The organism is Sphingomonas sp. BRN-1R (assembly GCF_057748035.1).
In genome coordinates this window covers 4,227,696-4,285,366 of the sequence record NZ_CM173236.1, presented here as the reverse complement: position 1 = coordinate 4,285,366, position 57,671 = coordinate 4,227,696, and the positions used below count along the sequence as shown (strand labels likewise).

The following is a 57,671-nucleotide window of genomic DNA, read 5'->3' as shown; positions in this document are numbered from 1 at the left end:
CTGGTCGCCACCTCCAGCCTCGATCTCGGCGTCGACTGGGGTGATGTCGATTGCGTGATCCAGATGGGCGCGCCCAAGGGATCGTCGCGGCTGTTGCAACGCATCGGCCGCTCCAACCACCGGCTCGACGAATCGTCGGAGGCGCTGATCGTGCCGGGCAACCGTTTCGAATATCTCGAAGGCCGTGCCGCGCTCGATGCGGTCGAGGCGGGCGAGCTCGACCCCGATATCTTTCGACCCGGCGCGCTCGACGTGCTCGCCCAACACGCCATGGCCTGCGCGTGCGCGGCACCGTTCGCGGAAAGCACGATGCTCGACGAATTGCGCTCGGCACTGCCCTATTCGGCGCTCACCGATGAGACGTTCGCGCAGGTGCTCGGCTTCATTCGAGACGGCGGCTATGCGCTGAAGGCTTACGACAAGTTCAAGCGGCTGACGCAGGGGCCGGACGGGCTGTGGCGGGTGAGCCATCCGCAGTTCGTGACCCAGCACCGCCTCAACGCGGGCATTATCGTCGAGGCAACGATGCTGACGGTGCGGTTCAAGAACGGGCGCAGCCTCGGCAAGGTCGAGGAGGGGTTCGCCGCCACGCTGTCGCCCGGCGACACCTTCTTCTTCGCCGGGCTCAGCCTCGAGGTGATCGGCGCCAGCACCGAGGATCTGCTGGTGCGCGCCACCGCACGGCCGGCGCGCATCCCGACCTACGGCGGCGCGCGCATGCCGATCTCGACCAACCTCGCCGACCGGGTACGCGGCTTCCTCGCCGAGCCCGCTGCCTGGGCGCGCTTCCCCGACGATGTGCGCGAATGGCTGGAGGTGCAGGAGAAGCGCTCGGTACTGCCGCGACCGGGGCAGTTGCTGGTCGAGACGTTCCCGCGCGAGAATCGCCATTACATGGTCGCCTACAGCTTCGAGGGGTGGAACGCGCACCAGTCGCTCGGCATGCTCATCACCCGGCGCATGGAGACTTTGGGGCTGAAGCCGCTGGGCTTCGTCGCCAGCGACTATGCGATCGCGTGCCATGCGCTCGAACCGATCATCGATCCGCGTGCGCTGTTTTCGGCCGATATCCTCGAAGACGAGTTCGTCGAATGGGTCGAGGGCTCGTCGCTGCTCAAGCGTGCGTTCCGCGAGGTGGCGGTGATCGGCGGGCTGGTCGAGCGGCAGCACCCCGGCAAGCGCAAGACCGGCAAGCAGGTGACGTTCTCGACAGATCTGATCTACGACGTGCTGCGCAAGTACGAGCCCGGCCACCTGCTGCTGCGCGCCGCATGGGACGATGCACGCGCGCGGATGACCGACGTGGGGCGGCTCGGCGCTTTGCTCGACCGTGCGGCGGCGACGATGCTGCATGTCGACCTGCCGCGCGTTTCGCCGCTGGCGGTGCCGGTGCTGACCTTGATCGGGCGCGAGCGTGTCTCGCAAAGCGGCGCGGACGATGCGCTGCTGATCGAGGCTGAGGCGCTGGCGGGCGAGGCGATGCGGCTCGACTGACGCGCGGACGGATGTGGGTAAGCGTGCTGCTTGCCGAAGGACCGGAACGGGCGCATCATCGCGCGCATGAACCCGGCCCTGCTCTGTGCCGCTTCGCTTCTCGCGCTCTCCGCCCAGACCGCCGCGCCGCCCCCGACTGAGCCGCCCGAGCCCGCGCCCGACAGCATCGCGATCGGCATCGACGCGAACCGGATGACGGTGCCGGTCGAGATCGCCGAGGCCGGGCCGTTCCCTTTCGTGATCGACACCGGCGCGGAACGCACCGTCATCTCGCGCGAACTCGCCGCCACGCTCGGTCTCGCCGCCGGGCCGAGCGTGCGCGTGACGGCGATGGCGAACGTCGCGGAGGTGGCGACGGTGGTGATCCCGCGCCTGCGTGTCGGCGCGGGCGGGAGGCTGAGCGGCAGCCGGATCGAGGCGCCGGCGTTCGCGGGCGTCAACCTCGGCGCGGCGGGGATGCTCGGCATCGACACGTTGCAGGGGCATAAGGTGACGATCGACTTCGACCGACGCGCGATGGGGGTGGTTCCTTCCGTCAAACACCGCCGCGAACCGCCCGCCGAGCCGGGCGAGGTGATCGTGCGCGCGCGCGATATGTTCGGGCAGCTCGTCGTGACCGATGCGTATATCGGCACGCGGCGCGTGCGCGTGGTGATCGACACCGGATCGGACGTGACGATGGGCAATCCCGCGCTTCGCCAAGTGCTTTCGCGGCGCAAGCTCGGTTTCGAACAGATCGCGTTGCGCGCGGTGACGGGGGTGTGGCTCAACGCCGATTATACGCGGATCGGCGCGGTGCGGATCGGCAGCACCACGATCGACAATCTGCCGGTCGCCTTCGCCGATGCGCCGCCGTTCGCGCGCTTCGGGCTCGCCGACAAGCCTGCGCTGATGCTCGGCATGGACGCGCTGCGGCTGTTCCGCCGCGTGACGATCGACTTTCCCAATCGCGAGCTGCGCCTGCTGCTGCCGCGCGATGTGCGCGTGGTCCCGGCGGTGGCACTGGGGCGGGCGTAATCGCCCTCCACACCGTTCGGTACTTAGATGCTCTTGCTGATCCCGAAGAAGAAGCCGCGCCGCTGGCCGTACTGCGGCGCGCCGACGCCGACGCCGGATCCGTCGCGGATCTCGTACACATGGTCGAACAGGTTGAACATGTCGGCGCGCACCTCCACGCCGGGGCCGGTGAACTTGTGGCTCGCGCTGATGTTGAACACCGCATAGCCGGGCAGCTTGCCGCCGTTGGGCACATCGCCGTCGCGGCGCAGGCCCGAACCGTAGATCATGCTCGCCGCCAGCTTGCTGTCGTGCAGGACGCCGCGATCGAACCGGTAGGATGCGCCGGCCGACCCGGTCCAGGTCTGGTCGTGGTCGAGGTAGATATACTGGCGTGAAATCGTCGCGAGGTCGGCGGGGTCGAAGTTGAACTGGCCCGAGCTGATGTCGGTGCCCTTGGCCTTGGCGTGGGCGATGTTGCCGTACACCAGCCAGCCGTGGTGCGTGTAGCTGACGTTGCCCTCGATCCCGTCGATCCGCCCGCGCCGGTAGTTGAACGGCGTCAGGATGATCGGCGCGCCGAACTGCCCCTCGTCGAGCAGGTTGCGCGAGCGGCGGTGATAGCCGTCGAGCCCGATCGTGAACGGCCCGACCTTCTGTTCGGCGCCGATGTCGAAATAATCCTGTCGCTCGGCGAACGGCACGTCGCCCTGCGTGCCCGGCGCCTGTGCGCTGGTGCCGACGAACTTGGCGATGGTCGTGGTGGCGACGTTGGCGAACGGTGCGGGCGAGAAATAGCGCGCATAGCCGCCGTGGATCGTGAACCCGCCCGGCGGCGACCATACCGCGTTGACGCGCGGGCTGAACTGCTGCTCGCTGCGGTAGCCGTCGTAATGGTCGAAGCGGCCGCCGAAGTTGATCGTGATGTGCTGGATCGGCTGCCATTCGTCCTGGAGATAGACGCTGTAGGTCATCTCGGTCGCCGAGCCGTTGTCGATCACCGAGATCGGCTGGCCGGTCTGCGCGCCGTCGCCGTCGACCGGGAACACCTGCGTGGTGGTGCGGCTGGTGCCGTGGTCGCGCGTGACGACGAAGCCGCCGCGCAGCGTGTGCGCGCCGTTCACGCGGTACACGCCCTCAAGCTGGACGCCGGTGGTGAAGTCCTGCTTCTTCGCCGCCTGGGCGATGCCGTTGAACAGCAATTCCCCGAGCACGTCCGGCGTATATTGCAGCGACGAATAGCGCGCGAACAGCGAGCCTTGCAGCGTCACCGGCCCGGCATCATGGAGCAGGCTGAGGATGCCGAACGCGGTCTTCTCGTGCTGGCGCTCGTCGAGATTGTCGCTGAGGAAATCGGTGACGCCACCCACAGAATAGCCGGCATCGGGATGCAGCCCGCGCGGATTGGGAATCTCGAAACGCTGATCCGAATAGCCGCCGATCAGCGAGACGCGGTTGCCGTCGTCGATCGTGTAATCGAGATAGACGAAGCCCTGATACTGGTTGGTGGTGTCGTGCAAGGCATCGGTGCTGCCATCGACCGATTCGATGCCGAGGTCGTTGTGGCGATAGCTGCCGGTGACGAAGTAATTGGTGCTGCCGGTCTTGCCGCCATATTCGATGCTCGGCTCGATCGTGCCGCGACTGCCGCCGTACAGCGACACCTCGCCGCCATTCTCGAACCCGCTCTTGGTGGTGATGTCGATGATGCCGGCGGTGCGCAGGCCATATTGCGCGGGCAAAGCGCCCGTGCGCAGATCGAAACGATCGACGAGGCGCGGGGAGAGCGTCTGGCCGAACACGGCGATGCCTTCGGGCAGGATCGTGCCGTTGATGCGATATTGCAGATTGGCGTGATCGTCGCGGACGTGGAGCTGGCCCGCGCCGTCCTGCGACACGCCGGGAAGCTGGAGCAGGATCTGGTTGAGCTGCTGGTTGTCGCCGCCGGGCAGCGCCTGGATCGTCGCGTTCGAGATCGAATAGGTCGTCGCGCCAAGACTCGGCTGGATCGAGGCGCGCGCCGCGTCGAGCCGGCCGGTGACGACGATATCTTTCGGCGTCGTCGCGGCGGGAGCCGCTGGTTGCTGGTCGGCGGGTGCGTCCTCGGCAAAGGCGGGGGCGGCAAGCAGCGCGGCACCGCACAGCAGCAGGGTACGAAGGGGCATGTGCAGGGAGGCTCCGGCTGACGCTATACGATACGATGTAAAGTCACAGACTCGCCAAGCCTCCCGGGCACGACATCCGTGTCCTTACGCCGATGCCGGTTCGTTCCTTGCGGAATGCTGAACCGGCGGGCGGGGTCGGTGGTGGGCTCGCCGGGATTCGAACCCGGGACCTACAGATTAAAAGTCCGTTGCTCTACCGACTGAGCTACGAGCCCGACCGAAGGACGCCCGTTAGGGGCGGTTCGCGCCCCGGTCAACCGCGCGTGCCAGCGCGGCGAGCTGGCGGACGCTACGCCCGCTGTGCGGATCGCGCCAGTCGGGGGCGATACGGAGCAGCGGATCGAGCACGAAGCGGCGGTTCCGAAAGGCAGCGTGGGGGATGACGAGGTGGCGCTCGCGCCAGCGCCCGCCGCTCCACAGGATGATGTCGAGATCGATCACCCGCGCGCCCCAGCGCTGCCCGCGCCGTCGCCCGAACGCGCGCTCGATCCGCTTCAGTGCGGCGAGCAGCGCGGGCGGATCGAGATCGCTCTCCAGCACCGCCGCGCTGTTGGCGAAGCGCCGCGACGACGGCCCGAGCGGCGCGGTGGCGATGATCGGCGCGACCGCACGCACCCGGCCAAGCGTGGCGAGCGCCGCGGCGGCCGCGCGCACCTCCGCGTCCGGCGACCCGTGGCGACCGCGGCGATTCGAGCCCAAGGCGATGGCGTAGCTTGTCGGCATGGCGCCACCCGCCTACGCGAGCGCGATGCTCACCCCAAGCCCCGTCCCCGCCGCTTCGCCCCCGATCGCCGCGCTGCCCGAAACCGAACCGCCGCACGATTGCCCGCTGTGCCCGCGCCTCGTGGTGGTACGCGAGGCATTACGCGCCGAATATCCCGGCTGGTGGAACGCGCCGGTGCCCGCCTTCGGCGATGCGGCGGCGTGGCTCGGCATCATCGGCCTCGCGCCCGGCAAGCACGGCGCGAATCGCACCGGGCGGCCGTTCACCGGCGATTATGCGGGCGACCTGCTGTTCGCGACGCTCACCAAGTTCGGCTTCGCCACCGGCACCTTCGAGGGCAAGCCCGACGATTCGCTGCGGCTCGACGGCGCGATCATCCTCAACGCGGTCAAATGCCTGCCGCCCGACAACAAGCCTACCCCCGAGGAGATCCGCACCTGCCGCACTTTCCTCGACCGACAGGTCGCGGCGCTGCCCAACGCGCGCGTGTTCGTCGCACTCGGGCAGATCGCGCATCAGTCGGCGGTGAAGATGCTCGGCGGGCGGCTGCCCAAGGCGCGATTCGCCCATGGCGCGGAGCACCGCATGCCCGACGGGCGCATCCTGATCGATAGCTATCATTGCTCGCGCTACAACCAGAATACCGGCGTGCTGACGGCGGAGATGTTCGAGGCGGTGTTCGCGCGGGCGGTGGCGCTTCAGGGCGCGAGCTGACCCACGAACGCGGGGGAGAGCACCCTGCTCGATCCCCCGCGCTATCGTATCGCCGATGCCGGTCTTTCCGGCGGCAGCCCTCCCAGGTCGTTCTTATGATTTGAGCGGCGTTACGACGTAGAAACGCGTAGCCGAACGCCGCGCAAAAAAAAAGGCCGGTACGAGACCGGCCGTGAAAGTTTTAGGAGAGGATGCCTGAAAGGCACACTCTTTGTGCATCGCAGCACGTTTGCTCGCAAGTGCAAAAAATGCATCCATACTTGCGCAATCGGAATTAAGCCGGATCAGATGTCCTGCACCAGCCGCCCGTACAGTTCTGGCCGGCGATCGCGGAAGAAGCCGAACGCGGCGCGGTGGCGCTTCACGCGGTCGAGGTCGAGCGTCGCGGTCAGCACGCCGGTCTCGCCCGCGCCGAACTCGGCGAGCATGTCGCCGCGCTCGTCGCAGATGAAGCTGTGCCCGTAAAAGGTCTGGCCGTGCTCGCTGCCGATCCGGTTGGAGGCCACCACCGGCACCACGTTCGAGACGGCATGGCCGACCATCGCGCGCCGCCACAGCCGCGAGGTATCGAGATCGGCGTCATGCGGCTCGCTGCCGATCGCAGTCGGGTAGAACAGCACTTCCGCGCCCATCAGCATCATCGCGCGCGCCGTTTCGGGATACCATTGGTCCCAGCATACGCCGACGCCGAGCGTCGCTTCAGGGCCGGGCCACACTTTGAAGCCGGTGTTGCCGGGGCGGAAGTAGAACTTCTCCTCATAGCCGGGGCCGTCGGGAATGTGGCTCTTGCGATAGACGCCCATCACCTTGCCATCGGGGCCGATCATCGCGAGCGAATTGTAATGGTGCGGGCCGTCCGCCTCGAAAAAGCTGGTCGGGATATAGACGTTCAGCTCGGCGGCGAGCTTCTGCATCGCCAGCACCGATTTGTGCTCGGCGGTCGGCCTAGCGGTGGCGAAAAGTCCCTCGTCCTCGACCCGGCAGAAATACTCGCCCTCGAACAGTTCGGGCGGCAGGATCACTTGCGCACCCTTGCCCGCCGCCTCGCGGACGAGTTCGGAGACGTGTGCGATATTGCTGTCGATATCGGCGGTGAAGGCGAGTTGCAGCGCGGCGACGGTGATTTCGGTCATGGCGGTCCCTTAGCGACGTCGCGGCGGATTCGCATCCCCTCGCGGCAGGCGGTGCGGAGATGGTAACGCCGGCCAGCCCTGAAAAGGTGGCAAGCGCAGCGTCAGAACTGGTGGCCGGTGCGGTCGCGCTTGGTGGCGAGATAGCGTTCGTTATGTGCGTTCGCCGGCAGGATGTGCGGCACGCGCTCGGCGACGGTGATCCCGGCGGCTTCGAGCTGTGCGACCTTTTCGGGATTGTTGGTGAGCAGCCGCACCCGATCCTGCCCCAGCAGGCTGAGCATCCGCGCCGCCACCGCGAAATTCCGCGAATCGACCGCGAAGCCGAGCCGGGTGTTGGCGTCGACCGTGTCGAACCCCTGATCCTGAAGCGCATAAGCGCGCAGTTTGTTGATGAGGCCGATGCCGCGCCCCTCCTGCCGCAGATACAGCAGGATGCCCCAGCCGCTCGCCTGGATCGCGGCGATCGCCGCATCGAGTTGCGGCCCGCAATCGCATTTGAGGCTGCCGAGCACGTCACCGGTCAGGCATTCGCTGTGCAGGCGTACCAGCGGCGGGGTGCCGTCGGGCGTGCCGATCACCAGCGCGACGTGCTCGCTAGGCATCTCGGGAGTGCGGAACGCATAGATTTCAGCCTGTTCGGCGCCCGCGACCGGCAGCCGCGCATGGGTGGCGACGGTGAGGCGCGCGGCGTCCTCATGCGCGGCGATGTCGGCGGGGGTGATCGTCAGCGCGGCCGAGCCGTCCGCCAGAGCGAAGAACGCCGGCAGCACCCCGCCGATGCGCGCGAGTGTGAGCGCTGCGCTCGCCGCCTCGCCTTGCGCGAGCGGGATCGCGCGGAACGGCCCCATCAGCGGGTTTTGCAGATCATATTGCGGATCCGCGAGCGCGGTCGCGACCGCGAAATCGAGCCACGGCGCACGCTCGACCAGCACCGGCGCGTCGGGCGCGGCAGCCTCACGCTGGTTGGCGAGCTTCAGCGTGGCGGCGCGCCCGGCGCTGAGCAGCACCGGCGCGTCTCCACCGGGATCGAACGCCGCGAGCCGGGCGGGATCGGCAGTCTCGATCGGCAGCAGCGCGAGCACGCCGTCGCCCCCGCGGATCGCGATCGGCCAGCCGCGCCGCAGCGCGTCGATCGCCATCGCGGTCGCCTGTGGATCACTCATGCGGCGAACTCGGTCATGATCGGCACATGATCGGAGGGTTTGAGCCAGCTCCGACAATCCTCGAACACGGTATGCGACACCGCCTTCGCAGCAACGTCGGCGGTCGCCCACATATGATCGAGCCGACGCCCGCGATCGTTGACGGTGAAATCGGGCGAGCGATAGCTCCACCAGGTATGCAGCCGCGCCGGCGCAGGGTGGAAATGCCGCCCGAGATCGACCCACGAGTTCGACGCCTTGAGCCGGTCGAGCGCGTCGACCTCTACGGGCGTGTGGCTGACCGTGTTCAGCAATTGTTTGTGCCCCCACACATCCGACGGCAGCGGCGCGATGTTGAAATCGCCGACCAGCAAAGTCGGCGCGGTGAGGCTCCGCGACCACGCCGTCATCCGTTCGACGAAATCGAGCTTCTGGCCGAACTTGGCGTTCACCTCGCGATCGGGCACGTCGCCGCCCGCCGGCACATAGACGTTCTCGATCCGCATGCCGTTCTCCAGCCGCACGCCGATGTGCCGCGCCTCGCGATTGGCCTGCCAGTCGAGCCGGTCGTCCTCGACCAGCGGCACGCGGCTGATGATCGCGACGCCGTGGTGCATGCGCTGGCCGTGGAGCATGATGTGCCTGTAGCCGAGCGCCTTGAACGGGGCGGCCGGGAAGTCGCCGTCGATCACCTTGGTTTCCTGAAGGCACAGCACGTCGGGTGCGGCTTCGCGAAGGAAGCGTTCGACGATCTCGATGCGGAACCGCACCGAGTTGATATTCCACGAGACGATCTTCAGCGTGTTTGCGGCGGGGGAAGTCATTGCCGGCATGTAGCTATCGGCGCAGCGCTGCGCCAGCACGGACGCGCACACGAAAAGGCCCTCGCTCCGGGGGCATGGAGCGAGGGCCGACCGGCGTTCGTCACGCAGGCGGGGAGCGGAGCCTCAAGCAACAGGGGGAAATCTCAAGGTCTCCGCAACCGCAAAGCCCGTTTAGGCTCGCGAACCTGTCGCCACTATGAACGGATCTGAACAAAACGCGTGACATCGCGGTTATTGTGTTTCCGTGAGGAAACATACCGGTTCACGATCTCATCCCTTGGGCGATTTCGACCGCGGATCGACCCAGCGGAACATCCCATCACTGACCGATGTGTTGAAGCGCTGGTTCGACAGCCGGATGGTGGTGCGGTTGGCCTGCGAATCGAGTGCGACCCAACCCTCCAGCCGCAGCCCTGCCGGCGCGGCGGCATCGCGCGCGAAGACCATGTTGATTCGCCCGAACTCGGGATGCCTGGAATCGCTGGCATCGATCGAGACGATGCGTGGATCGGCGGTTTCGACGACGTGCGCGACCCCGGCGATGTCCTTGTCGGGATTGAGCAGCACGCCAAGCGGCGTGGACCCGATCGGCCAGCGCTGCACCTGCCGAACCGAATAATCGATGAAGGTCAGCGCCTTGCCATCGCCGACGATCAGGATCGGCACGCCCTTCTCATACTGGAAGCGGATCTTGCCGGGCTTCTTGAGCGTCAGCGTGCCCGTCACCACCTTGCCACCGCGGTCGGTCTGGGTGAAGTCGGCGGTCATCGTCTGAACGCTGCGTAAGTGCTGCTGGACGAGCGCGAGGTCGCCGCTGACGGGGGCGGCAGCAACGAGGGCGGGCGCGGCGAGCAGCGCCCAGACCGGCGATCGGATCATGCAAGAACTCCTGAAATCTTCGCGGCCACGCCTAAGTGGCGCGGTTTGAACCCGCACTGAACGCGGCCGCTCCGGATGTGTTCAGACCGGATGGCCCTCGCGGTCGCGCAGCACCTCGCGGCGGCCGACATGATCGGGGCGGCCGACGATGCCGTCCTTCTCCATCCGCTCGATCAGCCGCGCGGCCGAATTGTAGCCGATGCGCAACTGGCGCTGAAGCCACGAGGTCGACGCCTTCTGGCTTTCGCACACGAGCTGGATCGCGCTGCGATACTGCTGGTCCTCGGCCGAGTCTTCGCCGGCCGGCGCGCCGTCCATCGCGAAGCTCTCCTCGGGCTCCTCGGTGACGGAGGAGATGTAGTCGGGCCGACCCTGCGAGCGCCAGTGATCGGCGACCGCATGCACCTCGTCGTCCGACACGAACGGGCCGTGGACGCGCACGATGCCCTTGCCGCCGGGCATGTAGAGCATGTCGCCCTTGCCGAGCAGTTGCTCCGCGCCCTGTTCGCCGAGGATGGTGCGCGAATCGATCTTGGATGTGACGTGGAAGCTGATGCGGGTAGGCAAGTTCGCCTTGATGACGCCGGTGATGACGTCGACCGAGGGGCGCTGCGTCGCCATGATGAGGTGGATGCCCGCCGCGCGCGCCTTCTGCGCGAGCCGCTGGATGAGGAATTCGACCTCCTTGCCAGCGGTCATCATCAGATCGGCCAACTCGTCGACGATCACGACGATCTGCGGCAGGATCTGATAGTCGAGCGTCTCCTCCTCATAGGTCGGCGCGCCGGTGTCGGGATCGTAGCCGGTCTGCACCTTGCGCCCGAGCGGCTGGCCCTTGGCCTTGGCGGCACGCACCTTGTCGTTGAAGCTGGCGAGGGAGCGGACGCCGACCGACGACATCTGCCGGTAGCGATCCTCCATCTGCTCGACCGCCCATTTCAGCGCGCGCACCGCCTTGGCGGGATCGGTCACGACAGGGGAGAGCAGGTGGGGGATATCGTCGTACATGCTCAGTTCGAGCATCTTCGGATCGATCATGATCATGCGGCACTGGTCCGGCCGCAACCGGTACAGCAGCGACAGGATCATGCTGTTCAAGCCCACCGACTTGCCCGAGCCGGTCGTACCCGCGACGAGCAGATGCGGCATCGGTGCCAGATTGGCGATCACCGCATCGCCGGCGATGTTTTTGCCGAGCACAAGCGGCAGCCCGCCCGGCTCATCCTCGATCGCGTCGATCAGTTCGCGCAAGCCCACCATCTCGCGGCGCGCATTGGGCAGCTCGATACCGATCACGGTGCGCCCCGGGATGGTCGCGACGCGCGCGGAAATCGCCGACATGTTGCGCGCGATATCGTCGGCAAGCTGGATGACGCGGTTAGCCTTGATGCCGGGCGCGGGCTCCAGCTCGTACATCGTCACGACCGGGCCGGGCCGCACGTTGACGATCGATCCCTTCACATGGAAGTCGTCGAGCACCGATTCGAGCAGCCGGGCATTGCGCTCGAGCGCCGCCTTGTCGATCGGCCCCCCGACGGAAGCGGGCGCAGGCTTGAGCAGCTCGATCGAGGGAAGCTGCGAGCTGTCGCCGAGGTCGAACGAGGTCTGCTGCGCCTTGGGGCGGGGTGCCGCCACCGCCGCCATCGTCCGGTCGCTGATGACCGGCGCGGGCCGCTCGTCGGGCGTGGCGAGCGCGCGCGGCACGGTGATGCGCGGTGCGTCGGACTTGCGGCGCACGTCCTCGACTAGTTCTACGTCATCATCCTCGTCGTCGCGCGCACGCTCGCGTTCGAGCGCGGAGCGTTCGCGTAAATCGGCGAGCGCCTTCAAGGGCCGCTTGATCGTCGCGCCGTCCAGCCCGACGACGAAGCTCGATGCCCAGCAGGCGAGGCCGGCCAGCCCGATCACCGCGCCGAGCCCGCGCGCGGTCCACAGCATCGCCTGCTGATCGGGGATGAAGCCCAACGCGAAGCGGATCAGATCGGCGAGCGTAAGCCCGGCGAGCCCGCCCCAGCCGGCGGGCAGCCACAGCACCGCCGTCGCCGAGATCAGCGCCAGCGTCGTGGCCATCAGGATCACGCCGCCGGTGGCGAGCAGCAGCATCAGCCGCCAGCGCCCGACCGGCACATCGCGCCATAGCCTGAGCGCGATCAGCACCATCACCGGCATCATCAGCACGACGATCGGCCCGAACAGGAACAGCGTGATGTCGGCAGCCCATGCGCCCGCCGGCCCGAGCCAGTTGCGCGCCGGCCCGGCCGAGGCGGTGTTGAACGACGGATCGCCCGAATGGTAGCTCGCCAGCGCCACGACGAAAGCGATCAGCCCGAGCACGATCGCCATCGCAGCCATCACGCGGCTGCTGCGCATCGCACCGGCCTTCACCGTTTCACGCCATAGCGGCGGCTGCACGCGGCTCGCCATGATAAGTTCCCTGAATGTGCGCTGTTGGTTCCATCATCGCGCTTGGGGGGCCTGGCGTCAAGATTGGCACACTCCGCCATAGTCGCTACATGCAGCGCCATGAACCAAGCAGACGTCATCATCCTGGGCGGCGGCCTGGTCGGCAGCGCGCTGGCCGTCGCGCTGTCGGCGCATGGTCTCGGCGCGATCGTGATCGATATCGCCGACCCGGAGGTGATCCTCGCCGCCGGCTTCGACGGTCGCGCATCGGCGATTGCGAGCGCGCCGTACCGGATGCTCGGCGCGATCGGCGTGGTCGATCGGCTGGCGGGGGTGGGCTGCCCGATCGAGGGCATCCGCGTCAGCGACGGGCTCGATCCCGGCAAGCTCGACTTCGCACCCGAGGCGGGTGAGGGCGCGCTCGGCACGATGTTCGAGAACCGGCTGCTGCGCCGTGCCTTGTTCGAGGCGGCGCAGGCCGCGCCCGGCGTCGAGGTGCGGATGAAGACGCGCGCGGTCGCGATCGATCGGGGTGCGCACGGCGTTACCGTCACGCTCGATTCGGGCGACGTGATTCGCGGCGAGCTGCTGATCGCCGCCGAGGGTCGCAACTCGCCGACGCGCGAGGCGGCGGGGCTCAAGGTCGCGCGCTGGCAGTACGACCACAGCGCGATCGTCACCTCGCTGCACCACGAACATCCCCACGAAAACATCGCGTTCGAGATCTTCTACCCGCAGGGGCCGTTCGCGATCCTGCCGCTCAACGACGATACCGAGGGCCACCGCTCGGCGATCGTCTGGTCGGTCAAGCGGCACGAGGCGCCGGGCATGGTCAAGCTGTCCGAACGCGGCTTCCTCGCCGAATGCGAGAAGAAAATGGGCGGCTTCCTTGGGCGCTTGGGTCCGCTCGGCGGGCGGTGGAGCTATCCGCTCGGCTTCCACCATGCCGCGACGATCACCTCGAAACGGCTCGCGCTGGTGGGGGATGCGGCGCATGGCATCCATCCGATCGCGGGGCAGGGCGTCAACGTCGGCTTCCGCGACGTGGCGACTTTGGTCGAGGTGCTGGTCGAGGGCAAGCGCACCGGGCTTGACCTCGGCGATCCGCAACTGCTCGCGCGCTACGAGCGGTGGCGCAGCCTCGACACGTTCATGGTCGCCGCCGCCACCGATGGGCTGACCCGGCTGTTCGGCATTCCGGGCCGGACCGCCAATGCGGCGCGCCGCTTCGGCCTGTCGGCGGTCGACCGGCTGCCCCCGCTCAAGAACCGCTTCATGGCCGAAGCGCGCGGCGAGAGCGGCGATGTGCCCAAGCTGTTGCAGGGCCTGACGGTTTAGCCAACCTTCCGTTCGTGCTGAGCCAAGTCGAAGCACGTGCGCAGAGGGCAGACGCCGCCGTTTCGGGCACGTCCTTCGACTTCGCTCAGGACGAACGGAGCGTTCTAACTCGACAGCGCCCCCTTCGCCGCGAACAGATCGGCGAGGTCGCCCGCGGGACTTGCGGTCGGGATCGCCGCCATCGCTTTGGCAATCGCGTCGGGCGTCAGCTTGCCGACCGGCTGAGTCAGCAGGTCGAACGCCGCCTGCGCGGGCGTGCCCCGGAAGCCGGCCGCATAGCCCGCACGCAGCTTGGCCAGCTCCGGCTCGCGCCCGAGCATCCCCAGCGCGACCGCGCGGCGCAGCACCAGCGCCTGATCGACCGGCGCGAGCGTACCGTGCGGCGTGCGCGACGGTGCGGCGGCGAGCGTCGTCCAGTCGCGGCTCTGCCACGCCACTTCGGACTTGATCCCATCTGACCCCGGCACGGTTTCGAGCACCGCCAGCGCCTGATCGGCATGCCCGAGCTGGAACAGCGCCACCGCCTCGACCCGCTGGCGGGCATGCAGCATGTCATCAGGATAGGGCGGGGCGGCGGTGTCGCGCAGCGCCTTCAGCGCGCGATCGGGCTTGCCGGCGAGGATGTAGAGGCTGGCGACGCGTACCGAGAGCGGACCCTTTTCAATGTCCTGCGCGCGCGCGGTCATCTGATAGGCGAGCAGATCGCCCGCCCGTTCGAACAGCCCTGCCGCCTGCAAGCGCCCGGCAAGCTGGTTGAGCATGGCATCGCCCGCAGCGCCGCCGGGGGCGAGATCGCGGTAATCCCAGAACAGCCCGGCGGCATCGCCGGTCGACAGCTTGCTCTCCGGCGCGATCGCCGCGCCGAGCGCCGCCTGCAACTGCGTCAGCATCGGCCCGGCATCCTTGCCGATCGCGAAATAGCGGATCAGCGGCGCGCCGCTCGACAATTGTCCGCGCAGATCGTTCGACGCGCCCGCCAGTTTGTAGCCGACGCGCAAAGCCCGCTCCTCGATATCGCCGCCGCGCCATTCGAAGCGGATTTGATCGACCTGCTTGGCCATCGCGGGCGAGGTCTGGCGGTGGGCGACCGCAGCCTCGATCCCGCTCAGCTTCGCGTCGATGCGCTGTTCGAACGTGCCGGCCGCCTGCACGCGGTCGAGCCGCAGCCGCCCGGCCTGCGCATCGCCGTTTGCATACAGCGCCTTGCCGCGCAGCAGGTTGGCGGCGACGTCGCCATCGCCGAGCATGCCGAGCCAGTGCAGCGCGCGCTGCGGCTGGTTCTGGTCGACCGCTGCGGACGCGACCGCGAGCACGAACGGCCGCCGCGCGCCGCCCTGGCGTGCCTGCATCGCCGGCAGCGCACAGCCGACTTGGGCGAGCGCGCCGTCGCCCATGCCGCTCTGCGCGCTCAGCAGTCGCAGCCGCCACGCGCACGCTTCCGGATTGTCGGCGAGCATCGGCGCGTTGAGCGCGGCGAGCCCCTCGACCGGGCGGTCGAGCAGGGTCAGCGCCGCGCCGCGCGCGAGCAGGAAGGCGGGCACCAGCGCGAGATCGGGATCGTCCTGCTGCATCAGGTCGAGCACGCCCATCGCCTCGGCGCCGTGCGCGCGGCCGAGGAAGCTGCGCGCCATGTCCCAGCGCGCCGCCTGCCGCCCGGCGCGGCCGCCGCGCACAAGTTCGCTGCGCAGCTTGCCGCCGTCGATCACTTGCCAGCCACCCGGCCCGCTCGGCACGGCCATATTGGCGAGCGTCGCGGCGAAGCCGGGCAGCCGCCCGACCGGCACCGTCGCCGCAAGCGCGCTCGCGCTGCCGAGCAGCAGCATGGCGATCGGCCAGACGCGCCTCATGGCAACAACCCCAGCGAGGGCGCGAGGAAAACGATGCCGCCGCCGCCCACGCCTGCGAAGACGAGGAACATCAGCAGCGCGATCAGGCCGATGCCGGCTTTCTTCGCAGGCGCTGGCGCATCGCCCGCCGCGGCGGGGCTTGGCGCGGTGGCGCTCGCCTCGTCGGCGGTCGCGCCGGGCACGCTCGCTGGATCGGCGCCGCGGCGCTCCTGCACCGCGCCGACATGGCGTACCTTGCCCGGTTTCTGGTCACGGCTCATCGAACGACATCCTGTATTTCTTGCTATTATAGGAGGGTGACGGCGCGGGCGGTGGTCCGCGATGCGCCGAATGGAGTGTCCACCTTTGCGTATCCTGCCCGTTGCCCTTGCCGCCGCCGTGGCGCTGCTGCCGCAAGGCGTCGCTGCGTCAGGCGGAGAGAAGGCGGGCGCGAACACGCAGAACCTGGTGCCGATGGAGAGCATCACCGTGCCGATCGTCGATGCCGATCGCATTTCGGGCAAGCTGCGCTTCAAGCTGGTGTTGCAGGCGAAGGATGCGGCAGGCGCGGCGCGGCTCACCGAGCAGGCGCCGCAACTTCGCGCAGTGGCGACGAGTGCCGGCAACGAGTTTTCCCGCCTCTACGCCTCACCGGCGGAGGCGGTCGACGCGCGCCAGCTTGCGCATGATCTCACCGTCGCGCTCCATGGTGCCGAGCCGGCGGTCGCGCGCGCGCTGGTGGTGGAGATCTACGCGGGGAGTTGAAGATTCCCGGCACTCGCCAGCAAAACCCTTCGTGCCAAGTAGCGATCGAGTAGGGCCGCAGGTCCGTATCGAGGGCATATCGAGGTACTGGGTGCGCGGGCCTGTGCTCTGATATGGCCCACGGGCCACCCGGCAGCTACGCAGCACACAGGGATATAAACCGTTCGTCCCGAGCGAAGTCGAGGGACAAGCCCGGTGCGCAGGTGCCTCGACTTCGCTCGGCACGAACGGAAAGGGGTGTTTAGAGGGTCGCCCACTCCGCGACGACGTCGGCATCTGTCTCACCTGCCGCCCGCACCTTCTCCACCGCCGCGCGCGCCGGGTCGAGTCGCGCCAGCGCCCACACCGCCGCACCCCGCACCACCGGCGACGCATCGGCGAGCCGTCGTGCGACCGGCTCGACCAGAGCCGCCGCGCCGCTGTTGCCTGCCGCGATCAGGCAGTTGCGCATCATCCGGTCGCGCCCGATCCGCTTGATCGGCGAGCCCGCGAACACCGTGCGGAAATCCGCATCCTCCAGCGCGAGCAGATCGGCGAGCGCGGGCGCGACCATCTCCGCGCGCGGCAGGAAGGCGCGGTTTGCCGCCGCGCTTGCCGCGAATTTGTTCCACGGGCACACCGCCAGACAATCGTCGCAGCCATAGATGCGGTTGCCGATGCCGGCGCGGAACTCCACCGGGATCGGCCCGGCATGTTCGATCGTCAGATATGAGATGCAGCGCCGCGCATCGAGCCGGTAGGGTGTGGGAAAGGCATCGGTCGGGCAGGCGCGCTGGCAGGCGTCGCACGACCCGCAGCGATCCCCGCCGGGCGCATCGGGCACGAGATCGAGCGTGGTGTAGATCGCGCCGAGGAACAGCCAGCTCCCGCCGTCGCGGCTAACGATGTTGGTGTGCTTGCCCTGCCAGCCGATCCCGGCGGCCTCGGCGAGCGGCTTCTCCATCACCGGCGCGGTATCGACGAACACCTTGACGTCCGCGCCCGGCGCCTCCGCCACCAGCCAGCGCGCCAGTGCCTTGAGCGCGCGCTTGACGACATCGTGATAATCGCCGCCCTGCGCATAGACCGAGATGCGCCCGATCTCGCCTTCGTCCGCCAGCGCGAGCGGATCGGCGGCGGGAGCGTAGCTCATGCCGAGCGCGATCACGCTGCGCACCGCCGGCCACAGTGCGGCGGGGCTTTCGCGCTGCCCGGCACGCTCTGCCATCCACAGCATGTCGCCGTGCATCCCCTCCGCCAGCCACTGGTGCAGCCGCGCGCCCGCCTGCGGCGTCGCATCGGCGCTGGCCACCCCGCAGGCCGCGAAGCCAAGCGCCGTCGCCTGCGCTTTCAGCCGGGCCACCAGCGGCTGGACCTCTAGCGGGTTGTGTTCGTTCATGCTTGCCCGCTACCACGGCGCGGCCGCCTCCTGAAAGCGGGCACCAACGGAAGGGTTCGAGTGGCAGGCGATCTGGCGATCAGCGCGAGTGGGCTGGTGAAGACGTTCGGCGGCAAGCGCGTGGTCGACGGCGTCGATGTGGCGGTGCCGCGCGGCGCAATCTATGGCGTGCTTGGTCCCAACGGCGCGGGCAAGACCACCACCTTGCGTATGCTGCTCGGCATCATCGAGCCCGATGGCGGCCACCGCACCCTGCTCGGCGAGAGCCACCCGCGCGACGCGAGTGACCGCGTCGGCTATCTGCCCGAGGAGCGCGGCCTGTATCCGGCGATGCGCGCCAAGGATGCGATCGCCTTCATGGGGGCTTTGCGTGGGCTCGACCTCAGGACCGGGCGCAAACGCGCGGTCGGCTTGCTCGAGACCGCCGGGCTCGGCCATGCCGCCGATACCAAGATCCGCAAGCTTTCGAAGGGCATGGCGCAGCTCGTCCAGTTGCTCGGCTCGGTGGTGCACCAGCCCGAACTGCTGGTGCTCGACGAGCCGTTCTCGGGGCTCGACCCGGTCAATCAGGAGCGGCTCGAGGCGCTGATCCTCGCCGAGCGTGACCGGGGCGCGACGATCGTCATGTCCACCCACGTCATGGCGCATGCCGAGCGGCTGTGCGACCGGCTGACCATCATCGCCGGCGGCAGGCATCGGTTCGAGGGCACCGTTGCGGAGGCGCGCGGGCTGCTGCCGATGCGCGCGCACTACGTGCCCGACCGCGACGACGCCGGCGTCGCCGCCTTCCTCCCCGACGGCGCGGAGCATCGCCCCGACGGCTGGCGTTTCCCCGTGCCCGACGGCGGGGTCGAGGCGGCGCTGAGGCGGCTGATCGACGGCGGCTACGGCATCGCCGGGCTTTCGATCGAGCGGCCGGGCCTGCATGACGCGTTCGTGCGGATCGTTGGCGCGGCGGCGGCCGAAGGCAAGGAGATCACGGCATGAGCAACACCCGCCGCATCCTGCGCCAGACGCTGACGATCGCGCGGCGCGATTTCGTCGCGACCGTGTTCACGCCGACCTTCCTGATGTTTCTGCTCTCGCCGGTCATCATGCTGTCGTTCGGGCTGATCGGTGGGCTCGGCGCATCGTCCATGGCGACCAATGCGGTCGAAAAGGCGCAGATCGTCGCGATCGTCGCGCCGGCCGAGCGCCCGGCGATGCGCGCCACCGATGCGCGCTTGCGGAAACTGTTCGGCCGATCCGACCAGCCGCCGGTGCTGACCTTCGAGACGCCCAGCGCCGACCCGCATGCGCAGGCGCGCGCCGCCTTCTCGGGCGACGGGCCCGATACGACCGCGGCGCTGTACGGCGATCTCGCCGCGCCCAAGGTTCTCTACGGCGCGCAGGGGCGCGGCGATTCGCGCTACCTCGCCGAACTCGCCGAGGGGACGTTGCGCGCGCGGACGAGCGGCACGGGGCCGGTCAGCACCGCCAGCTTTACCGCCATCGCGCGCGCGCGCGCCTCCTCGGGCGGGCATGCCCAGGCGGCGTTCTTCAGCGTGTTCGGCATCTTCTTCCTGTCGCTGCTGCTGTCGGGTCAGGCGGTCGGCACGATGGCGGAGGAGCGCAACAACAAGGTGGTCGAGATCCTCGCCGCCGCCGTGCCGCTGGAGGCGGTGTTCTTCGGCAAATTGCTCGGCATGTTCGGCTCGGCGGTGCTGTTCGTCGGCTTCTGGGGCACGCTCGCCAGCCAGGTGACGTCCATCTTGCCCGCCGGGATGGCGGGCGGGCTCGGCGAGATCGGTCCGGCGATCGGGCTGCCGCTGTTCGTGCCGCTGTTTTTCGCCTATTTTGCGATGGCCTACATGTTGCTCGGCGCGGTGTTCCTCGGCGTCGGCGCGCAGGCGACCACCCCGCGCGAACTCCAGATGCTGTCGCTGCCGATCACCATCGTGCAGGTGCTGATGTTCAGCCTCGCGCTGCGTGCGGCGGGCGGCGCGGATAACTGGGTGACGCGCTTTGCCGAGATCTTCCCGTTCAGCTCGCCGTTCGCGATGGCGGCGCACGCGGCGAACTTCCCCGAGGTGTGGCCGCACCTGCTCGCGCTGGCGTGGCAGGCTTTGTGGGTAGGCATCGCGATCACGCTTGGCGCGCGCGCGTTCCGGCGCGGCGTGCTGCAATCGGGCGGGGGCACGTGGTTCAAGCGCGCGGCGCGTCCGGCCGAGCCGGTGGCGGAGTAGCGGCACGCATCCGTGTATTCGATCGCCGCGTACCTATATGTCTGACATCGTTCGCAAAGAGGATGTGCGACAATGCACGACCGCAGACATTTCCTGACGCTCACCGCTTCGGGCGCGGCGGCGTTCGCGCTGTTCGGCTGCCGGGGGGCGTCCGCCGCGCCGCCCGAGCATTTCGAGGTGCGGTTCTCCGACGCGCAGTGGAAAGCGAAGCTCTCGCCCGCCGCCTATGACGTGCTCCGCCACGAGGGCACCGAGCGGCCGTTCACCAGCCCGCTCAACAACGAGCATCGTGCCGGCATCTTCTCCTGCGCGGGCTGCGCGCTGCCGGCCTTCTCCTCCAAGACCAAGTTCGACAGCGGCACCGGCTGGCCGAGCTTCTGGGCGCCGCTCGCCAATGCGGTGCGGACGCGGAACGACGGCTCGCTCGGCATGTCGCGCACCGAAGTGCATTGCCGGCGCTGCGGTGGGCACCTCGGCCACGTCTTCGACGACGGCCCGCCGCCGACCGGCAAGCGTTATTGCATGAACGGCGTGGCGATGACCTTCAAACCGGCCTGACCGCCGCGCATCGCCCAAAAGCAAAACGCCCTCCCGTCTCGCGACGGGAGGGCGTTTTGCTGTCGAACCGGCGACGTCTCAGAAGTCGGCAGTGTCGCCCGCACCCGTGTCGGCGCTCGCCAGCGTCATCTTGGGCGTGTCGGTGTCGGGCTGCGCATTCTCGATGCGGCCGGCGTGATCCGAATAGATGAAGCCTTTGGTCGGATAGGCGGTGGTGCCGAGATCGTGCTGCGGGCCGTACCACACCTTGACCATGCTCCAGTCGCCGTTCGCCGACACGTCGACCGCGCGGACGTTGGTCTCGATACCGCCGCGGCGCGACCAATTGGCGTGGGTGAGCAGCACCTCGCGATCGTTCACCACCTGGCTGACCATCGCGACATGGCCCATGCGCATGTGGCTGGTCGCGGAGAAGGCGAGCACCGCGCCGACCTTGGGAGCGCGGCCACGCTCGTAGCGGCCGGCTGCCTGCGACCACCAGGTGTTCGCATTGCCGCGGATCTCGATGCCCGAGATCGTGCGGGCATAGGGCGCGCACTGCCAGAACTGCGCCGCCGCAGGGGCCGCCATCGTCAGGGCGCAGGACAACACCAGCGCGAATCGCGCTGCAAGAACGTGGAATTTCATGCGACCCCCCAAAGGTCTCAGGCTGTGTTGAAGTCTCTTGAGCAGGTCATAGGAGGGAAGGAAAGGCCGCGTGCCGACGAATGGAACCTTTTCCGACGAAGCGTGTTTGACCGGCGATGACTGCCCTGAGGTCCCGCGCTCCGGCGCGAACGGGTGGCGTCCGCGCTCGCCAGATCGCCGCTAACCCTGTAGAATCACGGATATGAGATCGATCGTTCCGGCCCTGTGCCTGCTTCTGCTCGCCTGCTCCTCACGCGGCACGTCGGGCGATGCCGATGCGATCTACAACGCTGGCGAGCAGGAGGCGCAGCTGTCGCCCGGCGTCCAGCCGGTGCGGATCGGCGAGGGCGGCGCCGGTTTCGCCGCCTGCGCGGGCAACGGCACTGTCGTCAACCTGTCGCCATCGGGTGAGGCCTATCTGCCGCTGCGCGCCGCTCCGTTCGCCGAGGCGAGCGAGGTGGCGCGGCTCGCCAACGGCACCGCGCTGCTGTTGTGCTCGCACTCGCTTGATCAGCGCTGGCAGGGCGTGGTGGTGCCGCCCGCCGGTGGCAGCGCGGCCGATTGCGGTGTCGACGCGCCGGTCGCTTCCCCGCGCGGCTATGCGGGGACATGTCGGTCGGGCTGGGTGGCGAGCGCGTTCGTGCAGGCGCGGGCGCGCTAACGCGGCCTCACCGCGTCAGCGCGCGATGCCGCCTGCCGCCAGCACGGCGAGCGTCACCAGCTCGCTCGCGGTCGAGGTCATCGGCGCGATCTGCACGCTCTTCTCCATACCGACCAGCATCGGCCCGATCACCGCGTCGCCGCCCAACTCGCGCAGCAGCTTGGCGGAGATGTTGGCGGATTGCAGCCCCGGCATCACCAGCACGTTGGCTGGCCCCGACAGCCGCGCGAACGGGAAATTGGCGAGCTGCTTGGGGTTGAGCGCGACGTCCGCCGACATTTCGCCTTCATATTCGAAGCTGACCTGTCGTCCATCGAGCACCTTCACCGCATCGCGGATGTTGTCGAGGAACACGCCACCCGGGTTGCCGAAGGTCGAATAGCTGAGGAAGGCGACGCGCGGCTCATGCCCCATCCGCCGCGCGACCAGGGCGGTCTGCTCGGCGATGTCGGCGAGCTGTTCGGCGGTCGGGCGTTCGTTGACGGTGGTGTCGGCAAGGAACACGGTGTGCGTCTGGCCGACCATCAGGTGGATGCCGAACGGGGTGCGGCCGCCCTCGCAGTCGATGACGCGGCGGATCTCGCGCATCGTCTGCGCGTAAGTGCGCGTCGTGCCGGTGATCATCGCATCGGCCTCGCCGAGCTGGAGCAGCACCGCGCCGAAGATGTTGCGGTCCTGGTTGATCATCCGCTCGCAATCGCGGCGCAGGAAGCCGCGCCGCTGGAGGCGGGCGTAGAGGAAATCGACCATGCGCGGCACCAGCGGCGAGTTGCGGCTGTTGTGCAGTTCGTACGCGTCGGGGTCTGTCACCCCCAGCGCGCGCAGCCGGTCGGGCACGTCGTCGCGGCCGACCAGCACCGGCACGCCGTAGCCGCCGTCCTTGAACGCGATCGCGGCGCGCAGCACCGTCTCCTCCTCGCCTTCCGCGAACAGCACGCGCTTGGGATGCGCGCGCGCACCTTCATAGGCGAGCGTCAGGACCGAGGTGGTCGGGTTGAGCCGCGCGCGCAGGCTCTGGCGATAGGCTTCGAGGTCGAGGATCGGCTTGGTCGCGACGCCCGAGTCCATCGCCGCCTTGGCGACGGCGACTGGCACGATCTCCATCAGGCGCGGATCGAACGGGGCGGGGATGATGTAATCGGGGCCGAAGCGGTGCTGCACGCCGTAGGCTTGCGCGACTTCCTCCGCGACCTGCTGGCGCGCGAGGGCGGCGAGCGCCTGTGCTGCGGCGACCTTCATCTCGTCGTTGATCGTCGTCGCGCGCACGTCCAGCGCGCCGCGGAAGATGAACGGGAAGCCGAGCACGTTGTTGACCTGGTTCGGATAGTCCGACCGGCCGGTGGCGATGATGACGTCCGGCCGCGCGCGCTTGGCGTCGGGCGGAGTGATCTCGGGATCGGGATTGGCCATCGCAAAGATGATCGGCTTGGGCGCCATCTTCATCAGATATTCTGCGGGCAGCGCGCCGGCGGCCGACAAGCCGAGGAACACGTCCGCCCCGTCGAGCGCGTCTTCCAGCGTACGCCGTTCGGTGAGCGCGGCGTGCGCCGACTGCCACTGGTTCACGTTCTCGCGACCCTGATAGATCACGCCGGAGCGGTCGCACATCAGCAGATTATTGCTCGGCAGACCCATCGCCTTGATGAGCGCGGCGCAGGCGATGGCGGCGGCACCGGCACCGTTGACGACGACCTGGGTGGTCTTGATGTCCCGGCCGGTAAGGAACAGCGCGTTGATGAGCCCGGCGGCAGCGATGATCGCGGTGCCGTGCTGATCGTCGTGGAACACCGGAATGTTCATCCGCTCGCGCAGCGTCTGCTCGATCACGAAACATTCGGGCGCCTTGATATCCTCAAGGTTGATGCCACCGAAGCTCGGCTCCATCAGCTCGACCGCGTCGATGAAGCGGTCGACGTCCTCGGTTTTCAGCTCGAGATCGATCGAATCGACATCGGCGAAGCGTTTGAACAGCACCGCCTTGCCCTCCATCACCGGCTTGGAGGCGAGCGCGCCGAGATTGCCCAGCCCCAAGATCGCGGTGCCGTTCGAGATCACCGCGACGAGATTGCCCTTGGCGGTATAATCATAAGCGGTCGCCGGATCGGCCGCGATCGCCAGCACCGGCACCGCCACGCCCGGCGAATAGGCGAGCGCGAGGTCGCGCTGCGTCGCCATCGGCTTGGAGGCGATGATCTCGATCTTGCCCGGCCGTCCCTCGGAATGGAACAGCAGCGCTTCACGTTCGGAAAACTGGACGTTGGATTCGTTCGACATGGTGGGCTTCTCCGGATCGCCCCGCCTTAATGTCACTCTTTGGGAAAGGGAACGCTGCTATCCCATTTTGCGCGTGTCAAAATCTTGCCGCGCACGATCGATGCGGTCGATATTCGCCTCCGCCCATGTCCACACGCCGCAAAACGCCTCGCTGAGGCTGAAGCCGAGGTCGGTCAGCCGGTACTCGACATGCGGCGGGATGACCGGGTGGACGGTGCGGATCACCAGCCCGTCGCGCTCCATCGCGCGCAAGGTCTGGGTGAGCATCTTCTGGCTGATCCCGGCGACCTCGCGCGAGAGTTCGGTGAAGCGCAGCACCGGATGTTCGGTCAGCGCCTCGAGCACGATCATCGTCCATTTGTCGGCCACGCGCCCGATCACCTCGGTGACGAGCGCTTCGACACGCGGATCGAGCGGCGGATAGGAGGGGCGGGGCTCCACGGTTTCCTTTCGGTACGTACCGCACTTTGCGGTGCTTACTTTCGGAAGGTACGCGATCGACTACATGGCGTCCACCACCCACGGGAGACGCATCATGAACATCACCGGCAACACCATCCTCATCACCGGCGGCGGCTCGGGCATCGGCCACGCGCTGGCCATCGCCCTGCACGAACGCGGCAACCATGTGATCGTCGCCGGACGACGGCTCGACGCGCTCGAAGCGCTCGCCACCGAAGTGCCGGGCATCGCGGTCGCGCAACTCGACGTCGCCGACCCAGCGGCGATCGCGCCGTTCGCGCAAACGATCACCGCCGCGCACCCCGCGCTCAACGTCGTCATCCACAATGCCGGCATCATGCAGGCTGAGGATCTGCTCGCCGACGGCTTCGCGCTCGACACCGCCGAGGCGACAATCGCGACGAACCTGCTCGGCCCGATCCGGCTGACGGCGGCGCTGCTGCCGCATTTGCGCGCGCAGCCCAAGGCGTCGATCCTGACGGTTTCGTCGGGGCTTGCCTTTGTGCCGCTCGTCGCGACGCCGACCTATTCGGCGACCAAGGCGGCGATCCATAGCTGGAGCCAGAGCCTGCGCGCGCAACTCAGCGCCACCGGCATCGACGTGATCGAGATCGCTCCGCCCGCGGTCGCGACCGACCTGATGCCGGGCCACGCGGAGAACCCCAATTCGATGCCGCTCGACGAATATATCGCCGAGACGGTCGCGCTGCTGGAGGCGAACCCGAACGGGCCGGAGAACACGGTCCAGCGCGTCGCCTTCCTGCGCAACGCCGAGCGCGAGGGGCGCTACGACCAGGCGTTCGCGGCGGTGAACGGGCAGCACTGAGCGGCGGCCGCCGATCCCCGGCGAGGGCCGGGGATCGGCGTTTCACGACGGGCGTTCCGTTTCGCCCGCGAAGACGGTAACGAACGCCGCGTGACCGATACCGCCCCCACGCCGATGATGGCGCAATATCTCGCCCTCAAGGCCGAGGCGCAGGATTGCCTGCTGTTCTACCGGATGGGCGATTTCTTCGAGATGTTCTTCGAAGACGCCAAAATCGCCGCCGCCTGCCTCGACATTGCGCTTACCGCGCGCGGCGAGCATGGCGGCGTGGCGATCCCGATGTGCGGCGTGCCGGTGCATTCGGCGGAGGGCTATCTCGCCCGGCTCATCAAGGCCGGGCACCGCGTCGCCATCGCCGAACAGACCGAGACACCCGCGGAGGCCAAGAAGCGCGGCGGTTCCAAGGCTTTGGTCGCGCGTGGCATCATCCGCGTGGTGACGGCGGGGACGCTGACCGAGGAGGCGTTGCTGGACGCGCGCGCCGCCAACTGGTGCGTCGCGATCGGGGAGGCGGGCGGCGGCGTCGCGCTGGCCGCCGCCGACATTTCAACCGGGCGGTTCGAGCTGATCGAGACGAGCGCCGCCAACCTCGCCACCGAACTCGCCCGGCTGGGTCCCGCCGAGACGATCGCCGCCGAGGACAGCGCCTTTGCCGAGGCGGCGACGTCACTGCGCCCGAAGCCCGGTTTCGACAGCGCGCGCGGCGAGGCGCGCTTACGCGAATTGTACGGCGTGGCGACGCTCGACGGGTTCGGCCAGTTCGGACGCGCTGCGCTGGCGGCGGCGGGCGGACTGGTCGCCTATCTCGACCACAACGGCAAAGGCGCGCTGCCCTTCCTGCGCCCGCCGGTGCTGCGCCAGAGCACGCAGGCGATGGCGATCGACGCGGCGACGCGCGAGAGCCTCGAACTCACCGCCACCACCTCGGGGCAGCGCAAGGGCAGTCTGCTCGACGCGGTCGATCGCACCGTGACCGGCGCGGGCGCCCGCACGCTCGCCGCCGATCTCGGCGCGCCGCTGGTCGACAAGGCGGAGATCGAGGCGCGGCTCGATCTCGTGCAACTGCTCTGCGAGGATGGGGGCTTGCGCGAGTCGTTGCGCGCGACGCTGCGCGCGCTGCCCGATATCGGCCGCGCGCTCGGGCGGATCGCGGCGGGGCGGGGGAGCCCGCGCGATCTCGGCCAGCTTCGCGACGGGCTCGACGGCGCGTGGCGGCTCGGCGAGAAGCTCGGGCAGATCGAGCGCCCGCCGACGCTGCTGGCGGACATCGCGCGGCGCCTGCGCGGGCACGGCGCGCTGATCGAGCTGTTCACCCGCGCGCTGGTCGCAGCCCCGCCGATCGACGCATCGGACGGCGGCTATATCGCGCCGGGCTACGACGCCGCGCTCGATGATCTGCGCGATGCGGGCGCGGGCGGCAGGCGGGCGATCGCCGCGCTGGAGGCGGAGTATCGCACCCGCACCGGCATCAACGCGCTCAAGATCAAACATAACGGCGTGCTCGGCTATCATATCGAGGTCGCCGCGCGCGTCGCCGATGCGCTGATGACGCCCGACAGCGGCTTCACCCACCGCCAGACGCTCGCCGGAGTGGTGCGCTTCAACGCGCCCGAACTGCACGAGGTCGCGGTGAAAGTGTCGCAGGCTGGTGCGCATGCGCTGGCGGCGGAGGCGTCGCATCTCGAAGACCTCACCCACCACGCGCTGGCCAAGCGGGAGGCGATCGCCGCCACCGCCGATGCGCTCGCCCGGCTCGATGCGTCCGCCGGGCTGGCGGAGCGCGCGTGCGAGGGCGGCTGGGTGCGGCCCGCGCTGGTCGATCACGCCTGTTTCGACATCGAGGGCGGACGGCATCCCGTGGTCGAGGATGCGCTCGCCAAGCGCGGCGAGCGCTTTGTCGCCAACGACTGCCGTTTGTCGGAAGACTCGCGGCTGTGGCTCGTGACGGGGCCGAACATGGGCGGCAAATCGACCTTCCTGCGCCAGAACGCGCTGATCGCGGTGCTCGCGCAGGCCGGCAGCTACGTGCCCGCCACCTCGGCGACGTTGGGGCTGGTCGACCGGTTGTTCAGCCGGGTCGGCGCCTCGGACAATCTCGCGCGCGGGCGCTCGACCTTCATGGTCGAGATGGTCGAGACCGCCGCGATCCTCGCGCAGGCGACCCCGCGCAGCTTCGTCATTCTCGACGAGGTCGGGCGCGGCACCTCGACCTATGACGGGCTGGCGATCGCCTGGGCAGTGGTGGAGGCGATCCACGAGGACAATCGCTGCCGCTGCCTGTTCGCCACGCATTATCACGAGCTGACCCGGCTGGCGGAGCGCTGCGACGCGCTGTCGCTCCACCACGTCCGCGCGCGCGAGTGGAAGGGCGATCTCGTCCTGCTGCATGAGGTGAGCGAGGGGCCGGCCGACCGCAGCTACGGGCTGGCGGTGGCGCGGCTCGCCGGGCTCTCGCCCGCCACGCTGGCACGGGCGAAGGCAGTGCTTGCCAAGCTGGAGGCGGGGAAAGCCCGCACCGGTGGCATCGCGGCCGGGCTCGACGACCTGCCGCTGTTCGCCGCGGTGCGCGAGGAGGAAACGCCACCCACCGATGCGTTGCGCGATGCGCTTGCCGGCATCGACGCCGATGCGCTGACGCCGCGCGAGGCCCTGGAGCAGCTCTACCGGTTAAAGGGGCTGCTGTAAGACCCCGGCCCGTTCGTCCCGAGTAGCTGCCGAGTAGCCGCTTTCGGCGTACCAAGAGGTGCAGGCGCCCGCGCGAAACCTGTGCGTCGATACGGGCTCTCGATACGCCTTCGGCTACTCGATCCCTACTCGGCACGAACGGTGGGGGCCGGGCGGGGCCGGGCTACTCCCCCGCCACCGTTCGCCGCGATGTAGGCCTCGCCCCAAGCTGGTCGAGCGCGTCGGCATTGTCGCGGCCCCAGCCGTAGAGCAGCTCGATCGGCTCGACGAAGCGCGTACCCAGCGCGGTCAGCCGGTATTCGACCGCCGGCGGAATCGTCCCCTGCACGTGCCGCGTGACGAGGCCGCTGCCCTCCATCTCGCGTAAGGTCTGCGTCAGCATCTTCTTGGAGATGCCGGGGATGCTCCGGTGCAGCACGCCGGTGCGCGCCGCCCCGTCGAGCCGCGCATGCAGGACGTGGAGGATCATGCTCGTCCACTTGGTCGCGAACAGGTCGAGCACGCGGCGCGGCGCGCAATCCTCGCGCCAGTCGGTATCGTCGCTGGGCACCTTATGGTTCCTATGTCCCCAAAAGGTGCCGTCTAGAACCGGGCGCGCCGCGTGCCTAGCTGGAGTGTGACACGGTACGGAGATTTCGGGATGGCCAATTCGGCACTGGTAGTGGGCGCAAGCGGCATCGTCGGCGGTGCGACGGCGGCGCTGCTCGGCAAGAGCGGCTGGCAGGTCCACGGCCTCGCGCGTCGCCCCGGCGATCAGCCCGGCGTCACGCCGGTCGTCGCCGATCTCCAGGATGCCGAGGCGACCGCGCGTGCGCTTGCCGGGATTGAAGTCGATGCGGTGTTCATCACCACCTGGCTGCGACAGGACAGCGAGGCCGAGAACATCCGCGTCAATTCGGCGATGGTGCGCAACCTGCTCGATGGCCTGCGCGGCTCGCGCCGCACCCCGCGCCACGTCGCTTTGGTGACGGGGCTCAAACACTATCTCGGGCCGTTCGAGGCGTACGGCAAAGGCACGCTGCCGCAGACACCGTTCCGCGAGGAACAGGGTCGGCTCGACGTCGACAATTTCTATTACGCGCAGGAGGACGAGCTGTTCGCCGCCGCCGCACGCGACGGCTTCACCTGGAGCGTGCACCGCCCGCACACCGTGATCGGCAAGGCGGTCGGCAATGCGATGAACATGGGTACGACGCTCGCGGTCTATGCGACGCTGTGCCGCGAGACCGGGCGGCCGTTCCGCTTTCCGGGTTCGCCCGCACAGTGGAACGGGCTGACCGACATGACCGACGCGCGCCTGCTCGCGCGGCATCTGCTGTGGGCGAGCGAGACGCCGGCGGCGGCGAACGAGGCGTTCAACGTCGTCAACGGTGACGTCTTCCGTTGGAGCTGGATGTGGGGCCATATCGCCGCATGGTTCGGGCTCGAACCCGCGCCGTTCGATGGCACCGTACAGCCGCTCGAAACCCAGATGGCGGACGATGCCGATCTGTGGCGCACTATCGCGGCGCGCGAGGGACTGGCCGAGCCCGATCTCTCCCGCCTCGCCTCGCCGTGGCACACCGATGCCGATCTCGGCCGGCCGATCGAGGTCGTCACCGACATGTCGAAAAGCCGCCGGCTCGGCTTCACCGAGTATCAGCCGACCGACGACGCCTTCACCGATCTGTTCGCTGAGCTCCGCAGCCAGCGGCTGATTCCGTAAGCGGATGACGGCAGGGCGAAGCGCGACTATCTCTGCGTCATGCCCAGCCGTTTTGATTCCCTACCCCAGCGTCGCGCGATCATCGATCGCCGCGCGCTCGCCGATGCGCTCGCGGTGGTGGAGGCGAAGGATACGGTCGCGCTCCGCATGGCGGCCACCGCGCTCCTCAAGGCCGCGCTCGACGCCGGCCGTGAGGAGATCGCGCGGCGGCTGATCGAACATCCCTCGCGCGGGCTGGAGATCGCCGCCGCGCAGGCGTTCCTGGTCGATCAGCTCATCCGCCTGCTGTACGATTTCACCGTGCAGCGGCTGTATCCGGTCCACAACCCGACCGCTGCCGAGCGGCTGACCATCATCGCGGTCGGCGGGTACGGTCGCGGCGAGATGGCGCCCTATTCGGATGTCGATATCGGCTTCCTCACCCCCTGGAAGCAGACGAGCTGGGCCGAGCAGGTTATCGAATCCATGCTCTACGCGCTATGGGATCTCGGCCTCAAGGTCGGCCATTCGAGCCGTTCGCTCGACGAGATGGTGCGACAGGCCAAGAGCGACGTCACGATCCGCACCGCATTGCTCGAAGCGCGCTACGTGTGGGGCGACCAGCCGCTGTATGACGAGGCGGCGCGCCGCTTCAAGGCCGAGGTGCAGGCCGATACGGTGCGCACCTTCATCACCGAGAAGCTCGCCGAGCGCGACACTCGCCACAAGCGCATGGGCGACACGCGCTACGTGGTCGAGCCCAACGTCAAGGAGGCCAAGGGGGGGCTGCGCGATCTCCACACGTTGTTCTGGATCGGCAAATACGCCTACAACGTGTCCGAGCCGGGCGAGCTGGTCGAGGCCGGGCTGCTCAGCCGCGCCGAATATCGCCAGTTCAACCGCGCCGAGAATTTCCTGTGGGCGGTGCGTTGCCATCTCCACAGCATCGCCCGCCGCGCCGAGGACCGGCTGACCTTCGATCTTCAGGCCGAGATCGCGCGGCGGATGCGTTTCGCCGACCGGACCGGCAAGTCCAAGGTCGAGCGCTTCATGCAATATTACTTCCTCCAGGCGAAGCGCGTGGGCGACCTTACCGGAGTGTTCCTCGCGCATCTCGACGAGAAGTTCGCGGCGCGCGGGCGGCGCTTCGGGCTGCCGATGCTGGGGCGCAAGGCGCCGCGTAAACTGCACGGCTTCCGGATCGATCGCGGTCGCCTCGCCATCCCCGAGGACGATTTCTTTCGCGCCGATCCGGTGCGGCTGATCGAGCTGTTCGCGCTTGCCGACCAGCACGGCCTCGAAATCCATCCACTGACGATGCGCGCCGCCGCGCGCGACGCCAAGCTCGCCGACGATATCCGGCAGGAGCCGCGCGCCAACGCGCTGTTCCTCGACGTGCTGACCTCCCCGCGCGACCCCGAGACGGTGCTGCGCTGGATGAACGAGGCGGGTGTGTTCGGCCGCTTCATTCCCGATTTCGGTCGCGTCGTCGCGCAGATGCAGTTCGACATGTACCACCATTATACGGTGGACGAACACACCATCCGGGCGATCGGGCTGCTCGCCAAAATCGAAAACAAGGGCCTCGACGAGGATCATCCGCTCGCCAGCGCGGTGTTCGGACAGATCGTGTCGCGGCGCGCGCTGTACGTCGCGGTGCTGCTCCACGACATCGCCAAGGGGCGCGGCGGCGACCATTCGGTGCTGGGTGCGGAGGTCGCGCACCGGCTGTGCCCACGCTTCGGCCTCACCGAGGCGGAGACCGAGACGGTGGCGTGGCTGGTGCGCCAGCATCTGCTGATGAGCGCCACCGCGTTCAAGCGCGACCTGTCCGACTTCAAGACGATCCTCGATTTCGCCGAGGTGGTGCAAAGCCCCGAGCGGTTGCGGCTGCTGCTGCTGCTGACGGTGGTGGATATTCGCGCGGTCGGCCCCGGTGTGTGGAACAGCTGGAAGCGGCAGCTGCTCACCGATCTCTACGAGGCGGCGGAGGAGGTGCTCCGGCTCGGGCACAAGCAGAAGGGCCGCGAGGAGCGGATCGCCGCCAAGCAGGCCGCCTTGCGTGCCGCACTCGGCTGGGACGATGCGCGCTTCGCGGCTTTGCTCAGGCGCATGCCCGATCCCTATTGGGTCGCCGAGCCCGAGGAGGTGCTGGCGCAGAACGCGCAATTGGTCGACCGCGCCGGCGCCGCGCAGCTTTCGATCGACACCCGCCCCGATCCCGCGCGCGGTGCGACGCTCGTCACCGTCTATGCCGCCGACCACCCCGGCCTGTTCTATCGCATCGCCGGCGCGATCAGCCTGGCAGGCGGAAACATCATCGACGCGCGCATCCACACCACGCGCGACGGCATGGCGCTCGACAATTTCGTCGTGCAGGATCCGATGGGCGGCCCGTTCGAGGATGAGATGCAGCTTCGGCGCTTGCGCAGCGGTATCGAGGATGCGCTCGCCGCGCGCGGGCGGCTGGTCGACAAGCTGCTGGCCAAGCCGCTGCCGCGTCCGCGCGCCTCGGCCTTTCCGATCGCGCCCAACGTGCTGATCGAAAACAAGGCGTCCAACCGCTTCACCGTGATCGAGGTGAACGCGCGCGACCGGCCGGCGCTGCTCCACCAGCTTGCCCATGCGCTGTTCGATTCGAAGGTGACGATCCACTCCGCGCATGTCGCGACCTATGGCGAGCGCGCAGTCGACACCTTTTATCTGACCGATCTGACCGGGGACAAGATCGCCAACACCACGCGGCTGCGCGGGATCGAGCGGCGGCTGCTCACCGCCGCGCAGGGCGAGACGCTGCGGACTGCGGCCTGAGCGCGGTTCGGGTGACGGGGTTGACAGCGTCGCCCACCGGCGCGCTTTGCTCGGTCATCATTCCGCATCAGGAACGCTCCCGATGATCGACCCGCGTGCGCTGAAGGTGTTTCTCGCGGTATGCCGCGCCAATTCGATCAGCGGCGGCGCGCGGCTGCTCAACATCTCGCAGCCCTCGGTGTCGAACACGATCTCCAATCTGGAGGCCGTGATCGGATCGAGCCTGTTCGAGCGGTCGCGCGCCGGCATCGTGCTCACGCCCGAGGGCGAAGTGCTATTGCGCCGTGCCGAGGCGATCGACGGGCTGCTGCGCGATGCCGAGGAGGAGATCCGGCTGATCCGCGACGACATGATCGGCCCGTTGCGCGTCGGCGGAACGCCCGGCGCGCTGGTCAGCCTGCTGCCCGATGCGGTGCGGCGGCTGGAGGGGCGGGTCGGACGGTTCAGCCTGCATGTCATCGAGCGCTCCGACGCCGAACTGATCGAGATGCTGCGCCGGGGCGAGATCGAACTCGCCTTCGTCACCACCGGCATCGAGGAGCCGGCGGAGGGCATCGAGGAGATCACGCTCTCGCAGGATCCGTTCGCGCTGGTGGTCGGCCCGCGCAACGACCATCTTCCCTCCGAAGTGTCGCTGGAGAGCGTCGCCGCCAAGCAGTGGGTGCTGCCCGAGGCGCGCGGCGCGTTCCGCCGCCAGATCGACGCGCTGTTCCTAGGGGCGGACGTGCCGGTGCCGCGCGACGCGATCCGCTGCGACTCGCTGCTCGCCACCAAGGCGATCGTGCGCGGCGGCGCGCGCATGACGATCCTGCCGATGAAGGTGATCTCGGCCGAACTGTCGATCGGCGTGCTGCGCGCGATCACCATCCGCGAGGCGGTATTCCCGCGCAACGTCGGCGTCAGGCGGCTGGTGGGCGGACGAACATCGCGGCTGGCGCAGGAGTTGCTCGCGGTGCTGAACCATAGGGTGAACCTATGACAGCATCGGAAAACATTATTTTTCTTATGGAGCGGCTTGCCGCATAGTCCTGAGCATAAGAGTTCGGGAGAGCAGCCGTGACGCGGCAGTATATTCACAACGTCCGTATTTTTGATGGCACCGGCGCACCGTCCGCACCCGGCGCAGTGCTGATCGAGGGCGAGCGGATCGCCGCCATCCTCCCCGCCGACGCGCCGATGCCCGATGCCGATGTGGTGATCGACGGCCACGGCGGCACGCTGATGCCCGGCATGGTCGATGCGCACACGCATCTCACCTGGGGTTCGTCGGTGGAGAAGATCTACCACCAGTTCATCCTGCCGCCCGAGGAGTTGAAGGTCGCCGCGTGGCGCAACGCGCGCGTGCTGCTCGATCACGGCTTCACCAGCCTATATTCGGCGGGCGCGCTCGGCGACGGGATCGAGCCCGAGCTGGCGCGCGCGATCCAGGCGGGCGATACGCCGGGGCCGCGCCTGATCCCCTCCACGCTGGAACGCAGCCCCGAAGGCGAGGACGGCGTCGAAACCGGCGACGTGTTCAACGGTCGCGGCTCGGACGCGATGCGCGCCTTTGTCGACTATTGCGCGGCGGAGGGCGTCAAGTCGCTCAAGCTGATCGTGTCCGGCGAAGACGCGCTCAAGCCGGGTTCGGCACAGCAGGTTCTCTATACCGAGGAGGAGATGCAGGCGGCGGGCGAAGCGGCGCGTGAGAAGGGCCTCTACATCGCCACCCACACCTACACCACGCCCGCCATTCGCATGGCGATCGCGGCGGGTGCGCGCATCCTCTACCATTGCTCGTTCGCGGACGAGGCTGGCATCGCGCTGATGGCGGCGCACAAGGACAGCATCTTCTACGCGCCCGGCCCCGGCGTCTCGGTCGCAGCGATCGAGGCGACCCCGCCGCCGCACATCGACATGAGCCACATGAAGGCGAGCGGCGTGCAGCGGCTCGATCTGGAACGCGTGCTCGTGCCCGAACTCAAGCGGCGCGGCGTGCGCGTGCTGCCCGGCGGCGACTATGGCTTCCCGTTCAACCCGCACGGCCGCAACGCGCGCGACCTCCAGCATTTCGTCGACTATTTCGGCTACACCCCCGCCGAGGCGCTGAGCGCGGCGACGATGCTCGGCGGGCAGTTGATGGGGCAGGGCGAAGAACTCGGGCTGGTACGCGAGGGCTATCTTGCCGACCTGCTGCTGATCGACGGCGATCCGACCGAGAACGTCGCGATCCTGCAGGATGCCAGCCGCATCGTGATGATCATGCAGGCCGGGCGGATGCACAAGTCGCCCGTCGCCCACGCCGTCGCCGCCTAGTCCGGAAAGTCCGTCCATGTTCGATGTCGCGATCATCGGCTGCGGGCCGGTGGGGGCCTTTGCGGCCAATCTCCTGGGCCAGACCGGCCGCTCGGTCGTGGTGATCGAGCGCGAGGCGCAGCCCTATCCGCTGCCGCGCGCGGTCCATCTCGATCACGAGATGATGCGGCTGTTCCAGTCTGCGCGCGTGATCGACCGGCTCGCCGACGATATGCGCGATACCGAGGGGCACCTCCATATCGGCGCGGATCATGGCGTGATCCGCTATATGGGCACGGTCGGCCGGCCGCGCCCGTATAGCTGGTCGAACGACTATTTCTTCTACCAGCCCGAACTGGAGGATCATCTCCGCCGCGCGCTAGACGCCCTGCCGAATGTCGTGCTGCGCTTCGGCGCGGGGTTCGAGCGGCTGGAGCAGGGTGGCGCAGGCGTTACGCTGCACCTGTCCGACGGCGATCCGGTGCAGGCGCGCTACGTGATCGCCTGCGACGGCGCACGCAGCGTGGTGCGCAAAGCGCTCGGCATCCGGCTCGACGATCTCGGCTTCGAGGAACCGTGGCTGGTGGTCGATGCCGAGGTCGACGGCGCGGTGCGCTTTCCCGATCTGCACGGCGTGCCGCAGGCGGCGGATTTGCAGAAGCTTTCGGTGATGATGTGCGACCCCAAGCGCCCGGCGACGATCGTGCCGGGGCGCGGCAACCATCGCCGCTGGGAGTTCATGCTGCTGCCGGGCGAGGACGATCAGGCGATGATGCGGCCGGAGGCGGTGGCGGCGCTGGTCGCCCCCTATCTCGACGGCGTGCCGCACCGCATCGTGCGCGCGGCGACCTATCGCTTCCACGGGCTGATCGCCGAGCAATGGCGTGACCGCCGCGTGTTCCTCGCCGGCGACGCCGCGCACCAGACGCCGCCGTTCTTCGGGCAGGGCATGTGCCACGGCCTGCGCGACGTCGCCAATCTCGCCTGGAAGCTGGAGATGGTGCTGGCCGGGTCCGCGCCCGACGCGCTGCTCGACAGCTATCAGGCCGAGCGCGATCCGCATGTCCGCGCGGTGATCTCCGCCGCCGTCGCGGCCGGTCGCTACATCTGCATGCTCGATCCGGACGCCGCCGCCGAGCGCGACGCGCGGATGCGCGCGATCGTGCAGCAGGGCACCGCCGCCGATCTGATCGCGCCGATCGCCACCGGCATCGTCGCGGTCGACACGCCGGGCGCGGGCGAGCGCTTCATCCAGCCGCGTGTCGCCGGCCGGTTGCTCGATGACGTCACCGGCGGCGGCTGGCGGCTGTTCACGCGCACGCCGGTCCAAGCTCCGGACGTCGCGGTGGTCCGGCTCGACACGCTGGACGACGACGGCGCGATCGCAGCGTGGCTCGACGCGCGCGGCGTGGACGCGGTGCTGGTGCGGCCCGATCATTATGTGTTCGGCACCGGCGCGCCTGACGATCTGCTCGCCCGGCGCGACGCGTTGATCGCCGGCGTTCCCGCCCGCGAGGAGGCTGCGGCATGACGCTCGATCAGGCCCGTTCGATCATCGAGGGCGCGCTCGCCCATGCCCGCGCCGCCGGGGCGCAGCCGCTTGCGGTGATGGTGCTCGACGCGGGCGCACACCCAGTCGCCTTCGCGCGCGAAGACGGCGCGAGCCTGTTCCGCTTCGACATCGCGCGCGCCAAGGCAGCCGGGGCGCTCGGCATGGGCGTGGACACGCGCGAGATCGCCAGGCGCGCCGCGGGCAACCCGATGTTCTTCCAAAGCGTCGCGGCGGCGGTCGACGGGCGCATCGCGTTTTCGCCCGGCGGCGTGCTGATGCGCGACGCGGCGGGCACGCTGATCGGCGCGGTCGGCATCAGCGGCGACACCGGCGATTGCGACGAGGCGTGCGCGCATGCCGGCATCGCCGCCGCCGGACTTTTCCACGGAGCGACATCATGAAGTTACGCAGCATCGAACTGGCGCTGCCGCACGCGGCGGAGGCGGCGGCGTTCCTCACCGACATCTGGGGCATGGCGCCCGCCGAGGTGCGCGGGCAAACCCATTATCTGCGCGGATCGGGCCGTTTCCCGTACCTCGTCGCGCTGGAGGAAGCGGCCGAGCCCTACGTCCGCTCGACCACCTTCACCTGCACGGCCGAACGGCTCGAACAGCTCAAGCGCAGCGTGGGCGCGGCCGGCCTCCCCGCCGCGCCGGTCGTCTCGAACGATCCGGGCGGCGGGCATGGCATCGTCGTCGAACTGGCCGAGGGCGAATTGCTGCGCTTCCTCGTCGATGCCGCAGAGGTCGCGCCGATCGAAGGCCACGACCTGCCGGTCAAGCTCACCCACGTCGTGTTCAACGCGACCGATGCCGAGGCGACCGGCACCCTGGTCGAGCAGGCGCTGGGTTTCCGCGTGTCGGACCGGACCAAGGGCATGGTGTTCGTGCGCTGCAACGAATCGCACCACTCCACCGCCTTCGCGCGCGCCGGCATCTCCTCGCTCAACCACATCGCCTTCGAGATGGCCGATCTCGATGCGGTGATGCGCGGCATCGGCCGGTTGCGCGATCAGGATATGGCCCCCGCCTGGGGGCCGGGCCGTCACGGCCCCGGTGCCAACGTGTTCGCCTATTTCATCGCGCCGTTCGGCCCCGTCATCGAATTCTCCACCGCGGTCGAGAAGGTGCCCGAGGACTATCGGGCCGGCTCCCCCGAGGACTGGACCTGGCCCGAGAAGCGCATCGACCAATGGGGCATGTCCGACAAGGACAATGCCGGCTTGCGCGCCGCCGAAGAGAAATTCCGCCACCGCCGCGACTGGCAGGCCCAGCCGCTCGACACGACCCAAGAGGAACCCGCCTGATGCGCTACGTCAGCTTCCGCCGCCCCGACGGCACCCCCAGCTTCGGCCGGATCGAGGGCGAGACCATCGTCCAGCTCGCGACCCGCGATACCCCCAGCCTCAAGGCCGCGCTCGCCGCCGACGGCCTCGCCGGGCTGGCCGATGGCGAGACCTACGCGCGCGCCGACGTGGTGCTGCTGCCGGTGATCCCCGATCCCGCCAAGATCCTGTGCGTCGGCCTCAACTATGCCGAGCATGTCAAGGAAACCGGCCGCGAGCAGAAGGCGCACCCGGCGATCTTCGTGCGCTATGCCGACAGCCTGGTCGCCGATGGCCAGCCGATGGTGAAGCCCGCCGTCACCGAACGGTTCGACTATGAGGGCGAACTCGCCGTCATCATCGGCACGCCCGCGCACAAGGTCACGCGTGACGAGGCGATGCGCCACGTCGCCGGCTACGCCGCGTTCAACGACGGCTCGGCGCGCGACTGGCAGCGCCACAACATCCAGTTCACGCCGGGCAAGACCTTTCCCGGCACCGGCGGCTTCGGCCCCGCGCTGGTGACGCCCGACGAGATCGACCTCGCGGGCCTGCGCGTCACCACCCGGCTCAACGGCGCGGTCGTGCAGGACCAGCCGGTCAGCGACATGATCTGGGATATCCCGACCGTGATCGAATATATCAGCGCCTTCACCCCGCTCAGCCCCGGCGACATCATCGCCACCGGCACGCCGGGCGGAGTGGGCGATAAGCGAAGCCCCCCGCTGTACATGAAGGCGGGCGACAGGGTCGAGGTCGACATCGGCACCGTCGGAACGCTCACCAACCGCATCATCGACGAACAATAACAAAACAGATTCGAGGAGAGGACAACATGAACACCATCACCCGCACCGCCGCCGTGCTGGCGAGTGTCAGCGCACTCGCCATCGCCGCGCCCGCCTTTGCGCAAACGGCGGACGCTGCCGCCGGTCAGACCGCTCCGACGCCCGCCGCCACGCAGGGCACGCCCGACGAGCCGGCGATGAACGACATCATCGTCACCGCGCAGCGCCGTGCCGAGCGTGTGACGGAGGTGCCGATCTCGATCACCGTTGCCAGCCAGGCGCAGCTCGAGCGGCAGCAGGTCAACACCGTCAACGATCTCGCCCGCATCGCGCCCAGCCTCGAGGTGCAGCAGGCGCCGGGGCAGAACACCGGCGGCGGCGGCGCGATCCGCGGCATCGGCACGCAGACCTTTTCGCCCGGCGCGGTCGCCTCGGTCGGCATCGTCGTCGATCAGGTGAGCCAGGGCAACGCCAACATCTCCGACCTGTTCGATGTGGCGCGGATCGAAGTGCTCAAAGGCCCGCAGGGGACGTTGTTCGGCCTCACCACCTCGGCGGGCGTCATCAACATCACCACCAACGCGCCCGATTTCACCGGCTTCTCCGCACGCGTACGCACCGAACTGTCCGGTGCGGGCGTGGCGGGCTCGAAATACGGCAACCAGGTCGTGCAGGGTCTGGTCAACGTGCCGCTTGCTTCGAACGCGGCGATCCGCATTTCGGGCGTCACCAACCTGCGTCAGGGCGTCGATCGCAACGCGCTGACCGGCGATTACAACGACACCGATCGCTGGGGCCTGCGCGGCCGTCTGCTGTGGGAGCCGACCGACCGCATCACTGTCAACCTGATCGGCGATTACAGCAAGTCGCGGGTCGATAACGGCGGCGACTTCTTCACCTTCGTCAAGGCGGGCGGCCCGGGCACGTTCCTTGGCGGCGCGGGCACCGACCCGGTCGGCATCACCGCGCGGCTCGCCTCGTGCGGCGTCACCGCGGAGGAAGGCAACCGCAGCTATTGTTCGAACCGCACCTTCCACGAACATTTCGAAAATTACGGCGGCTCGCTCCAGCTCGATTACAAGGCCGATCCGTTCACGCTCACCTCGATCACCGCCTATCGCAAATCGAACGAGGTCGGCTTCGGTGCCGCGTCCGACGTGTTCCGCGCCGCGCCGCTGGAGCTTCAGGTGGCGAACGGCGCGGTCAACCGCCGCTTCAGCCAGTTCACGCAGGAATTCCGCGTCAGCTCGCCTGCCAAGCAGTTCTTCGAATATACCGCCGGCGTCTTCTATTCCTACGGCAAGCAGTTGCGCGATCCCGAGACGACCAACGTGACACTGTCGCCGTTCCCCGGGCTCACCATCCCGATCGTCAGCACCTCGACCGCCGCCTATGACATTCGCGACGAGTCCGCGGCGGTGTTCGGACAGGGCACGTTCAACCTGACGCCGCAGCTCCGGCTGATCGCGGGCGGTCGCTATACCGAGGATACGCTGTCGCTGAACGCGGCGGCGAACGGCGCGGTGGCGGCGACGCGCACCAGCCTGAACGTGCAGAAGGTGTCGTACCGGCTCGGCGCGCAATATGATCTCGACGCCCGCACGATGGCGTATGCGACCTACTCGCGCGGCTTCAAGGGCGGGCAGATCGCCACCCCGGCGGCGCCCGCGACGCCCTATGTCGTGCTGCCCGAAATCCCGACCTCCTACGAAGTCGGACTGAAATCGACGCTGTTCGGCGGCTGGGTCGCCGATCTCAGCCTGTTCTACACCAAGATCCAGAACTTCCAGGCGCAGCAGTGCACGGTGGACAGGAACTCCATCATCTCGTGCGATCAGACTAACGTCAACGGCGTGAAATCGCGCGGTGCGGAGATCAACTTCTTCGGCAACATCTCGCCGAACCTGTCGCTCAACACCGGCTTCATCTGGGCCAAGGCGACGTACCCGAAGGGCTTCGTCGGCACCGACGGCACCAACATCGGCGGCACCCAGCTTGCCTATGCGCCCGAGTACAAGTTCACGCTGTCGGGCGAATACACGCATCAGATCGGCAACAGCTTCAAGGGCTTCCTCGCCGCCGATACGGTGTGGAAGTCGCGCGTGCGGTACGAGGCGAACTCGCGCACCGACACGACCTTCCGCCCGCACTGGATGGTCGGCGGCCGGATCGGCCTGCGCACCGAAGACGACCGCTATCAGATCGCGATCTTCGGCCGCAATCTGCTCAACGTCCACGAACCGCAGATCATGCAGAGCGATTTTCCGTATAACGGCACGGCCAATGTCGGCGCGATCTACGGCGCGCAGTCGTTCCGGCAGATCGGCCTGAGCCTCGACGCCAAGTTCTGAGAGAGCGGGTGATGGATACGTCCGGCAGCATCGCAGACCTCGGCCGCGCGCTCGGGCCGGACGTGCTCGGCGCGGTGCGCGCGCTGTACGATGGCGAGCAGCAGGCGCTGGCGGCGGCGTGGCCCGCCACCGCCGTCGATGTGGCGTATGGCGATCACCCGCGCCACCGGCTCGATCTCTATGCGCCGGGGGGCGTGAGCGACGCGCCGGTGCTGGTGTTCGTCCATGGTGGCGGCTTCCTCAAGGGCGACAAGGGCGGTGCGGATGTGTGGCCCAACGCCAATGTCGGCCGGATGGCGGCGGCGGCGGGGATGGTCGGCGCCGTCATCAACTACCGACTCGCGCCCGACGAGACATGGCCGGCGGGCGCCGAGGATGTCGCGGCGGCGGTGACGTGGCTACGCGGCAACGTCGCCAAGCATGGCGGCGATCCGGCCCGCATCGTGCTGGTCGGCACCTCGGCGGGTGCGGTGCATGTCGCCGGCTGGCTCCGGCTGGTCGGCGAGGAGGCCGCGCGGCGTGACGTGCGCGGCGCGGTGTTGCTGTCCGGGCTGTACGGCTACACCCCGCTCGATCCGCGCGACGAACTCTATTACGGCGACGCCGCGCTCTACCCAGAGCGCATGCCGCTGGAGGCGGTCGCCACGACCGCGCTGCCGCTGCTCGTCGCCTGCGCCGAATACGACCCGCCGCGTTTCCAGGCGGAGTTCCTCGGGCTGCTCCAGGATCGGCTGGCGCGGCACGGCGCGATGCCGGCGGCGCTGATCCAGACGGGCCACAACCATTATTCGATGACGATGCACCTCGGCACCGCCGACACGCGGCTGGCCGAGGCGATCTGCGCCTTCGTGCACGACACCACACGATAATCACGGGAGAAAGATGATGCTGGATCGCAGGACGTTACTGGCCACCGGCGCCGCCGCCGGCGCAAGCCTGATCGCCGGGCCAGCGTTCGGCGCGGGCAAGCGGGCGACCAGCCCGGCCTTCCCCAAGGGCTTCCTGTGGGGCGCATCGACCGCGCCGCATCAGATCGAGGGCAACAACATCGCCAGCGACCTGTGGTATATCGAGAACCAGCAGCCGACCATCTTCAAGGAACCCTCGGGCGACGCCTGCAACAGTCTCGAACTGTGGGCGACCGATCTCGATCTTGCCAAGGCGATCGGGCTCAACGCCTATCGCTTCGGCATCGAATGGGCGCGGATCGAGCCGGAGAAGGGCCAGTTCTCGCGCGCGATGCTCGACCATTACAAGGCGATCATCGAGGGGTGTCATGCTCGGGGCCTCGCGCCGGTCGTCACCTACAGCCACTTCACCGCGCCGCGCTGGTTCAGCGCGCAAGGCGGGTGGACCAACCCCGAATCGGCCACGCTGTTCGCGCGCTTCTGCGATCGCGCGACACGCGCGTTCGGGCAGGGCATCGCCAGCGCGATCACCTTCAACGAACCCAACATCCTGCTGCTGCTCAAAACGATGCTGCCGCAGCCGGTGTGGGACATTCAGAAGCTGACGGTCGAGACGGCGGCGAAGCGGCTCGGCGTGGCGAAGTTCGTCTGCGCGAACGTCGCCGGGCTGGACGATCTGCCCGCGCTGCAAAAGGGGCTGCTTGCCGCCCATGCCGCGGGCAAGGCGGCGATCAAGGCAGTGCGGCCCGATCTGCCGGTCGGCTTCTCGCTGTCGATGTTCGATGACGAGGCGGTCGGCAGGAATTCGGTGCGCGACCGGATGCGGCACGACCTGTACGGCGCGTGGCTCGACGTCGCCAGGCACGACGATTTCATGGGCGTGCAGAATTACGAGCGGGCGTTGTGGGGCGACAAGGGGCGCTTGCCGCCGCCGGCGGGTTCGGTGGTGAACTGGGCCGGCGTCGAGGTGTGGGCGCCCTCGCTCGGCGGATCGGTGCGGTATGCGCATGCCGCGACCGGAGTGCCGATCCTGGTCTCCGAACACGGCGTCGGCACCAGCGACGATACGATCCGCGCCGCGTTCATCCCGGCGTCGCTCGCCGGGCTGAAAGCAGCGATCGACGACGGCGTGCCGGTGCTCGGCTATTGCCATTGGTCGCTGATCGACAATTTCGAATGGATCTTCGGCTACAAGCCGCAACTCGGCCTGTGCAGCGTCGATCGCACCACCTTCGCCCGCACGCCCAAGCCGAGCGCGGCGATCTATGGTGCGATCGCCCGCCGGAACGCGCTGTCGTGAGTGCGGGCGTGATCCGCGCCCTCGCCACAGTCGCCGCGCTGCTGCTCGCCGCGCCGGCCGCCGCGCAGATGCCGACCCCGGTGCCCGCGCAGGCCCCGGCCGAGCCCGGTGCGATCCCGCTTTATCCGGGCGCCAAGCCGTCGAAATCCACAGAGCAATGGGTGCGCTTCGAGGGCGATCTCGCCGTGCGCAACGTGACCGTGCCGAGCATCACCCCCGTGCTGCCCGATCCGGCCAAGGCGACCGGCGCGGCGGTGATCGTCGCGCCCGGCGGCGCGTTCATGATGCTGGCGATGGATCACGAAGGATGGAACGTCGCGCATTGGCTCGCCGATCACGGCATCGCCGCGTTCGTGCTGAAATACCGGCTCAACCCGACGCCGGCTGCCGATGCGGAGGCGTTCGCCTATATGGGCAGGCGCGTCGCCGCGTCGCTCCGCGATCCCGACGCCGCACCTGCGATCAGCGAGCCGCGCGCCACGCTCGATGCGCTCGCCGCGCTGAAGATGGTGCGGGCGGGCGCGGCCAGATGGCACGTCGATCCGGCGCGGGTCGGCATGATCGGCTTTTCGGCCGGCGCGATGACGACGATGAACGCGGCGCTGGAGGGGAAGGGCGCGGACCGCCCGAACTTCATCGGCTATATCTACGGCCCGCTGCTCGCCCGCGACGTGCCCGACGACGCGCCGCCGATGTTCGCTGCGATCGCCAACGACGACAGCCTGTTCTCGCACCATTCCTATGCGATCATCGAGGCGTGGCGGGCAGCGCACGTGCCGGTCGAGTTCCATGCCTATGAACGTGGCGATCACGGTTTCGGCATGGGCAAGCCCGGTACGACGACCACGCTGTTGATGCTCGAATTCTACGCGTGGATGCAGATGCGCGGCCTTACCGCAGGGGCGGTGAAATGATCTCGATCCGGCGTGAGGCGGCGATCAGCTTCGGCATCAACGCCGCGCTGAGCCTTGCCTTTTTCCTCGGCATCTTCGGGGTGGCGGCGCATCCGCTCGCCTGGGGGATGCCCGACCGGCTCGCGATCGACTTCGTACCGCAAAGCATCGCGGTCACGCTGATGAGCGCGCTGGTGCCCGCGCTCGTCGCGCGCGCGAAGCTGGGCGGTGCGGTGCGGCCGGTGCTGCTGCGCGCCGCCGTCTGCGCGCTGGGCGGCGCGGCGCTGGGCGGCGTGCTGGCCGCGCTGGCGAGCGCGGCCGCCTTGCCTGCGATCGCGTGGGGCACCGCGCTCGCCCTCAAGATGCTGTACGGCGGTGCGCTCGGTGCGAACGTCACGACCCTGGTGCTGCGCCGCATGACCATGAGGATTGCCCGATGATCCGTCTTCGCCCCCGCTTTCGCCTCGCCACCCTGCTCGCCTGCACGATTTTCACGACCGCCGCGCGCGCCGACGATCTTGCCGAGGGGTTCCGCAACCCGCCGCAATCGGCGCGGCCGCGCGTGTGGTGGCACTGGCTCAACGGCAACATCAGCAAGGACGGGATCGACAAGGATCTCGACTGGATGGAGCGGATGGGGATCGGCGGCGTCCAGAATTTCGACGCGAGCCTCCAGACGCCGCAGATCGTCGATCAGCGGCTCGTCTATATGACGCCGCCGTGGCGGGATGCCTTCCGCCATGCGGTGCAGGTGGCGGATGCGAAGGGACTGGAATTTGCCATCGCCGCCTCGCCCGGCTGGAGCGAGACCGGCGGCCCGTGGGTGAAGCCAGCCGACGGCATGAAGAAGCTCGTCTGGGCGCAGGCCGATCTGCGCGGCGGGGCGCGGGCCGGCAAGCTGCCCGCGCCGCCCGGCACCACCGGCCCCTTCCAGAGCGCCGCGTTCGACGATCCGCTCGGCAACGGCGCGCCTGCCGCCGCCACCCCAAATTTCTACGCCGATGCGATGGTGCTGGCCTATCCCGTCGCCCCCGTGCCGCTGCCGCAGCCGCGCGCCACCCAGGCCGACGGTTCGGCTGTCGCGCTAGCGCCGCTTGCCGACGACGATCTGCAAAGCACGGCGGCGATCGCCAAGGGTGACGCCGCGCACCCCGGCGCGCTGCTGCTCGATTACGGCAAGCCGGTGACGGTGCGGTCGGCCACGCTGTTCGTGCCGCATGCGCGCCCGCCCTTCGGCGATCCCGCCTATCTGCCGACGCTGGAAGCGGAAACGGCGGCGGGGTGGCGACCGATCGGCCGCCTGCCGCTGACCGAGGCGGCGACCACCATCGCGTTCGCCCCCGTCACCGCGCGCCGCTTCCGGCTGGTGCTGAACGCGAACGAGACCGCCACGCCGCCCGGTCTCGGCGATGGCGCGCCCGGCGCGATCACCATCGACGTGTTCGCGCGGGCCGAAAGCAAAACGCTCGCGATCGGCGATTTCCGCCTGTCCGGCGAGGCGAAGGTCGACCGGTTCGAGGTCAAGGCCGGCTTTGCGATCGTGCCCGATTACAACGCGCTGGAAGGCAACGCCCCCTCGGCGCCCGCCATCGACCCGGCACGCGTGATCGACCTCACCTCACGATTGCGCGCGGACGGCACGCTCGACTGGACCGCGCCCAAGGGCGGCGACTGGCGGATCGTGCGGCTCGGCTATGCGCTGACCGGCACGACCAATCACCCCGCCACGCCCGAGGCGACCGGGCTGGAGGTCGACAAATACGATGCGGCGGCGGTGCGCCGCTACGTGGAGACCTATCTCGGCCAGTACACGCAAGCGGTCGGCGCGGAGTGGATCGGCAAGAAGGGCATCCGCGCGATCGTCAACGACAGTATCGAGGTCGGCCCGTCGAACTGGACGCCCGGCATCGTCGCCGCGTTCAAGGCGCGGCGCGGCTATGATCCGACGCCGTTCCTGCCGGCGCTGACCGGCGCGGTGATCGGCTCGCCCGCGCGCAGCGATGCGTTCCTGCACGATTACCGCGCGACGCTCGCCGATCTGCTGGCGGACGCGCATTACGCGACGGTGGCGCAGGTCGCGCACGAACACGGCCTCACCGTCTATGGCGAAGCGCTCGAGAACGGCCGCCCAACGCTTGGCGACGATCTGGCGATGCGCGCGCATACCGACGTGCCGATGGCGGCGATGTGGGCGTTCAACCACGGCGGCGCACCGCGCCCGACCCTGCTCGGCGATCTCAAGGGCGCGGCATCGGTCGCGCATCTCTACGGCCAGAACATCGTCTCGGCCGAAAGCATGACGTCGGCGTTCGCGCCTTGGGCGTTCGCGCCCGCCGACCTCAAACACATCATCGATCTGGAGTTCGTTTCCGGCGTCAACCGACCGATCGTCCACACCTCGGTCCATTCGCCCGGCGACGACAAGCTGCCGGGGCTCAGCCTGATGATCTTCGGCCAGTATTTCAACCGCCACGATAGTTGGGCGGAGATGGCCAGGCCGTGGGTCGATTACATCGCGCGCACCGGGTTCCTGCTCCAGCAGGGGCGCGACCATGCCGATCTGGCGTGGTTCTCCGGCGAGGATGCTCCAATCACCGCCTTGTTCGAGCACGGCGTCCCCGCCGGCATCCCGACGCGCTACGGCTATGATTTCGTCAATGCCGACATCCTCGCCAACCGCCTGAGCGTCGCGGGCGGTGATCTCGTCGCGCCGGGCGGTGCCCGTTACAAGGCGTTGTACCTCGGCGGATCGAGCCGGGTGATGAGCATGGCGGTGCTGCGCCGCATCGCCGCGCTGGTCGAACAGGGGGCGACGGTGATCGGCATGGCCCCGGTGCGCAGCCCGGCGCTGGGCGACGATCCCGCTGCCTTCGCCGCGCTTGCCAGGCAGGTGTGGAGCAGCCCGCATGTGATCGCCGGCACCGACCCGGAGGCGGCGCTGGCGAAGATCGGCGTCGCTCCCGATTTCAGCGTCACCGGCGGCACGCCTGCCGATTACAGCTTCCTCCACCGCGCCTTGCCGGATGGCGACCTCTATTTCGTCCGCCATGCGACCCGCACGCCCCAGCATATCGAGGCGCGTTTCCGTGTCAGCGGCAAGCAGCCCGAGATCTGGCGCGCGATCGACGGCACTGCCGCGCCGGTTTCGTATCGCACCGAGGGCGAGGAGACCGTCGTCCCGCTCGATATCGGGCCGGAGGACGCGTTCTTCGTGCTGTTCCGCACCCCGGCGAGCGCGCCTGCGCGGGCGGTCGCGCCCAGAACGTCGGTAACGCTCGCCACGCTGAGCGCGCCGTGGACGGTCAGCTTCCAGCCCGGTCGCGGCGCGCCGGCGGGCACGACGATGCCGACGCTCCAGCCGCTCGACCAGAGCAAGGATGCGGGCGTGCGCTACTTCTCCGGGGTCGCGCGCTACGCCAGCCGCTTCGCCTTGCCCAAACAGGCCAGGCCGGGCGCGCCGCTGTGGCTCGATCTCGGCCGGATCGGCGACGTGGCGGAGGTCCGCATCAACGGCCAGCTTGCGGGGACGACGTGGTTCGCGCCCTACCGGCTCGATATCGGCCGCTTCGCGCACGCCGGGAGCAATACGATCGAGGTGCGCGTCGCCAATCTGTGGGTCAACCGGCTGATCGGCGATCAGCAGCCGGGCGCGAAGAAAGTCACGTTCACCGCCGCGCCGACCTACCGCCCCGATGCGCCGCTGCGTCCGTCCGGGCTGATCGGACCGGTGACGCTCTCCGTGGAGCGGTGAGGGGGCTTTGGCACCGCGCCCGCGTGGCTGATGCATGTTCATTGATGCGCGCGAACGACGGCAGTAGCCGCGCCCGGGCGGACCGACATTATTGATCTTCCCAGCCCGGAAAAGACCGCTAGGACGGATGCTTACGAAGTAAGTCGAAGCGGTGGGGGCATCGCTTCCGGGGGGGGGGGGATGTCATCATGGCTGGTTTCACGCGCATTCTGTTGCGGCGTCGTCTTTCGCTCGCAGTCGGCACAAGCTCCCTCGCGCTGATACTCAACCTGCCCGGTGTCGCACATGCGCAATGCGCGCCGGACCCGACGGTGGCGAACGCCACCACCATCTGCACGGGCAACGATGCCGACGGCATTCGCATCACCACCGCCGGCACCACGCTGAGCATCGCGACCGGCGCCACCGTGGCAGGCGCGACGACACCGGCGGTGACGGTCGATATCGCCGACATCCCGTACTACACGTCCGCCACGGTCGTGGTGAACGGGCAGATCACGGGCGGCGCCTACAGCGGCATCAGCCTGCTGTCTGGTCAGAGCGCGTATCCGGGCGGCGGCACGTCCTTGTCGCTGACCGTCGCGCCGAACGCGGTCGTATCGGGCGCCACCGCGATTACGATGGGGCAGAGCGCGGGCAATACGACCGGTTCGACCTCGCTGACGATCGACAATGCGGGAACGCTCACCGGCACGGGCGGCGTTGCCATCAGCGGCGATGTGACGGGTGCGCCTTACGGCTATCCGACGACGTTCTCGACGATCAGCAGCCTCGTCAATCGCGCGCAGGGCACGATTACGGGCAGCGTCGTCGGGCCGATCGGCACGCTCGACAACGCGGGCCTGATCGACGGCGGCAGCGCGAGCGCGCTCACCATCGGCAACGCCGCTGCCAGCTATGTCTCGGGCACCTGGACCAACACGGGCACGATCCAGTCGAATTCGACGGCGGCCGTGATCCTCGGTTCGAACAACAACCCGCTGGTGAACAGCGGAACCATCGTCAACGCGGGCACCGGCGCTGCGATCGCCGCCAACCAGCCGGCCTATTTTTATGCCTATGCCATCAAGAACCAGACCGGCGGCGTCATCGGCACGGCAGGCGCGACCGCGATCGCCAACGTGGGCGCGCTCAGCCTGATCAATATGGGCACGATCAACGGCGACGTCACGACCGGCGACGGCGCCAGCTTCGTCGATTCGACCGCCGGCCACATCAACGGTTCCGTTCTGTTCGGTGCCGGGGACGACACGCTCATCATCCGCTACACCGGTACCGCCACCCCGACGACCGGCGTGACCGGCACGATCGACGCTGGCGGCGGCACCAACACCGAACGGTTCGCGATCGACAGCGACACCACGCTTTCCTCACCGATCACGATGCTCGCGGGCTTCCAGAAGCTCGGCATCGCGACGACCTACGGCGCCACCGTCACGCTCGCTCCCGGGTTCGCGGCGCCGGGCACGATCGCGCTTTCCGGCGGCGGCGCGCTCGTCAACACCGGCGCGCTTGCGTTCACCGGGCAGGCGTTCTCCGATACTCTGGGCGACGGCGTTCGATCATTCACCAACACCGGCAGCATCACGGCGGCTGCCAGCGAGTCGGCCTATGCGCTCGCACTCTTTTATACGCCGACGATCGTCAACACCGGCACGATCAGCGTGGTCGGCAACGGCGTCCAGGCGGGGGTCAACGGCGCGATCGTCAATCGCGGCACGATCACCGCCACCGGCACGGCAGTCGACGCGTTCGGTAGCGAACTGACCAACACCGGCACGATCACGTCGACCGGCGGCATCGGCGTGACGCTCAGCGGCAGTGTCGGATATCGGGCGACGAACACCGGGCGCATCGTCGGTGCCACCGTAGGCACCGAGACCTCCATCGTTCTTACCAACAGCGGCACGATCCTCGCCACCGATGCGAACGGCACCGCCGTCGTCGTCGATGCATACGGCTCGCTCATCAACACCGCCACCGGTGTCGTCGGCAACGGCGGAACGGCGATGACCGCCAACACCTTCAACAATACGGTGGTGAACGCCGGCACGATCAACGGCTCGGTTATCTTCACGAGCGCCTTCAGCGGTGCCAGCCAGCGCTATATCGCGCAGAGCGGCGGCATCCTGAACGGCGACCTGACGCTCGGCGCGGGCGGCCTGCTCGTCACCGATCTGGTGAACACCGGGCCGGGCACCTTCGCGGGCATCACCGGCACCGTGAATGCCGGGGCGGGCGCGTCGCTGCGCTACCGCGTGTCCGCCGATGCGTCGGCCACGCTCGGCGCGGTCGGGCCGTTCCAGACGCCCGGGTACGAGCTGGCGAACAACGCCACGCTGACCCTGACCGGTCAGAGCACGAACACGCAGGCGTTGCAGTTCGCCGGTGTCGGCACGGTGCTGCTGGATGCGACGATCGCGACCAGCATCGCCCCCGCGGTGCAATCGACCTCGCTCGCCTATACGGCCGGCAACATTTACACGCCGACCGCGCTCGTCATCACCAGCGCCGGCACGCTGAGCGTGACGCGGACGGCGAACACCTACCCGGGTGGCGCCGTGTCGCTCGGCGGGAACGACACCTTCACAAACACCGGCACGATCAGCGTGACCGATCGGCAGGCGCAGACGTACGGAAGCACCGCCGCCATTCTGTACGGTGCGAACGTCACCAACAGCGGCACGATCCTGCTCGACGGCGGCACCGGCATCTCGGGCAGCACCAATGTCGTTAATACCGGAACGATCCGCCAGGTCGCCGGCGGCGCGACCGCGCAGGGGGTTCTGGGCGTCACCTCGCTCGACAATCGCGGCACGATCAGCGTGGGCGGTGTCGCGGCGTCCGCATCCTATTCCGGGCAGATCCTCAACTCGGGCAGTCTCGAAAGCACCGGCGGCGTCGCCATCACCGGCAGCGGGGCGATCACCAACACGGCGACAGGGACGATCGGTGGCACCGGCGGCACCGCGGTCCAGGTGTCCTCCAGCACGTTCGTCAATCAGGGTACGGTGACCGGCAGCGTCAATCTCGGCTATTTGACGCCCTATTACGTCGGCCAGCCGACGCGTTCCTATGGCAGCAGCGCCTATGTCGCCGACGGCGGCACGATCACGGGCGACCTGCTGTTCGGCGACGGCAACGACCTGTTCTTGCAGACCGGCGATACGCTCGGCGTGTCGGGCACCGTCGATGGAGGAGCGGGCACGAACATCTATGGTCGCAGCCTGACGAGCAGCGGCACGGTCGATCTCACGTCGGGCGGACTGCGCAATTTCACCGGCCGCTTCGTCCAGGCAGCGGGCGCGGACACGGTCGTCACCCTCACCGCATCCGACACGTTCGCTGGCGATGTGTATGTTGCCGGGGACGGGGCTATCGTCAATCAGGCCAACATCAGCGGCGCGTTGACAACCGGGCAGCCGTACTATCTCGGCGGCTTCAACCCGCTGCCCAGCGTCGATACGTCGCTCGCGTCGCTGTCGAACAGCGCAACCGTGGGCGGCGGGGTGGACGCCGACACCGCATCCTTCACCAACACCGGGGCGATCTCGGTGAGCGACAGCTATAATGTGGCCGTATCGCTATATGGCAGCCCCGCGCTGAGCTTCGTCAACGACGGCACGATCGCCGGCTCCGCGCTCGCATCCTATGGCCCGACCTATCCTTACGGCTATTACGGCGTGCAACCGGCGGTGAGCCTCGTGTCGGACGGTGCGATCTCGGCGCGCAATACCGGCGGGATCAGCAATGGCGGCCTGTTCGCGACGCTGCTCGATACCGGTACGGCCGACGCGTTGAGCGTGGATTTCGCCAACAGCGGTAGGATCACGAGCGATCGCGGCGCGGCCGCATCGATCATCGTCGACGGCTATTCCTATGCCGGCGGCGACCCGGGCGGCAGCATCCGCGTCGACAACAGCGGAACTATGTCGTCGCAGACCACCGCCGCCAGCGGGCAGCAGGCGATCGGGCTGTTGCTGTCCGATTACTATTCGATCCAGCCGCTCTCCTATACGATCGCCAACAGCGGCACGATCAGCGCGACGGGGACGGGTGAGCCTACGCGGTACACCCCACCGGCGATCGGCTTGCTGGTCGACGGCACCGGCCTGTCGGGAACGATCACCAACGCGGCGGGCGGCACGATCAGCGCGACCGGCCAGAGCGCCTATGCGGTCGTCGTGGCGGACACCGCGCTCGACCTGACCAACGCGGGCACGATCAGCGCGACAGGATCGAAGACCGGCATCGCGATTCAAACCTTCGACGCGTTCGACAACAGGATCGTCAACACCGGCACGATCACCGGCGGGATCGTGCTCGGCGACGGGGTGGACACGATCGACAATGCCGGCACCATCACCGGCGCGGTCGTGCTCGGTGGCGGCGACGATCGCTTCGTTCAGCGCGCCGGCGGCAGCGTCAGCGGGCAGATCGACGGCGGCAGCGGCGTGAACAGCTACCGTGTCGACGCGACCGGCGGCACCGCCACGGTAAACGGGGCGCAGATCGCGCATTTCGCGAGCCTGACGCAGACCGGCAGCGGCACCGGCATCTACGCGGGCCGGTTCGGCGTCGACACCATCGCGCTCGATGGCGGCACGCTGGCGGTCGCGGCCGGGCAGGCGCTCGCCACCCAGGGCGCTACTACGATCACCGGCGGCGATGCCGGGGTGAGCATCGTCAACGCCGGCCATATCGAAGGCGCGGTGCGACTGGGCGCGGGGAACGACAGTTTTGCCGAAGTCGCCGGCAGCCGGGTCAGTGGCGTGGTGGACGGCGGCGGCGGCACCAATCTTTACCGCGTGGTGCTTGACGGCGATCGCACCGGCATCGGTGCACGCAGCAACTTCCAGCAGCTGTCGGTGGAGGGCAGCGGTACGCTGGCGCTCACGCTCGACCAGACTTACCAGTCGGTCGCGCTGGCCGGCACGGGGCTGCGGGCGGCGCTGGACGGCTTCACGATCGGCCGGATCGACGGCAGCGCCGCTGCCGAGACGGTTGCGCTCGATGGCGACGTGGCGGCGGTGTCGCTTGGCGGTGGCGACGATATGCTCGCACTCGGCGCGACGACGCTGGCCGGTCGCTACGATGGCGGCACGGGCAGCGACACGCTGCGCTTCACGGCGAAAGCGCCGGTCACGCTGACCGGTTCCGCGGTCAACTTCGAGACGATCTCGCTTGCGGGCGGCGCGCTGACGGTGGCGGGTACGCTCGGCAACAGCGGCGCGGCGCTCGCCTTCGATGGCGGCGCGCAGGCGCTTACCGTCGCAGCGGGCGGCACGCTGGCGGGCACGGTCGATCTCGGCCCGGGCGACGACAGCTTCACGCTGGCGCGCGGCGGGACGCTGGCCGGGACGGTCGCAGGCGGCGCGGGCAACGACACCGCCACGCTCGACTATACCAACGGGCTCACGCTCGCCGGCGGCGCGCTGACAGGGTTCGAGCGGCTGGTCGCGCAAGGGAGCGGCGCGCTGACGCTGACCGGCGGCGCGTTCAGCTTCGGCACCGCCAGTGTCGCGGGGGATCTGACGGTCGCCGCCGGTGCGACGCTCACCGCAGCGCAGCTCGTGTTCGGGCCGGCCGACGACCATCTCGTCATCGCCGGCGGCTTCAACGGCTCGGTGTCGGGCGGCGCGGGCAACGATAGCATCGACGTATCGGGTGGCAGCGCGGCCGCGCCGGTTGCGTTCGGCAGCGTCACCGGTGTCGAGGCGCTGCGGATGAGCGCCGGCTACGCGACCGTGTCGGGGGGTGCCGGGTTCGGCCTCCTGAGCCTGACCGGCGGGCGTCTGGTCGGCCTCGCCGGATCGACGATCAGCGTGCCCGCTATCACGGTCGGCCGCAACGCGACGTTCGGTTCGGCCGGGACGGTCAACGGCAACGTCGTCGTGAACGGCACGCTCAGCCCCGGCGCGTCGCCGGGCACGATGACGGTCAACGGCAGCGTCGCGCTCGCCGGCAGCTCCGTCTCGGTGTTCGAGATCACGCCGAGCGTTTCGGACAAGCTCATCGTCAACGGCACGGTGTCGATCGCGTCGGGTGCGACGCTGCAACTGGTCGCCGACCAGCGCGTCACGCCCGGCGCGACGCGCGATCTCATCATCGCGAGCGGCGGGATCACCGGCAGCTACACCACCATCGTCAAACCCGCCGCGCTGTTCGGCGTGGTGGTGCAGCAGGCGGACAAGATCTCGCTGCTCGGCGAATTTCTCAACGACGCGGCATTCACGCCGCAGGTCCGTCGCGCGATCAACTATGTGAACGCGGTGCTGATCGGCGGGGGTGCGAGCAACGCGCTGCTGGCGGCGGTGCCGCAACTCGTCACCGCAGCGGGCGGGTCCGATCCGGCGGCGTTCGCGCTACTGGCACCGGAGGCCTATGCTTCGGCCGACCAGATCACGATCGAAAACGGTCTGCAACTCGCCGATGTCGGCCGATCCTCGGCGTTCGGTACGCAGCGCGAGACGCCGGGCGCGTTCACGTTCGGCAGCGCGCTGGGGGACGTCCGCACGCTCGACAGCAACGCGCAGGGAACCTCGCGCGCGCAGACCAACAGCTATGGCTTCCTCGGCGGGCTCGGCTGGGGCAGCAGCGCGTGGTCGGTTGGCGGCTTCGTCGGCTATCTGAACAGCCGGCAGACGCTGGCGACGCTCGGCGCACGCACGACGGTCGACGGGGTGGTAGCGGGCCTGCACGCGCGCTGGACCGGCGCCCGCGTCGGCGCGCGCGCGACGCTCGCCTATGACGGCGGCGACGCGACCACCCGGCGCGCTTTGCCGGGCGGGTCCGCGACCGGGCGGTACGACCGGCGCGGATGGACTGCCGACTTTAGCCTCGACTATGCGCTACCGCTCAGCGGAAACTGGGTGGTGCGCCCCAGCATCGGTGCGACCGCGATCCGCACGGCGCACGATCGTGTCGCCGAAACCGGAGGCAGCGCGTTCGCGCTCGACGTGGCGCGGACGCACGACCACGCGGTCTTCGTCGACGGCGCGATGACGTTCAGCGGCGGCACCGCGCAAGACGCGACGGTGCGACCGTACCTGTCGGTTGGCGTGCGCTATCAGGCCGACGGGCGCACGCCCTACGCGCTCGCGGCGCTCGGCGGCGGCGGATACGGCCTGCTCGCCGCCGGGGCACAGCGTGCGCCGGTGCTCGCCACCGCCGCGATCGGCGCGGATGTGAGCGTCTCCTCGCGCATGGTGGTGTTCGGCGCGCTGAGCGGCGAGAGCGGCAATGCCGACCATCGCGGCAGCGCACATGCGGGCGTTCGCGTACGGTTCTAGGTCGCTGCCGTGACGCGTTGGAACGCGTCACGGTGTCGCTCTTGCCATCGTCCAGCGCGGGGTTCCCGAGCGTAAATGCGACGGCGGCTCTCAACGACGAGGCATGCCGCGACCGAGGGCCGGCTGTCGCGCGGTAATCATCGCAAACGTGCTGGCAGCCGGCGTGCGCGAGCAGTTCGGGATGTTGGACAGCGATCACGATGCCGCGCCGCCTTGGCCGAGCTTCGTGAGATGCCCGACTTCAGCGCGTTGCTCGCGATGGGTACGGCGCTGTCCAAAGGCTTCCTGCCCGACGTGGATCGGATCGCCGACTCGCTCGACTTCGCGATCGACACGACCACCGTTCCCATTACCAGCCTCAACAAGCGAGCGACGGATGGATCGCGATCGCCCGCCCACCTTCGTCGGCAGTCGGGCTTCCTCGCCGACCCGCTGATGTCCACTTCGAAGCGGGTTGCCGATAACGTGTCCATCCGGCGGGCACCGCCTTGTCCAGCCGGTGAGGAACCGCTCCTAAGAGCGCTCGTACGAGTACTCATAGGAGCGGTATTTGGGCCAAATCGCGGTATATTCGGGTGTCGAGCGGCGTCGTCGCTGGACTGACGCGGAACGGCTGGAGATTTTGTCGGAGGCGTTCGCGCCCGGAGCTATCATCGCCCAAGTGGCGCGTCGCCACGACGTCTCGACGGGGCAGATCTACACCTGGAGGCGAAAGCTTTGGGTTCAGCCACCGACCGGGCCGGACGCATCCGTCCTTACATTCTCTGAGGCCATCCTGGTCGATGATCCGGCGTCGCCGCCCTCCGGCACTGCACCAGCCATCGTCATCGACCTGGAGCGCGGCAAGCGCGTCAGCATCTTCGCCTCAGCATCGCCGGCGCTGGCGGCTGCGACGCTGAAGGCGCTGCGGTGATCCCTTCCGGGCGCGCGGGTGTGGATCGCGATGGGCCACACCCACATGAGGAAAGGCATGCAGGGCCTCGCGCTCATCGTGCAGCGGCTCCACCGTGATCCGCACGGCGGCGATCTGTTCGTGTTCCGGAGTCGGATCGGCTCGCCGGTGAAGATCATCTGGCACGACGGGATCGGCATGTCGCTTTACGCCAAACGGCTGGAGAAAGGCCGTTTCGTCTGGCCTTCGGCGCAGGACGGCGCGGTGTCGCTCACCGCCTCGCATCTGGCCTGCCTGCTCGAGGGCATCGACTGGCGCAACCCGCAGTAAAACTGGCGCCCGGCGAGCGCCGGATAGCCCATTATCGCCTTGCACGAAGGGGCCGGGAATGATTCACTCGCGTCCGTGGCAGCGGTTGTTTCGCCCCCTTCCGGACGATGTCGGAGCGCTCAAGGCGCTGCTCACCGCTGCCCTCGCGCGCGCCAACGAGGCGAAAGCCCGCGCCGCAAATGCGGTCGCCCGCGAAAGCGCCATCGAGGAGGTCATCGCGCACCTGAAGCTGCAGATCGCCAAGCTCCGGCGGGAGCAGTATGGCGCGAGCGCCGAGCGCAGCCCTCGCCTGCTCGAGCAGATGGAGCTCCAGCTCGGATCTCGAGGCGGACGCCAATGCGGACGACCTCGCCGCCGAGGCCGCCACCGCCAGCGTCGCGCCGTTCGAGCGCAGGCGGCCGGTCAGGAAGCCGTTTCCCGAGCACCTGCCACGCGAGCGCGTTGTCATCCCGGCACCATGCTCGTGCCCCGCCTGTGGCGGCTCGCGCCTGTCGAAGCTCGGCGAGGATGTGACCGAAACGCTCGAGGTGGTCCCGCGGTCGTGGAAGGTCATCCAGACCGTGCGCGAAAAGGTCTCGTGTCGGGACTGCGAGACCATCAGCCAGCCGCCCGCGCCGTTCCACGTCGTGCCGCGCGGCTGGGCGGGGCCGAGCTTCCTCGCCATGCTGCTGTTCGAGAGGTACGGGCAGCACCAGCCGCTCAACCGCCAAGCCGGGCGGTTCGCGCGCGAGGGCGTGCCGCTCAGTGTTTCGACACTCGCTGATCAGGTCGGCGCCGCGGCCTTCGCGCTGACGCCGCTCTACAAGCGTATCGAGGCGCATGTCCTTGCCGCCGAGCGCATCCACGGCGATGACACCACGGTGCCGGTCATGGCCAAGGGCAAGACCAACGTCGCTCGATTATGGGTGTACGTGCGCGACGACACTCCGTTTGCCGGCACTGACCCGCCGGCGGCGCTCTTCCAATACTCGCGCGACCGCCGCAGTGAGCACCCGCAGGCGCATCTCGCCAGCTGGTCGGATATCTTCCAGGCCGATGCCTATGGCGGCTACGGCGAGCTGTACCGCGATGGTCGGGGCGCAGGCCCCGCGCTCGAGGCCGGGTGCTTCGCGCACGCCCGGCGCAAGTTCTTCGAGCTCGCCGACGTCGAGGGCGCCGCCTGCAAGAAGAGCCGCGGCGAGCGGACCGGCATGATCTACCCCATCGCGCTCGATGCGGTGAAGCGGCTGGACGCGATCTTCGACATCGAGCGCGCCATCAACGGCAGGCCTGCCGCCGAGCGGCTCGCCGTCCGTCAGGAGCTCAGCGCGCCGCTGATGAGCGAACTGCACGCCTGGCTCACCGACCAGCGCGCCCAGCTGTCGCGCAACCACGACCTCACGAAGGCTTGTCTCTACATGCTTCGCCGCTGGGAGGCGTTCA

At 68.7% G+C, this 57,671-nt stretch carries 43 protein-coding genes, 1 tRNA gene and 1 pseudogene (2 of these 45 cut by a window edge); 30 read left to right on the top strand and 15 right to left on the bottom strand.

Annotation, left to right across the window (positions count from 1 at the left end):
* On the top strand, positions 1-1,494 hold the 3' portion of the coding sequence (locus AC3ANX_RS20035) for a ligase-associated DNA damage response DEXH box helicase (protein WP_488334966.1). Its footprint begins 840 nt before the window's first position; only the last 1,494 of its 2,334 coding nucleotides appear in the window; its start codon lies beyond the left edge, outside the window; its stop codon occupies positions 1,492-1,494.
* 30 nt (positions 1,495-1,524) lie between these two features.
* Positions 1,525-2,511, top strand: coding sequence for an aspartyl protease family protein (locus AC3ANX_RS20030; RefSeq protein ID WP_488334965.1), 987 nt, complete (start codon positions 1,525-1,527; stop codon positions 2,509-2,511).
* Between the two features lie 23 nt (positions 2,512-2,534).
* Here AC3ANX_RS20030 and AC3ANX_RS20025 read toward each other — a convergent pair whose 3' ends face one another.
* From AC3ANX_RS20025 to folK, 3 genes are all read right to left on the bottom strand, one after another.
* Positions 2,535-4,655, bottom strand: a complete 2,121-nt coding sequence (locus AC3ANX_RS20025; RefSeq protein WP_488334964.1) for a TonB-dependent receptor — start codon at positions 4,653-4,655, stop codon at positions 2,535-2,537.
* A 139-nt stretch (positions 4,656-4,794) separates the two neighbouring features.
* Positions 4,795-4,870 (bottom strand) — tRNA-Lys (locus AC3ANX_RS20020).
* 16 nt (positions 4,871-4,886) lie between these two features.
* Positions 4,887-5,378 carry a 2-amino-4-hydroxy-6-hydroxymethyldihydropteridine diphosphokinase gene (gene folK, locus AC3ANX_RS20015; RefSeq protein ID WP_488334963.1) on the bottom strand — a complete coding sequence of 164 codons (492 nt, stop codon included), beginning with the start codon at positions 5,376-5,378 and terminating at the stop codon, positions 4,887-4,889.
* Between the two features lie 25 nt (positions 5,379-5,403).
* Between folK and AC3ANX_RS20010 the strand changes: the two genes are divergently transcribed.
* Positions 5,404-6,093 (top strand): uracil-DNA glycosylase, encoded by a 690-nt coding sequence (locus tag AC3ANX_RS20010; protein ID WP_488337017.1) that lies wholly within the window; start codon positions 5,404-5,406, stop codon positions 6,091-6,093.
* Between the two features lie 284 nt (positions 6,094-6,377).
* On the opposite strand, the gene aguB is transcribed toward AC3ANX_RS20010, so the two are convergent.
* From aguB to AC3ANX_RS19985, 5 genes are all read right to left on the bottom strand, one after another.
* Positions 6,378-7,226, bottom strand: a complete 849-nt coding sequence (aguB, locus tag AC3ANX_RS20005; protein ID WP_488334962.1) for an N-carbamoylputrescine amidase — start codon at positions 7,224-7,226, stop codon at positions 6,378-6,380.
* Between the two features lie 101 nt (positions 7,227-7,327).
* Complete coding sequence (ribA, locus tag AC3ANX_RS20000; protein WP_488334961.1) at positions 7,328-8,389, bottom strand: GTP cyclohydrolase II; 1,062 nt, start codon at positions 8,387-8,389, stop codon at positions 7,328-7,330.
* Positions 8,386-9,201, bottom strand: coding sequence for an exodeoxyribonuclease III (locus tag AC3ANX_RS19995; protein ID WP_488334960.1), 816 nt, complete (start codon positions 9,199-9,201; stop codon positions 8,386-8,388). Before AC3ANX_RS19995 ends, ribA begins: the two co-directional genes overlap by 4 nt.
* A gap of 261 nt (positions 9,202-9,462) precedes the next feature.
* A complete protein-coding gene (locus tag AC3ANX_RS19990) occupies positions 9,463-10,071 on the bottom strand; it encodes a LolA family protein (protein ID WP_488334959.1) in 609 nt (202 codons plus the stop codon).
* 81 nt (positions 10,072-10,152) lie between these two features.
* Entirely contained in the window at positions 10,153-12,495 is a 2,343-nt protein-coding gene (locus AC3ANX_RS19985) for a DNA translocase FtsK (protein WP_488334958.1), read from the bottom strand.
* Positions 12,496-12,594: 99 nt separating this feature from the next.
* Between AC3ANX_RS19985 and AC3ANX_RS19980 the strand changes: the two genes are divergently transcribed.
* Positions 12,595-13,812 carry a UbiH/UbiF/VisC/COQ6 family ubiquinone biosynthesis hydroxylase gene (locus AC3ANX_RS19980; protein WP_488334957.1) on the top strand — a complete coding sequence of 406 codons (1,218 nt, stop codon included), beginning with the start codon at positions 12,595-12,597 and terminating at the stop codon, positions 13,810-13,812.
* Between the two features lie 104 nt (positions 13,813-13,916).
* Here AC3ANX_RS19980 and AC3ANX_RS19975 read toward each other — a convergent pair whose 3' ends face one another.
* Together AC3ANX_RS19975 and AC3ANX_RS19970 are read right to left on the bottom strand one after the other, a co-directional pair.
* Positions 13,917-15,659 (bottom strand): hypothetical protein, encoded by a 1,743-nt coding sequence (locus AC3ANX_RS19975; protein ID WP_488334956.1) that lies wholly within the window; start codon positions 15,657-15,659, stop codon positions 13,917-13,919.
* Positions 15,656-15,919 carry a hypothetical protein gene (locus AC3ANX_RS19970; RefSeq protein ID WP_488334955.1) on the bottom strand — a complete coding sequence of 88 codons (264 nt, stop codon included), beginning with the start codon at positions 15,917-15,919 and terminating at the stop codon, positions 15,656-15,658. The genes AC3ANX_RS19975 and AC3ANX_RS19970 overlap by 4 nt, the downstream gene beginning before the upstream one ends.
* An 85-nt stretch (positions 15,920-16,004) precedes the next feature.
* On the opposite strand from AC3ANX_RS19970, the gene AC3ANX_RS19965 reads away from it, so the two are divergent.
* Positions 16,005-16,403 (top strand): hypothetical protein, encoded by a 399-nt coding sequence (locus AC3ANX_RS19965; RefSeq protein WP_488334954.1) that lies wholly within the window; start codon positions 16,005-16,007, stop codon positions 16,401-16,403.
* 241 nt (positions 16,404-16,644) lie between these two features.
* Here AC3ANX_RS19965 and queG read toward each other — a convergent pair whose 3' ends face one another.
* The gene (queG, locus tag AC3ANX_RS19960) at positions 16,645-17,781 is read right to left on the bottom strand and encodes a tRNA epoxyqueuosine(34) reductase QueG (protein ID WP_488334953.1); all 1,137 of its coding nucleotides are present in this window, start codon (positions 17,779-17,781) and stop codon (positions 16,645-16,647) included.
* 60 nt (positions 17,782-17,841) lie between these two features.
* Here queG and AC3ANX_RS19955 point away from each other — a divergent pair, with 60 nt between their 5' ends.
* The 3 genes from AC3ANX_RS19955 to msrB all read left to right on the top strand — a co-directional run bounded on the left by AC3ANX_RS19955 (position 17,842) and on the right by msrB (position 20,564).
* Positions 17,842-18,768: an ABC transporter ATP-binding protein gene (locus tag AC3ANX_RS19955; protein ID WP_488334952.1), complete on the top strand. Its 927-nt coding sequence runs from the start codon at positions 17,842-17,844 to the stop codon at positions 18,766-18,768.
* The gene (locus tag AC3ANX_RS19950) at positions 18,765-20,006 is read left to right on the top strand and encodes an ABC transporter permease (RefSeq protein ID WP_488334951.1); all 1,242 of its coding nucleotides are present in this window, start codon (positions 18,765-18,767) and stop codon (positions 20,004-20,006) included. The genes AC3ANX_RS19955 and AC3ANX_RS19950 overlap by 4 nt, the downstream gene beginning before the upstream one ends.
* A 72-nt stretch (positions 20,007-20,078) precedes the next feature.
* Positions 20,079-20,564 (top strand): peptide-methionine (R)-S-oxide reductase MsrB, encoded by a 486-nt coding sequence (gene msrB / locus AC3ANX_RS19945; protein WP_488334950.1) that lies wholly within the window; start codon positions 20,079-20,081, stop codon positions 20,562-20,564.
* Positions 20,565-20,642: 78 nt separating this feature from the next.
* Here the strand turns inward: msrB and AC3ANX_RS19940 are convergent, their stop codons facing one another.
* Positions 20,643-21,191, bottom strand: a complete 549-nt coding sequence (locus AC3ANX_RS19940) for a CHAP domain-containing protein (protein ID WP_488334949.1) — start codon at positions 21,189-21,191, stop codon at positions 20,643-20,645.
* A gap of 202 nt (positions 21,192-21,393) precedes the next feature.
* On the opposite strand from AC3ANX_RS19940, the gene AC3ANX_RS19935 reads away from it, so the two are divergent.
* Positions 21,394-21,852, top strand: a complete 459-nt coding sequence (locus tag AC3ANX_RS19935) for a hypothetical protein (protein ID WP_488334948.1) — start codon at positions 21,394-21,396, stop codon at positions 21,850-21,852.
* A 15-nt stretch (positions 21,853-21,867) separates the two neighbouring features.
* Here AC3ANX_RS19935 and AC3ANX_RS19930 read toward each other — a convergent pair whose 3' ends face one another.
* Together AC3ANX_RS19930 and AC3ANX_RS19925 are read right to left on the bottom strand one after the other, a co-directional pair.
* The gene (locus AC3ANX_RS19930; RefSeq protein WP_488334947.1) at positions 21,868-24,126 is read right to left on the bottom strand and encodes an NADP-dependent malic enzyme; all 2,259 of its coding nucleotides are present in this window, start codon (positions 24,124-24,126) and stop codon (positions 21,868-21,870) included.
* A gap of 57 nt (positions 24,127-24,183) precedes the next feature.
* A complete protein-coding gene (locus AC3ANX_RS19925) occupies positions 24,184-24,567 on the bottom strand; it encodes a winged helix-turn-helix transcriptional regulator (protein ID WP_488334946.1) in 384 nt (127 codons plus the stop codon).
* 94 nt (positions 24,568-24,661) lie between these two features.
* On the opposite strand from AC3ANX_RS19925, the gene AC3ANX_RS19920 reads away from it, so the two are divergent.
* Together AC3ANX_RS19920 and mutS are read left to right on the top strand one after the other, a co-directional pair.
* The gene (locus AC3ANX_RS19920) at positions 24,662-25,414 is read left to right on the top strand and encodes an SDR family oxidoreductase (RefSeq protein ID WP_488334945.1); all 753 of its coding nucleotides are present in this window, start codon (positions 24,662-24,664) and stop codon (positions 25,412-25,414) included.
* A 114-nt stretch (positions 25,415-25,528) separates the two neighbouring features.
* On the top strand, positions 25,529-28,099 hold the full coding sequence (gene mutS / locus AC3ANX_RS19915; protein WP_488337016.1) for a DNA mismatch repair protein MutS: 2,571 nt from the start codon (positions 25,529-25,531) through the stop codon (positions 28,097-28,099).
* A gap of 163 nt (positions 28,100-28,262) precedes the next feature.
* Here the strand turns inward: mutS and AC3ANX_RS19910 are convergent, their stop codons facing one another.
* Positions 28,263-28,649 (bottom strand): winged helix-turn-helix transcriptional regulator, encoded by a 387-nt coding sequence (locus AC3ANX_RS19910; protein WP_488334944.1) that lies wholly within the window; start codon positions 28,647-28,649, stop codon positions 28,263-28,265.
* A 90-nt stretch (positions 28,650-28,739) separates the two neighbouring features.
* Between AC3ANX_RS19910 and AC3ANX_RS19905 the strand changes: the two genes are divergently transcribed.
* The 19 genes and pseudogenes from AC3ANX_RS19905 to tnpC all read left to right on the top strand — a co-directional run.
* Complete coding sequence (locus tag AC3ANX_RS19905; RefSeq protein WP_488334943.1) at positions 28,740-29,804, top strand: SDR family oxidoreductase; 1,065 nt, start codon at positions 28,740-28,742, stop codon at positions 29,802-29,804.
* Positions 29,805-29,843: 39 nt separating this feature from the next.
* On the top strand, positions 29,844-32,594 hold the full coding sequence (locus AC3ANX_RS19900) for a [protein-PII] uridylyltransferase (RefSeq protein WP_488334942.1): 2,751 nt from the start codon (positions 29,844-29,846) through the stop codon (positions 32,592-32,594).
* An 82-nt stretch (positions 32,595-32,676) separates the two neighbouring features.
* Positions 32,677-33,573 carry a LysR family transcriptional regulator gene (locus tag AC3ANX_RS19895; protein ID WP_488334941.1) on the top strand — a complete coding sequence of 299 codons (897 nt, stop codon included), beginning with the start codon at positions 32,677-32,679 and terminating at the stop codon, positions 33,571-33,573.
* A 77-nt stretch (positions 33,574-33,650) separates the two neighbouring features.
* Positions 33,651-34,889: an amidohydrolase family protein gene (locus AC3ANX_RS19890; RefSeq protein ID WP_488334940.1), complete on the top strand. Its 1,239-nt coding sequence runs from the start codon at positions 33,651-33,653 to the stop codon at positions 34,887-34,889.
* 16 nt (positions 34,890-34,905) lie between these two features.
* Positions 34,906-36,399 carry a bifunctional 3-(3-hydroxy-phenyl)propionate/3-hydroxycinnamic acid hydroxylase gene (locus AC3ANX_RS19885; RefSeq protein WP_488334939.1) on the top strand — a complete coding sequence of 498 codons (1,494 nt, stop codon included), beginning with the start codon at positions 34,906-34,908 and terminating at the stop codon, positions 36,397-36,399.
* The gene (locus AC3ANX_RS19880) at positions 36,396-36,821 is read left to right on the top strand and encodes a GlcG/HbpS family heme-binding protein (protein ID WP_488334938.1); all 426 of its coding nucleotides are present in this window, start codon (positions 36,396-36,398) and stop codon (positions 36,819-36,821) included. The genes AC3ANX_RS19885 and AC3ANX_RS19880 overlap by 4 nt, the downstream gene beginning before the upstream one ends.
* Entirely contained in the window at positions 36,818-37,726 is a 909-nt protein-coding gene (locus tag AC3ANX_RS19875) for a VOC family protein (RefSeq protein ID WP_488334937.1), read from the top strand. Before AC3ANX_RS19880 ends, AC3ANX_RS19875 begins: the two co-directional genes overlap by 4 nt.
* Positions 37,726-38,553 carry a fumarylacetoacetate hydrolase family protein gene (locus AC3ANX_RS19870; RefSeq protein WP_488334936.1) on the top strand — a complete coding sequence of 276 codons (828 nt, stop codon included), beginning with the start codon at positions 37,726-37,728 and terminating at the stop codon, positions 38,551-38,553. Before AC3ANX_RS19875 ends, AC3ANX_RS19870 begins: the two co-directional genes overlap by 1 nt.
* 26 nt (positions 38,554-38,579) lie before the next feature.
* Entirely contained in the window at positions 38,580-40,883 is a 2,304-nt protein-coding gene (locus tag AC3ANX_RS19865) for a TonB-dependent receptor (protein ID WP_488334935.1), read from the top strand.
* A gap of 11 nt (positions 40,884-40,894) precedes the next feature.
* Positions 40,895-41,752, top strand: coding sequence for an alpha/beta hydrolase (locus tag AC3ANX_RS19860; protein ID WP_488334934.1), 858 nt, complete (start codon positions 40,895-40,897; stop codon positions 41,750-41,752).
* 16 nt (positions 41,753-41,768) lie between these two features.
* Positions 41,769-43,091, top strand: a complete 1,323-nt coding sequence (locus tag AC3ANX_RS19855; RefSeq protein WP_488337015.1) for a family 1 glycosylhydrolase — start codon at positions 41,769-41,771, stop codon at positions 43,089-43,091.
* A gap of 68 nt (positions 43,092-43,159) precedes the next feature.
* On the top strand, positions 43,160-44,005 hold the full coding sequence (locus AC3ANX_RS19850; RefSeq protein WP_488337014.1) for an alpha/beta hydrolase: 846 nt from the start codon (positions 43,160-43,162) through the stop codon (positions 44,003-44,005).
* Positions 44,002-44,424, top strand: a complete 423-nt coding sequence (locus tag AC3ANX_RS19845; protein WP_488334933.1) for a hypothetical protein — start codon at positions 44,002-44,004, stop codon at positions 44,422-44,424. The genes AC3ANX_RS19850 and AC3ANX_RS19845 overlap by 4 nt, the downstream gene beginning before the upstream one ends.
* Positions 44,421-47,735, top strand: coding sequence for a glycosyl hydrolase (locus AC3ANX_RS19840; protein WP_488334932.1), 3,315 nt, complete (start codon positions 44,421-44,423; stop codon positions 47,733-47,735). Before AC3ANX_RS19845 ends, AC3ANX_RS19840 begins: the two co-directional genes overlap by 4 nt.
* 188 nt (positions 47,736-47,923) lie before the next feature.
* Positions 47,924-55,027, top strand: a complete 7,104-nt coding sequence (locus AC3ANX_RS19835) for an autotransporter outer membrane beta-barrel domain-containing protein (RefSeq protein WP_488334931.1) — start codon at positions 47,924-47,926, stop codon at positions 55,025-55,027.
* Between the two features lie 550 nt (positions 55,028-55,577).
* Entirely contained in the window at positions 55,578-55,940 is a 363-nt protein-coding gene (gene tnpA, locus AC3ANX_RS19830; protein WP_488334930.1) for an IS66-like element accessory protein TnpA, read from the top strand.
* Between the two features lie 57 nt (positions 55,941-55,997).
* Positions 55,998-56,249: an IS66 family insertion sequence element accessory protein TnpB gene (gene tnpB, locus AC3ANX_RS19825; RefSeq protein WP_488334929.1), complete on the top strand. Its 252-nt coding sequence runs from the start codon at positions 55,998-56,000 to the stop codon at positions 56,247-56,249.
* Positions 56,250-56,307: 58 nt separating this feature from the next.
* Positions 56,308-56,632 (top strand): annotated as a pseudogene (locus AC3ANX_RS19820) (hypothetical protein); the annotation flags it as partial.
* 42 nt (positions 56,633-56,674) lie between these two features.
* On the top strand, positions 56,675-57,671 hold the 5' portion of the coding sequence (tnpC, locus tag AC3ANX_RS19815; protein WP_488337013.1) for an IS66 family transposase. Its footprint extends 290 nt past the window's final position; the window shows 997 of its 1,287 coding nt (coding positions 1-997); its start codon is at positions 56,675-56,677; its stop codon lies beyond the right edge, outside the window.

Excerpts from the sequence above, each read along its gene's own strand:
- AC3ANX_RS20025 (WP_488334964.1), bottom strand. The coding sequence starts at position 4,655 with ATGCCCCTTCGTACCCTGCTGCTGTGCGGTGCCGCGCTGCTTGCCGCC.
- folK (WP_488334963.1), bottom strand. The coding sequence starts at position 5,378 with ATGCCGACAAGCTACGCCATCGCCTTGGGCTCGAATCGCCGCGGTCGC.
- AC3ANX_RS20010 (WP_488337017.1), top strand. The coding sequence starts at position 5,404 with ATGCTCACCCCAAGCCCCGTCCCCGCCGCTTCGCCCCCGATCGCCGCG.
- aguB (WP_488334962.1), bottom strand. The coding sequence starts at position 7,226 with ATGACCGAAATCACCGTCGCCGCGCTGCAACTCGCCTTCACCGCCGAT.
- ribA (WP_488334961.1), bottom strand. The coding sequence starts at position 8,389 with ATGAGTGATCCACAGGCGACCGCGATGGCGATCGACGCGCTGCGGCGC.
- AC3ANX_RS19995 (WP_488334960.1), bottom strand. The coding sequence starts at position 9,201 with ATGCCGGCAATGACTTCCCCCGCCGCAAACACGCTGAAGATCGTCTCG.
- AC3ANX_RS19990 (WP_488334959.1), bottom strand. The coding sequence starts at position 10,071 with ATGATCCGATCGCCGGTCTGGGCGCTGCTCGCCGCGCCCGCCCTCGTT.
- AC3ANX_RS19985 (WP_488334958.1), bottom strand. The coding sequence starts at position 12,495 with ATGGCGAGCCGCGTGCAGCCGCCGCTATGGCGTGAAACGGTGAAGGCC.
- AC3ANX_RS19980 (WP_488334957.1), top strand. The coding sequence starts at position 12,595 with ATGAACCAAGCAGACGTCATCATCCTGGGCGGCGGCCTGGTCGGCAGC.
- AC3ANX_RS19975 (WP_488334956.1), bottom strand. The coding sequence starts at position 15,659 with ATGAGGCGCGTCTGGCCGATCGCCATGCTGCTGCTCGGCAGCGCGAGC.
- AC3ANX_RS19970 (WP_488334955.1), bottom strand. The coding sequence starts at position 15,919 with ATGAGCCGTGACCAGAAACCGGGCAAGGTACGCCATGTCGGCGCGGTG.
- queG (WP_488334953.1), bottom strand. The coding sequence starts at position 17,781 with ATGAACGAACACAACCCGCTAGAGGTCCAGCCGCTGGTGGCCCGGCTG.
- AC3ANX_RS19950 (WP_488334951.1), top strand. The coding sequence starts at position 18,765 with ATGAGCAACACCCGCCGCATCCTGCGCCAGACGCTGACGATCGCGCGG.
- msrB (WP_488334950.1), top strand. The coding sequence starts at position 20,079 with ATGCACGACCGCAGACATTTCCTGACGCTCACCGCTTCGGGCGCGGCG.
- AC3ANX_RS19940 (WP_488334949.1), bottom strand. The coding sequence starts at position 21,191 with ATGAAATTCCACGTTCTTGCAGCGCGATTCGCGCTGGTGTTGTCCTGC.
- AC3ANX_RS19935 (WP_488334948.1), top strand. The coding sequence starts at position 21,394 with ATGAGATCGATCGTTCCGGCCCTGTGCCTGCTTCTGCTCGCCTGCTCC.
- AC3ANX_RS19930 (WP_488334947.1), bottom strand. The coding sequence starts at position 24,126 with ATGTCGAACGAATCCAACGTCCAGTTTTCCGAACGTGAAGCGCTGCTG.
- AC3ANX_RS19920 (WP_488334945.1), top strand. The coding sequence starts at position 24,662 with ATGAACATCACCGGCAACACCATCCTCATCACCGGCGGCGGCTCGGGC.
- mutS (WP_488337016.1), top strand. The coding sequence starts at position 25,529 with ATGATGGCGCAATATCTCGCCCTCAAGGCCGAGGCGCAGGATTGCCTG.
- AC3ANX_RS19905 (WP_488334943.1), top strand. The coding sequence starts at position 28,740 with ATGGCCAATTCGGCACTGGTAGTGGGCGCAAGCGGCATCGTCGGCGGT.
- AC3ANX_RS19900 (WP_488334942.1), top strand. The coding sequence starts at position 29,844 with ATGCCCAGCCGTTTTGATTCCCTACCCCAGCGTCGCGCGATCATCGAT.
- AC3ANX_RS19895 (WP_488334941.1), top strand. The coding sequence starts at position 32,677 with ATGATCGACCCGCGTGCGCTGAAGGTGTTTCTCGCGGTATGCCGCGCC.
- AC3ANX_RS19885 (WP_488334939.1), top strand. The coding sequence starts at position 34,906 with ATGTTCGATGTCGCGATCATCGGCTGCGGGCCGGTGGGGGCCTTTGCG.
- AC3ANX_RS19880 (WP_488334938.1), top strand. The coding sequence starts at position 36,396 with ATGACGCTCGATCAGGCCCGTTCGATCATCGAGGGCGCGCTCGCCCAT.
- AC3ANX_RS19875 (WP_488334937.1), top strand. The coding sequence starts at position 36,818 with ATGAAGTTACGCAGCATCGAACTGGCGCTGCCGCACGCGGCGGAGGCG.
- AC3ANX_RS19870 (WP_488334936.1), top strand. The coding sequence starts at position 37,726 with ATGCGCTACGTCAGCTTCCGCCGCCCCGACGGCACCCCCAGCTTCGGC.
- AC3ANX_RS19865 (WP_488334935.1), top strand. The coding sequence starts at position 38,580 with ATGAACACCATCACCCGCACCGCCGCCGTGCTGGCGAGTGTCAGCGCA.
- AC3ANX_RS19860 (WP_488334934.1), top strand. The coding sequence starts at position 40,895 with ATGGATACGTCCGGCAGCATCGCAGACCTCGGCCGCGCGCTCGGGCCG.
- AC3ANX_RS19855 (WP_488337015.1), top strand. The coding sequence starts at position 41,769 with ATGCTGGATCGCAGGACGTTACTGGCCACCGGCGCCGCCGCCGGCGCA.
- AC3ANX_RS19850 (WP_488337014.1), top strand. The coding sequence starts at position 43,160 with ATGCCGACCCCGGTGCCCGCGCAGGCCCCGGCCGAGCCCGGTGCGATC.
- AC3ANX_RS19845 (WP_488334933.1), top strand. The coding sequence starts at position 44,002 with ATGATCTCGATCCGGCGTGAGGCGGCGATCAGCTTCGGCATCAACGCC.
- AC3ANX_RS19840 (WP_488334932.1), top strand. The coding sequence starts at position 44,421 with ATGATCCGTCTTCGCCCCCGCTTTCGCCTCGCCACCCTGCTCGCCTGC.
- AC3ANX_RS19835 (WP_488334931.1), top strand. The coding sequence starts at position 47,924 with ATGGCTGGTTTCACGCGCATTCTGTTGCGGCGTCGTCTTTCGCTCGCA.
- tnpB (WP_488334929.1), top strand. The coding sequence starts at position 55,998 with ATGCAGGGCCTCGCGCTCATCGTGCAGCGGCTCCACCGTGATCCGCAC.